The organism is Bifidobacterium favimelis (genome assembly GCF_037963085.1).
GTDB classification, from domain to species: Bacteria; Actinomycetota; Actinomycetes; order Actinomycetales; family Bifidobacteriaceae; genus Bombiscardovia; species Bombiscardovia favimelis.
The window spans coordinates 57,672-115,342 of sequence record NZ_JBANDZ010000003.1 but is presented as its reverse complement, the minus strand read 5'-3'; the positions used below and the strand labels follow the sequence as shown (position 1 = coordinate 115,342).

The window sequence follows — 57,671 nt, the reverse complement described above, 5'->3', positions numbered from 1 at the left end:
ATGTTCAATGAAGCGACCTCCGGCACAGAACCTGCGGGCTCGCAATGGAATAAATGCCACAACAACACTTCTCATGCAGAGACTCATAACAGAGATTTGGCGGGACAGGTCAGCTCACAGCCCCGGCCCACCGGCTTTATTGCGGAAAACCACGGTTCCGCCATCCTATCCACCACCTGGCAGCTTCCATTGAATGTAAAGGCCACCTCCCCATCCCCCTGGCGCCAAGAGATTGGCTATACTTGCAATAAACATGTTAATTTTTTGTATTTCATCAAGCGATTCGCTAATATTTTTAAAGTTCAGATGTTTTTCAACATCGGTCAATATACTGAGAGGGATGAGCTCTAATAAGTGGCGCGACGTGGATAGGGCCGCTGTTCGCCGCATGCGGACCTGGATGGGCGAGACCTCGCCGAAGACCAAGATGGCAGATCTGGCCGAGCTTCTCGGTTGGTCCTACGCGAAGACCGTCAATGTGATGAACATGAGGAACGCACCTCTCACCATGGGTGAATATGTCCGGGTATGCAACTTCTTCAAGAAGGACGCGGCCACGGAACTCCTTTCGCTTGCGGAACAGGATTGCCCGCAGGGCGAGCAAGGAGAGTTGAAGGCCTTCCGCGATCTCGACAATGAGGTGAACAGTGCTGTCAGGCGTTGCCTGAGTACTCTTCAGCGGGAAATGATCCCCCCCCCCGTGACATGAGGGGATGAAACCGGGCCTCCGTCCGGAACAAGTATTGGCCATATGACCCCCCCCCCGACCCGTCCGGTGCGAGACGGGCCGGGGGAGAACCATGTAACGACCCGGAACGCCCGCAGTGGTCTGCACACCATTTCCCCGTTCACGGATATGCGACCTCGCCGGAGAGGGGATAAGCACAGAAATGGATGTGCGGACGCATCAATCGTCCAACGGAATCAGCAGGCTGGAGAAGAACCTCAATACACAGAAGCGACTGATAGCGGCAACGCAAACTTCAGATTTTCACTTCCTCGAGAGCGGGCGACGGGAATCGGACCCGCCTCTGAAGCTTGGGAAGCTTCCATTCTACCAATGAACTACGCCCGCAAGCCATACCCCTCAAGCCGATGAAACCGCCTGCTGAACATGTGCGAGTTCCCATAGTAGCAGCCACCGGTGGACTTGGCGAGTCGGCCCCGCGTGGGCCCGACGGAGGGCGGCCCTTTCACCGGCAGATGGTCGATTTGGCAAACCGACGGCTGACCGGCGGCCAAATGCCCGTCAAAACGGATTCCGTCCTGTAGGGTGATTGGAGAGCGGCCGGTGACACCCTTGGGGGTAGGTGTCCCCGGTCGCTCCTCGTGGCAGGTCAATGCCTCCCGCCACCTCCTTCCCGGCCGGGCGGGGAGCCGGACCAAGGCCAGTCAGACCTCCATGTCCCCGCCGAAGTGCAACTCACCACCTACCACGGTGGAGCATGCACCCAGGAGGGAGGCGTCCTCCCCCAGGGCCGACCGGTCCACGGTGACCGGTTTTTTGAAGTCGGTCGTCACGGCCCGGTTTATGGTGTCCTGCAGTGAACCCAGGAAAATCCTGTTGACCACCCTGGCATCGCCGAGAACGGCCACCCTGGGCAGATCGAGGAGGCTGACCGACAGGGCCAGGACCCGGCCCAACATGCGGCCCGCCTCCTTGAGTATGTCCGATATGGCCGCCGGGTCCTTGTCCATCATGGCGGTCAGTTTGGGCACCGATATCATCGCTTCCAGGCACCCTCTCTTGCCGCACCTGCAGAGTGGGCCGTCTTCGTCGACAACCACATGGCCTATCTCACCGGCCGCCCGGTTGCGGCCTGTCACCAACTTGCCGGCCACCAGCACCCCGGCACCGACCCCGTCGCCCAGGTGAATCATGAGGAGGTCGCGCTCCCCTGAACCGAAGTGGCGCTCGGCCAACACCTCATTGTTGGCATCGTTGTTCACATACACGTCCAGACCCGTCAGTCCGGCCAGATAGCCGCGCAGGTCCATCTGGACCCAGCCCAGGTTGGTCGCATCGTCGACCACACCTGCCTGGCTGACTATGCCGGGGCTGGTGACCCCGACCCCCAGGACGGGACTGCCGGCCCGGTCGATCAAGGAGGTGCAGAGCTCGCCGACGAGTTCCACAGGCACCTTCTCCTGGGTTGTGAGGGGGATTTCCTCACGGGCGGTCACCTGTCCCAGCAGGTTCATCACGGCCCCCCTGAACACGTATGGGGTGGACAGATCCAGGGCCACAACGCTCCTGCCTTCGGGATTGATCCTGAGCAGGCGTCCCCGCTTGCCCGGCCCCGCCGTATGGCTCAGACCCACTTCCATCAGGAGGTCCTCACCGAGCAGTTCGGAGACTATGTCGGAAACGGCCATCCTGGTGAGGCTGGAGGCCCGGGCCAGGTCGGCCCTTGTCAGTGACACGTCGGGATAGAGCAACTTGAGTAGGACCGCCTTGTTGTGCCTTCTCACCGATTCGGGAAGCGCCTTGGAAAGGGTGTCGGTCTTGTCTGCCATTCCTGTTTGCCTGCATCTTCGATAGGGGGAACGCTGATTCCCATGACGAGGGCCGGCGGCCGGCCATGGGCCGTGCCTGACCATTATCCCTTTACATTCTATGCGCACAATCCTGTCAGGGCTTCCCCGACCCGACTGTACCGGGCCTCTGGTTGCCGTATTTAGATAACAAGCCATCCTAATGAATCATGACTGCTGGTATGATGGACAAGGAATGTCCGGCATACGAGGCGGTGTGACCTTTTATCATGACGCACGACACGCCGTTCCAAACTAATTGGGGAAAAGGAACCTAAAAGTATAGTTCCTTTACAAATTAGTGTTAGGCTGGAGGCAGCTGGATGGCCAACTTCCGTCAGCCACTCACAGAGGAGGCATATATGACGACAAAGACCGACAGGGACGGGGTCACCGCATTGCCCACGTCCAAGGACCGTATCGAGGGCAACGAATCGAACCCCCGCTACCAGTTGGGAAATGAGGCCAACCGCATCTTCATGGCCTCGCAGACCTATGGCTTCATGGACTTCGGCCGAGGCTTCCCCACCAAGCAGGGTGGGGCCGGATGGCTCAACGACGACGGGAGCCTGGACCATTCCCAGGGCATCCAGACCTGGATAACATGCCGCATGACCCACGTTTACTCCATAGCCACCTTCCTGGGCTACCCGGGTGCCAGCCAGCTGGTCCATGAGGGGGTCAGGGGGCTGACCGGCAACCTCCACGACGACGAGCACGGCGGTTGGTACCCCTCGGTCTCCTGGGAGGGACAGCCGGAGAGCGGGAAGACCTGCTACACCCATGCCTTCGTAGTCCTGGCGGCCTCCTCCGCCACCCTGGCAGGCGACCCCGACGCCCCCGCCCTCCTGGACGAGGCCCTGCGGACCTTCGACAGGTACTTCTGGGACGACGACGAGGGCCTGGCCGTGGACACCTGGGACTCGGCCTTCACCAAGCTGGACCCCTATAGGGGGCTCAACGCCAACATGCACACCACAGAAGCCTTCCTGGCCGTGGCCGACGCAACCGGCAGGGAAGAATACCGAAAGCGGGCCGGCAGGATCATCCCGCACGTCATCTCCTGGGCCAGGGGGAACGACTGGCGGATTCCCGAGCACTTCAACGAGCAGTGGGAGGCCGACCTGGAGTACAACAGCGACAACAAGGCAGACCAGTTCAAGCCCTATGGCGCCACACCGGGCCATGGAATAGAGTGGGCCCGCCTGATCACCCAGTACGCCCTGAGCACCTTCGACTCCAAAGAGGACAGGGCCCCCTACATCGATGCAGCCGAGCACCTCTTCTCCCGTGCCGTGCAGGACGGTTGGGAGGCCGACGGGGCCCCCGGACTGGTCTACACAACCGACTGGGAGGGCCGGCCAGTGGTGCACGACAGGATGCACTGGACCCTGGCGGAGGCCCTGAACACCTCGGCCACACTCTACAAGGCCACCGGCAAGGGGACCTACGCCCAGTGGTACCGGACCTTCTGCCGCTATGTGGATGAGTTCGTGATAGACCACAAGCAGGGTTCCTGGTTCCATCAGCTCGACAGGAACAACCAGGTGGTCGGCACCGTCTGGCCGGGCAAGTCCGACCTCTACCACGCCTTCCAGGCCACCCTCGTCCCCTACCATGACCCCTCGGTCTCGATAGCCACCGCCATCAAGACCGCCTGCAGCCAGGACCCTCTGGCCCGTTAGAACGTGTGATACCCATGACCGCAGAAACAGCGAGCTCCCCCATCCCCTCCCGGCCCGGACCTGCCGCCAACGACCAGACCCGTGAGAAGGCGGGCGGCGGGGCCTGCAGGCCTGATTCAGGAGGCCAGGCAGGCCTCATCAGCCTGGGCATAGACATCGGCGGGACCAAGATCGAAGGGGTCGCCCTGGACCGGGACCGCAGGGTGTTGGCCACCTGCCGCCTGCCGTCACGACAGGGCAGCCAGGCCGTGCACGACGACACTGTGACCGTGGCCCGCAGGCTCATGAGTCTGGCCGAGGTGGGCGACCGGAGGGACGGGATCACCCTGGGTCTTGGCATACCCGGCCGGATCGACTCCCTGCGGGGGACCGTGGATGATGCGGTCAACCTGGGCATAGGCCACATGGACCTGGGCCCGAGCGTCAGCCGGACATTGGGAATCCCCGTGCAGGTGGAGAACGATGTGAACATAGCCGCCCTGGGTGCGGCCTGCCAATCCCACAGCTCACTGGTCGGCAGCGGCGAGCGCGGCCGGGGTGGGGATGACGCCACCCTGCCCCAGGACATGGGCGAGATGCCCCAGACCCGCAGCCTCCCTCCGGAAAAGGAGAGGGTGGTGGTCTTCATCAACCTGGGGACGGGTCTGGCGGCCGGCATCATCCGCAACGGGTCGATAGAGCACGGGGCCAGCGGGGCCGTGGGCGAAATCGGCCATATACCAGCGGACTTCCACGACTTCCCCTGTAAGTGCGGACAGACAGGATGCCTGGAGACCGTGGCATCCGGGTCGGCCGTGGAGGCCATGTGGCCAGGGGTCCCTCACCCGTTGCCGGACATGATCGACAAGGCCAGGCAGGGTGACGCGCACGCCAAGGAATCGCTGGCCGTCATCGGGCACGGAATCGCCATGGCCGTGCAGATCGTGGCCCTGACGGTCGACCCCTCCTTGATCATCCTCGGAGGAGGCATGACCAAGACCGGCCAGCCACTTCTCGACCTGGTGGACGCCGAGCTGGACAAGAGCGCGAGGGCCAGCCACTTCATAGCCTCGCTAGACCTGCCCGCCCGCATCCGTCTGGCCCCGCCCGACCTGCCGATAGGGGCCATAGGAGCCGCCCTGGCAGGCAGGAAGGCCGGCAGACTCCAGGTTTGAGGGTGCCTGGCCGCAGGGGAGTCATGGATGGCGCCCAAGCCAATCACGCAAACAGAACACAAGCACAGAGCGCCGGTCCTCAAGGACCGGCTGGAAGGAAGCGGAAGATGACCGAGATCATCATCGTCAAGTCACAGGAGGAGGCCGGCAGGATCTATGCCGACCGGACCGCCCAACTGATCAAGGACAAGCCCGCCTGCGTGCTGGGCCTGGCCACCGGATCCAGCCCCCTGGCCGCATACCAGGCCCTGGCCGCCAAGGTCAAGGAGGAGGGCATCGACGTCTCCCAGGTGCGCGGTTTCGCCCTGGACGAGTACGCCGGGCTGGACCCCAACCATCCCCAGTCCTACCGGTCCACCATCAACAGGACCGTCGTCGAGCCCCTGGGCCTGGACCCCGCCAAGGTGAGGGTCCCCAACGGGAACCTGGACACCATCAAGGACGCCGGCCACGAATACGACCAGGCGATCGAGGATGCCGGCGGAGTCGACCTGCAGATCCTGGGCATCGGAACCGACGGCCACATCGGCTTCAACGAGCCCGGCTCCTCCCTGGCTTCCGGCACCAGGATCAAGACCCTGACCGAACAGACCCGGATCGACAACGCCCGTTTCTTCGACGGCGACATCAACAAGGTGCCCACCCACTGCATCACCCAGGGAATCGGGACCATCCTCAAGGCCCACCAGCTGGTCCTCCTGGCCTTCGGGGCCGGCAAGGCCGAGGCCGTGGCCGAGAGCGTGGAGGGCGGCATATCGTCCTTCTGCCCCGCCTCCGCCCTCCAACTCCACCCCCATGCCACCGTGATCGTGGACGAGGCCGCCGCCTCCCGCCTGCGCAACCGCGATTACTACAAGTGGGCCTACAGCAACAAGCCGGACTGGCAGTCCATCTGACCGGGCAGAGTCGGACAGACAGGGGCAGAAGGCGAACATGTCCAAGGAAACATATGAATCGACGGGGCTCAAGGTCGAGTCCTCATTGAAGGCGCCGGCCCATCCGGTTGTCCTGGCCGGCGCCAGATCGGTGGATGCCCGGGGCGTCCGGGAGGATGCCTGGGTCCTGTCCCTGGAGGGCAGGATCGAGGCGACCGGGCAAGGCGGGGCCAGCCTGGAAGCAGCCCTGCGGGCCGCCGGCCTGCCGGGCCTGCCGGCATCCTTCCGGTCTGGATCCGATGGAGGTTCCGGAACCGGTGGTGGCAGGGGTTCGGGAGTCGGGGAATCCCTGCACGTGGATACTAGTGGTGCACATGCCCGCGGCACGGTCATGGAGGACGGCGTGGAGTTCATCGACGCGGCCGGCTCCATCCTGACCCCGGGGTTCATCGACATACACTCCCATGGCGGCTGGGTCCACTCCTTCGATGACGGTGACGGCGCCATCCGCACGGCCAGAGCCTGCCACATGATCCACGGGACCACAAGGCAGGTGCTCAGTCTGATCACCAACCCGATCGATGTGATGCGCACCAACCTGCGCTCGGTCAAGCGGGTCATGGACACCAGGCCCGATGTGCTGGGAGCCCACCTGGAGGGGCCCTTCATCGCCCTCTCCCGCAAGGGGGCGCACGACCCGACATGTCTGCGCGACCCCGAACCGGCCGTTCTCGACAGCCTCCTGGAGGCCGCCGACGGCTGCATCCGCCAGGTGACCCTGGCCCCTGAGCGCGACCATGGTTACGAGGCCATAGCCCGCCTGGCCGGGGTCGGGGTGGTGCCCGCCGTCGGCCACTGCGACGCCGACTATGACCAGACCCGCCGGGCCTTCGACACCGGCGCCCACATCCTCACCCACGTCTTCAACGCCATGAACGGCATCCACCACCGGCAGCCGGGCCCCATCCCGGCTGCCATGGAGGACTCCCGGGTCACGGCCGAGCTGATCAACGACGGTTTCCATGTGCAGGACCCCTGCGTCGAACTGGCCTTCAGGCTCTTCCCCCACCGGATCGCCCTGGTCACCGATGCCATGGAGGCCACCGGCTGCGAGGACGGTGCCTACAAGCTGGGCTCCCTGGATGTGAAGGTGGAGGACGGCCATGCCCGCCTGGTCTCCAACGGGGCCATCGCCGGTTCAACCCTGACCATGGATGTGGCCGTGGGCAGGGCCGTCCAGTCCATCGGACTTCCGGCCCCCCAGGCTGTCGAAGCCGCCACCCTGACCCCCGCCCGGGCCCTGGGCCTGGACCGCCCCAACACGATCACCGGTGCGCCGCTGGGCCTGCTGGCGCCAGGCTATGCTGCCGACCTCCTCCTCCTGGACCCGACCGACTGGTCGGTGAAGACCGTGGTCTGCAACGGGCGCAGGATTCAGATTTAGAGGAATCCGGCCCCGGCCGGGGTCGAGGCCTTCTCAACATCACGGATGAGCGGGTGGCCGCCTTCCGGCTTCGCCGGAGATAGCCGCCCGCTCATTTCTTCAGTACCCCACCTGGGCGCCGCCGCCGGCCCCCACCTGGGTCTGCTGCATTTCCCTGCTCATCTGCATGAGGCGGGCTATCCTATCGTCGGTCGGCGGGTGGGTCGAGAAGAGGCGGCTGAAGCCCCGGGCGGAGAAAGGGTTCTCGATCATCATGGCGGCCGCGCTCTGAGTGCCCGCCGTCTGCGGCATGGGTTGGGCCTGGGCACCGTAGGAGATCTTGCTCAGGGCCGATGCCAGGGCGGCCGGGTCACCGGTCAATCGGCTGCCGTCCTCGTCCGCGTCGTATTCCCGGGTGCGCGATATGGCCATTTGAATCAACGATGCGCCCAGGGGGGCCAGGATGGAGCTGATCAGGACGCCGATCAGGCCGAAGATGCCGGAGCTGCTGTCACGGTCGCGGCTGTCTCCCCCGCCGAAGTACATGAGGGAATACCCCAGGTAGGTGATTACCGTGGCCATGGCAGAGGCGATGGCAGAGGTGAGGATGTCATGGTTGTAGACGTGCATGAGCTCGTGCCCAAGCACCCCCCGAATTTCGCGCTCATTGAGGAGGCGGAGTATCCCCTGGGTGCAGCACACTGCCGCATGGCGCTCGTTGCGACCGGTGGCGAAGGCGTTGGGGGAATCGGTTGGGGCTATGTAAATGCGGGGCATTGGCTTGCCGGCCCGTCCGGACAGTTCGCGCACGATCCGGTAGAGCTCAGGGGCCTCCTGCTCGCTGACCGGTTGGGCATGCATGGAGGCGATGGCCACCTTGTCCGAGAACCAGTAGGAGCCGAAGGTGGTGACCAGGCCGACGATGACATAGATGCCCAGAGTGGCCCGCTGCCCCCCGGTCAGCCACCATATCAGCATGATGACAGCCCACATGAGGGCGAACAGGAGGGTGGTCTTGAGCCCGTTGAAATGCCCATGAACCTTCAGTTTGCCGTTCATGGGCATCATTTTATACAGTGTCGCTGAGCTTTGGCTGGATAAAACCTGCGAGTCCGGTATGCCGTGCGACCGTCTGCAATCCCCACGTCCCCGACTCCACCGGCAGATCCAGGGAGCAGACCGGCCCCCCGAGGGGAGGGACGATAAGGATGTCAAAACCCGCAACCCTCCCGGCGCAATCCTGTTCCCAAGGAAATCGGCCTGGTCCCAGGCCCGCCGGCTAATCCTCGGGCAGGGCCAGGCGACAAATCCGCTCGCAGAGGTCGTCGAAGCTGATTCCTGCTGCGGCGGCGGCCTTGGGCAGGAGGCTGGACCGGGTCAGGCCGGGGAGGGTGTTGGCCTCCATGAACCAGATGCGGCCCTCCCGATCCACGATAAAGTCGCTGCGGCTGTAGCCGCGCAGCTTGAAGACCCGATGGATGGTCTCGGCCGCCTCCTGCAGGCCGCGGGCCAAATCCCCGGATATCCTGGCCGGAAAGACCTCCTGGACCCCGTCATTCTGGTACTTGGAGGCGTAGTCGAAGACCTTCCCCTCCGGCTTGACGATCTCACCGACCGGGAGGGCCGAATGGCCCAGAACGCTGACCGTGAACTCACGCCCGGTGACGAACCGTTCGACGATCACCTGGCCGTAAGTCGCCGCCTCGGCGATGGCGGCGGGCAGCCCCTCCGGACCATCCACGATGCTCAGGCCCACGCTGGAACCCTCTGCATCAGGTTTGACCACGACCGGCCAGCCCAGGCGGTCCCCCACCTGGTCCGCATCGACGGGGCCGGTCAGCCAATCAGGGGTGAGGATCCCGGCGCTCCGGGCCACCCGTTTCGAAAGCTCCTTGTCCATGGCCAAGCCGCTGGCGGTGCTCCCGGACCCCGTGAAGGGGACCTGGGCCAACTCCAGCAGGGCCTGTATCTGGCCGTTCTCCCCCGAACCCCCGTGCAGGGCCAGGAAGACCAGGTCGCAGTCCAGGACTGCCGACGACAGGTTGACCTCCGAACGGGTCTGCCTCAAGGCCTCCAGCTGGGTGGAATCCGGCTGGTCCTGGATGGCGGCCGGGGCCGAGGAAGGAAGGGCCAGCCTGCCCTCCTCCTCCAGGCTCAACCGTCCTCTGGCACTGTCGACGGCTATGACCTCGTGGCCCAGCTCCCGCAAGGCCCGGATGACCTCCACCGCCGAGGCTATCGACACCTCCCGCTCGGTGCTGGTTCCACCGAAGACAACGGCCACCTTCATCAGTCAGACCTCCTGCTCGCTCAATCCCCCCACACGGTTCTACTACTGGACAGGGCATCCAATGGACCCTCGTCCACCTTCCCGCACGATCCCTGCCCCTCAGAGGCTCCTACTCCCCGTGGGCCAGACGGCGCAGCTGGCCGGGGTCGGTCACCTTGATGTGCTCACGGCCCACCTTGGCGCCCTCGGCCCGTTCGTATGCATCCACGCGTTTCCAACCGGCGAAGTCGATGGGCCTGATGCCCCTGGAGGCCAGGAGGCGGTCGATGGAGTCGTCGGCCCTGTCCGGGGCGAAGCGGCCGTGGCTGTCGCTGGAAGCCAGGTCGTCCAACATGTTGCCGATGGTCTCGAGGGCGTCGGACTTGGTGGAACCGATCAGCCCCACCGGCCCGCGCTTGGCCCAGCCCGTGGCGTACAGCCTTTCAATCGCCTGTCCGCCATCAGCCTGGGGGGCCGAGTAGACCCGGCCGTGCTCATTGGCCAGGGTGTAGCGGGTGAAGTCATAGGGGACGCCCTTCACCTCGGCCGGCTTGTACCCTATGGCGTGGTATACGGCCTGGACCGGGAACTCCTCGTACTCGCCGGTCTCCTCCATCACCCCGTCCGGGGTCACCCGGGTGCGTTCCACACGGATTCCGTCGACATGGCCCTCCCTGCCCATGATGGCGGCCGGCATGGAATAGAAATGGATGTAGTACTTCCGGTCGGCCGGATCACCCTGGAAGTCCACGCCGCCGTCGTCCTCCATGTCGTCGGCCATGTCCTTGACGGCGTAGAGCTCCTCCAGCATCTGCCGGGTCAGCTTGTCCTGGCCGGCCTTCTCGATGGTCTCCTGGTCCAGGTCGAAGTCCTCCCCGTCGATGATGATCTGCACCCCCGGCAGCTTCTCAAGCTCGCGCAGCTCCTGGACCGAGAACTTGGCCTGGGCGGGACCGCGACGGATGAACATATGGAGTTCACGGGCCTTGTTCCCCTTAACCCCCCGATAGACGTTGTCGGGGATGTCGGTCCCCAGGAGGTCGTCGGCCCTGCGCATGAGGATCCTGGCCACATCCATGGCCACATTCCCGCCACCGATCACGGCCACCTTCTCGGCCTCAAGGGGCCACTGCTCCCTGCTGCCGGGGTAGCCGTCATACCACTCCACGAAGCGGGCCGCCCCGTAGACACCCTCCAAGTCATGGCCGGGAATCTCCAGTGGGCGGTCATCCACGGCCCCGGTGGCGAAGAGGATCACGTCGTAGCGCTGGCGGAGGTCATCCAGGCTGATGTCACGGCCGAACTCCACATCCGCATAAAGGTGGATTTCAGGATTGTCCAGGGTTTTCTCCAGGGCTCCTGCGATGTACTTGATGCTGGGATGGTCGGGAGCCACTCCGTAACGGACCAGGCCGAAGGGGACGGGGAGCTTCTCGAAGAGGTCGATCCTGGCCCCGCTCCCCAGGCCCAGCTGGTCGCCCTTCTCCTTGAGCTGTCTCAGGAGGATGTCGGATGCATAGACACCTGCGGGGCCGGCGCCGATGACCGCCACACGCAGGGGGGAGGCAGCCGGGGCCCCCGCCTGGGTACCGTCCTCCAGGGCGGCGTTTTCCTGGGAATCATTGACCTTGGAATCACTCATGAAGACCAGATTAACTCAATCCGCGGGGTCGGAACAGGGTCGGCGGCGGTCGGTTCCCGGACTTTCACCAAAACCGGCAGGGGGTCCGGTCCCACCCGGGCCCGGTCTGGCCGGGCACACTCCGATGCGGGCCTGCACAGACTCCCTCCCTGCAACCGGCCCCTCACCCCGCCGTCAAAAACCGGCCGGACCGGGAGACATGTGACCATAGACCTTCCCGGCCCTTACAGGCCCCTGTCCAGCATGGCCGTCAGGGCCCAGAGGATGGAGACCACATCAATGGCCTCCTGCATGAAGGCTCCCACGACCACCGGAATCAGGTCGAAGGCGGCACAGAGCATCCCCACGGTGGCCAGGCCCAGGCCCAGCACCACCGCCTGAAGCATCACCCGCTTGGTCCTGCGGGCGATGAGGATGGCCCGGGGCACGCAGGCTATGTCGTCGTTCATGATCACCGCCTGGGCGGACTCGGAGGCGGCCGTCGTGGTCCCGTCGGTGATGGCCATGCCCACATCTGCGGCCGCCAGGACAGGTGCGTCGTTGACTCCGTCGCCCACCATCATCGTGATGGATTTGGTTACCGATTCCCCCACGAAGCGCGAGAGCCACCTGGCCCACCAGGGTTCCTGGTTGGGCTCCTCCTGGGACGCCCGGGCGATCAAGGCGGCCTTGTCTTCCGGGAAGAGTCCGGCGTGCACGTCATCTATGCCCACCTGATCGGCGATTATCCTGGCCGAGGCCTCCTTGTCGCCGGTTACCATGGACAGGCGGTTGACCCCCAGCCGCCGCAGCCTTTCAATGGTATCGGCCGCGTCGTCACGCGGCACGTCCTTCATGACTATGCGGGCGGCCAACCTCCCGTCAAGGGCCACATAGGCGGCCATTTCATCCGGTGCCAGAGGGCCGAAGGGGGAGGACCCCCCGCCCGAGACGAAGGCCAGACGCCCCACCCGGACCAGGTGTCCGTCCACCCGGCCTTCAACACCGTCGCCCGATTGCTCATTGACCTCCTGGGCCCGGAAATCCTCGGCCGCCAATCCCGACCTACGCAGGTCATCCTGGGCCTGGTTGCCGGCGGCCGCTATCCCGTTGGCGAGGACATGGACGGAAAAGGCCTCGACGGCACCGGCCATGGCCAGGATGTGCCTCTCGTCCACCCCGTCACCGTCTCCCCTCCCATCGGCCATGTCCACATTGGTGACCCGGGGGCGCTTGACCGTCAGTGTTCCGGTCTTGTCGAAGAAGATGTGTGAGACCCTGCCCAGGTTCTCGATGACGTCCTGGGTCTTGATGAGGACACCGGCCTTGGCCAGGCGCCCGGAACCGGCCATGTAGGCCACGGGGGCGGCGATCAGAAGGGGACAGGGGGTGGCCAGGACCAGGACCTGGGCGAACCGGGTGGGCTCGGCCGAGATGATCCATGCGACACAGGCGATGATGAAGGCAACCACGGTGAAGGGCACGGCCAGGAGGTCGGCGGTCTTGACCACGGCAGCCCGGGAATTCTGAGCCGAACGGACCAGGGTCAGAATCCGTTGGTACTGGGAATCCTTGGAGAGCTGTGTGGCCTTCATGCGGAAGGTCCCCGACCCGTTCACCGCGCCCGACATGACCCGGGCCCCCTTGAAGAGGCGGCGGGGCATGGGCTCCCCGTTGATGTTGGACAGGTCCAGGGTGGCCGATGGGCTGATCAGCTCCCCGTCCACCGGCACGGTCTGGCCCGGCTTCACGACCAGCCTGTCGCCCAGGCGGACCTGGTCCACGGGAACCGTGCGCCAGTCGGAGTCCGATGGGCCGTCATCCCCGGTTTGGGAAGTCTCGATGTTCGCCACCTGGGGGGCGGCCTTGATCAGGGCGGTCAGATTACCCTGGGCCTTGGCCCCCGCGTACTGTTCGATGGCATCGCCTGAATAGAGCATGAGGACCACGGCCCAGCTGGCCCAGTACTGCTTGACGGCCAGGGTGGAAAGGATGGCGACGACCGCCAGGATGTCAACGCCCACATGGCCGTGCCGCACATCGTCGATCATGCCGCGCAGGGTGTCTATCAGGGCCACGGCGACCAGAAGTGTGACCACCCAGTGGGCCTCCTTCTCATGGTTGCTCCACAGGAGGCCCATGACCGCCCCGCAGGCCAGGACCACCCAGAGCATGGGCACCCTTTTGACGAAAGCCAGTACCTTATCCATAAACCTCTCCCCCACCGTCGTCTCTCACCCGCACGTTTCCTCACGCGGCCCGTCCAGGACTTTCCCGCAGACTCTGCCTTGCCGCCACCTCCAGCTTATTATCCATGTTGGTCTGCAGATAAGTAGACACAGCGAGCAGTAAGTGCTCATACGACAATGTGGCTTTAACATTTAATTCATGCCTTTAAGAAATAATGAACGGGTGTCTATCGTTGTAAGTAAAGTTTATTCATGTCAGTTCAGTTGAAAAACAAGGCTATGCCGCCTGGGGGAAACTAATATGAATATAAGCAAGATGCGCATTAAAGGATACCGTCGTTTCAAAGACACTACCCTAACTTTCTGTTCTGAGCCAACCGACAAAAGCGGAGATGCTCAGAGAGATCACGGTACAACCGTGCTCGTCGGCTCAAATAACAGCGGGAAGACTTCAATCGTCGAGTTGATTCACAACATGCTGGACAAACGGAATCAAGCTAACGTCTCTACACGTTTTCCATTTGATGATTTCAACCTTGATGAACGCAAAGAATGGTTGGAGTACTGCCGTAATCAAATTAACCAATTTCTTCTCTCCAACACATCTCGTCATGCACCCCAAGAACAAGTTCATCTGACAGATTCTGATGAGCAGGCAACGGGTTCTGAGCCCGATTCACCACAAAAAAACGACGGAGATAGCCACAATGATGACACAAACGACAAATCTCCGGAAGATGAGCTCGCCGCTGTAATTAGAAATCTCCTCTCCGGGACCGACAAACCTCAACAGCTGGACGAGGAGAAAGACAGACAAGGCATCGAGTCACCTGAAGTTGTTGCAGATTTCACAATTGACTATACAGACCAGGACGATCTTAGCGAAATAATTGTCTATCTACTCTCTTTTGAGGCAAGACCTACAAGCGTTAACTTCCGATACGTAATTAGCGCCGATCCCTCGAGGATAAAAAATCAAGACCTTGATGCCAAATTCAGGGTTAGTGCCAAACGCATCATGCAGGTCAAAGACGATAATGAGAAAACCAGAAATCCAACTATCGACGAAGTGATGATTGACATCTTCATGTATTGTATGGTTGAAGATGTATATTATTGCGATCCGCAATTTCGGGACTTTATACCGATTGATTCTATCAATGCTTTCAAGAACTTGTTCAACTGCCATATTATTTCAGCTAAGAGAAACCTGGATGATACCGCTGGGGATCATACCCATGCATTGAGTTCGAAGTTGATAAATCTAGTTTCCAACAACCCTGAATGGGCCGAAATCATGAATAATATGCGCAATCAAATTATGGTGATTATGCACCGACTATGTTACAGCCAAGAAATAGTTGAAGAAGCCCAAAAACGTCTGAACCCTGTTATCCAGCAAATCAGCAGCACCAACGGAGGACGCGCGGACCGACTTTTCCTGAACGGCAAGATAACCGAAGATTCGATTCATCAGTTCCTTGATGCAAGCACAGTAGCAGAGTTTGGAGAAGAAGACTCGGCGTTAGGGGAAAGCTCGCAAGGCCTTGGTTACAGCAACTTGATACTTATCATCCTGGAGTTCCTGGAGTTCCTGGAAACCTGCAAAACAAGCACTGGCAAAGTCAACTGCATCATTATCGAAGAGCCGGAATCCCACATGCATCCACAGATGCAGTGTGTCTTCATTCGCTACATATTCCAGGAAATGGATACTTACATAGCCATGTGTGCAGACGGGCCAGCTGATCTCTATCCTCCCACCTGCCTAATCACAACCCACTCCACACAGATTGTAAGAGAATCATCCATATCACAGATGCGAATTTTACGACAAACCGAAGCTCACCTTACAGACATTATCAATCTTATCGAAGAACTTCGCATAGCTGAAAACGAACCTACAGGGAACAACCTTCAGAAGCCAGGTTCTCTGGACAACAAGTCCAATCAGACAACGGATTGCGATAAGGACCAGACGACGAGTAATACGTCCGGGGAAGCAACTGTTAATGCAGACGCAATCAGAAAACCGCTCGGAAATTCCGAAAACAATCGCCGCTGGTATGAGATACTCTTCGATTTAAACTTTGCAGACATAGTATTCGCCGATAAGGTGATCCTCTTCGAAGGCGACACTGAGCGCATGTACTTACAAGCGCTTATTCGCAAAGTCGGCGTAGACGATAACCAGAAACAATATAGCTTTTTAGACAACCTTCGAAAACAGTACATATCCTATGTACAAGTTGGAGGACGTCACGCATTTGCCTATATCAGGCTGCTCGATATTTTGAAAATCAAATCTGTTATTATCACCGACATTGACTATTCCAAGAGTGTGTATGACAGGATGAGAACCGCCAATAAAACTGATCATGAATTGGAAGCAGCAAATAAGGACTCAAATGATGTAGTAAACGCCGTAAAGCAGTCTGAAGTCACTAACCCAACTATTAACCGCCTCATTCATAACGGGAAAACTCAGGGGAAAAAGAAGAAAACACTTCACGTGTCCGATGTTTATGCTGCCTATGAAAACAGGTCCGGCATATATGAGATTCCCAACTGCCAAGTGGCAGTCTCGTGCCAAACAGATAAAGATGGATACGCGAGGACCCTCGAAGAAGCCATGCTTTGCACCTTGTTCCAACTCGACAATGTTTTTGTAGCGAAAGAGAAGTCATACTGGAGAGACAAGCGGGATGAATTAATGTTAGGGATGAGCTGCGAAGCTAATATGCCATTCCCGATACCTAAGAAAAGTACGAGTATCTGCATACATGATGTGGTTGACAGCATATCCAATGGCGGAAAGACCGATTTCATGTACTCAATTATTCTGTCAGGCAAGAGCTTGAAGGCAATGCCGCCGTATATAGAACATAGCCTGCGATGGCTGTCACAAGATACCGATTGCTCGAAGGAGGGCTGATGACTAGCGTTAATGAAACTGGCAAAACTCCGGTAGAAGAACCACCGCTGCTCACTCTCGTTAACTTGCCTGCCGGCAGCGGCAAGACCACAGAAATAAAGCATCTTATGAGTGAGTACAGGCAGCAGCATATCCATGACAGAATACTTGCTATAACCTATACCAACCGCGCTCGAGATGAGCTCAGGAAAAATCTTGGAGAGGACTCGCTCATCTACATTTCTACTATTCACTCCTTCATAGAATCAGAGTTCTGCCCATTATTCGTCTGTAAAGAGGTAAGAGACTGCTACTTCAAATGGTATGGGGACTCCATCAAGCAGTATCTAGAAAATCCGAAGTACCACGAAAATGTCAATAGGTATAGAGAGAAATTCGGTGTCGAGCCTTCTCTGGAAGAAATCAGAAGAAGGACACAGTTGATTCAATATTCCCATAGACAATTTGGCAGCAGGCTTTACTCATCACTCAGTCATGATCAGTTATTAGACTTCTTCTGCCGCTTGTGCAAAGAATTTAGAGGATTCCGCGAGAGAATAGGCAAGAAATATAAACTAATTATTGTTGATGAATGTCAGGATACTAATCCAGAGGTGTTAAACACGCTAGCAGACATCGCCAAAGAATTCCACATTGCTATGCGCATCTATGGCGACTTAATGCAGCAAATCTATAATAAAGATGAAAATCGATTAAGCCAGGTACTCAATCGATTCGAGATTGATGAGAGATCAATAACAAATCATAGATCTCGCCCTGCCATCGTGAACATGCTCAACAAGCTTTATAATGACCACACTCTGGTTCAGGATTGGGACCACACGAAATACCCGATTAAAAGAGTTGAAGACGACACGGAAACTATACTGCAATTAATCGTTTCGCGGGATTCCGAGCGGAGTCTTCGCTCCATGCAATCAGCTGCTGACGATAGAAACCCCATAACGTTAGTTGTGGTAAACGATGAGCGTTTCAATGAGCTCGGCATTGGCGAGCTTTTCCGCCATTATTCGAAGTGCAAGGAATATAGCTTTGGGAGCGAACACAGTGCTTCCGAAATATTGCTTCCATCTTATTATGATGAGGCTGTAGACGATATTGATAGATTTATTCTCACCTTAGTGAAAATTAATCGTCTGCTAAATCCAGGCACGCAGAACAACAGAGTGGGAGCAAACACACAAGAGGAAAGAAACAAAAGCATAAATGAAGCACTCCGCTTGGCTGGTGGCAAACAAGCTCACGGCCTCTTCAACCAGAGAAAGCTATCTACTCTCAAGCAAAGCGGGACGGGCCCATTGCTATTTTCCGATTTACAGAATTACTTAGACGCTCTTGCCGCTCAAGCAGCTGAGGCGGAATCAGATGAAACTGTGGAACATTTGATTGAATCAGCCAGAACAGAAAATGATCTAATAGATCGTGACTGGTATCAACAGCTCACGCAAGAGGACGATATATATACGAATGTGAAAGACCTGCCATGTCAACAATTCAGCCGACAATTTGATTTGATCGGAGAACCTCAGCTCTTGTCAGCTTCAACCCAGCACGGAGTTAAAGGGGAGAGCCATGATTCTGTTATCTTCATGGCCCAAGACCACCTTGGTCACCCACCCATCCTACGCATGTACGATTGCATAAAGCTAATATGTCAAGGAAAGAAATTCAACCTCCAATACCTTCTAGGTAAGCAGCAAAGCATCGAACAATTGGCCCAAGCCACATGGGGAGAAGAGGGGATTCAGCCGATTATCAAACAGGATAATTTTGTGCGCAAGTATCACGACGATTCAGAATCATGTGTGCGCTTTGCCTCGGGCATTAAGGGACTGTTTGCAGAAACAGAGACAGATCAACTTCTTTATAATATAACAATGAAAAGTCCCGTCGAAAGGTTCCTCCATATAGCAAGCCGGCAACAAGGGGAAGGGGTCCCCGCTAACATCTTGAAGAAAATGGGCAATGTTGGCTTGGCAATTCCGCAAATCACCGCAGCTTTCCGCTTACTTTATGTGGGTTGCTCCAGGGCCATGAATAGCCTTTACATCATTTTGGACAAATCCGACGTGGATGACCATTTCCCAGGCGAAGATTATTCCTGCTTAAAAGATAAATTTAAAAACATGGGATTCCAAATCGTCGAACAGTAGAGCTGAATAGAATAGAATCGCTCTCGTATATACCTCTCACTTATGAAGGGTGTGACAGGCATCATGATAACTGGGGGAAGACTAGGGGGCTTTGCCAGGCTGATGCTTGGCAAAGCCCTCCATACAGTCTATTTACAATGTCATTTCATCTGGTCTCGACCGCTTGAGTGAATCTACAGCTGACAAGGCGGACGAGCACAGAAGGATGACTGCTGACAGGCTGGTGCAAACTGGCAGTCACTCTTCAACGGTCACTCATCACCGAAACCGAAGGGGTTGAAGAAGTCATCGTCTCCGTTGTCACCATCGGAGCCGTTGCCCTTGCCCTGTGAACCGTCACCGTTCTGATCCTGGTTCTGGTTCTGGTTCTGCTGGTTGCGCTTGTTGCTGTTGGGGTCCTTCCTCGGGGTACCGTTGACGGCCTCTTCCTCCTTGTCCAGGGTGACATTCAGGTCCATGGTCTTGCCGTCGCGTACGACGGTGACCTTGGCCTGGCTGCCCAGGGAGGCGGCACGGACATAGCCGAGCAGGGAGAAGTTGTTGTTGACCGCGTTGCCGTTGAAGGCGACGATGGTGTCGTTGGCCTTGATGCCGGCCTTTTCGGCAGGGGTGCCCCTGTTCACCGTCATGACCCTGGCTCCTCCGCGGGTCACGCCGTCTGCCTGGGCGGTCCCGCTCTGGATGGTGATGCCCAAGGCCACGTGCTTGGCCTTGCCGTCCTTGATGATCTCGTCGGCCACCCGCTTGACCAGGTTGGAGGGGATGGCGAAACCGATGCCGATGGACCCGGCCTCCGAATGGGAGTTTGCCGTGGAAGCGATCGAGGAGTTGATCCCGATGACCTTGCCGGCCACGTTGAAGGTGGGACCACCTGAATTGCCGGGGTTGATGGCCGCATCCAGCTGGACGGCGTTGGTGACCACAGGGGTGCTGTTGGTCTCGTCCATCACCGTCACGGGCCGGTTGAGGGCGGAGACGATACCTGTGGTGGCCGTGTTCTCATAGCCCAGGGGGTTGCCGATGGCCATGACGTTCTCACCGACCGCCAGTTTGTCCGAATCCGCGAACTCGACGGGCTTCAGGTCGGACGGGGGGTTGTCCAGTTTGATGACCGCCAGATCGGCGGTGGTGTCCGTTCCCAGCACCTGGGCCGAATACATCTGGCCGTTGGACAACGTCACCTGGATCTTGTTGGCCCCGCTTACCACGTGGTTGTTGGTCACGATGTGACCTGCCGTGTCGATCACGGCGCCAGAACCCGCACCCACGGCATTGTTGAGCTCCGTTTGGATGGAGACGACCGAGGCGGAGACGTTCTTGCTGATGGCCTGCCAGTCGGGGGCCTGACCGCCCTCGACCTTGGCCGTACCCTGACCGGCGTTGTTGGAGCTGACGCCCCCGAGGTTGGATGACCCGGGGACGGTGACCCAGCCGTTGGCTATGGCGGCCCAACCCAGAATCAGCACGAGTATGCCGGCCACAAAGGCCGATATGACCGCTGTGACCACATTGCCACCGTTATGGCCTTGGTGCCCCTGCTGGCCCTGGCCGCTGCCGCCGAAGGGGCCGCCGTATGGAGGAAGCGGACCCTGGCCGCCGGCCGGGTTGCCGGAAGCCACGGGGTTGTAACCGCCGGGGGTCTGGCCCTGGGGTGGATAGCCGTTGCCGGGATTGCCCTGGTTGCCATATGGCTGGCTGTATCCGTTGTAACTGCCATAGCCGTTGTAGGCGCCGTAACCTCCGTAGTTCCCGGCCTGGCCCCCGTACTGACCCGTGGACCCCTGGCCACCCTGGCCACTGCCCGCACTGCCCTGGTTGCCGCCAGTTGAGGGCTGCCCGCCATCAGCCGGTTGAGTGCCGTCGGCCCCCTGCCTGTTCGTCCCTTCAGGCGCGTACGCGCCGTAGAGGGGGGCCGGGCGGTAATAAGACTGGGTGGAAGTCCCTTGCTCTTGGCCGTCTCCGGTCTGGGACGGCTGCGCCGGGCCATCCGCCCGGACGGGTTGACCCTCCTGGGTGGGCTGACCTGTTTGCGGCTCCGGGGCAGGCGACTGGGTGGTCATCGGGTCCAGCTGAGTGGTCGGACGGTCACCCCCGTCTGTCTCGTCGGACCGGTCCGGAGAGGGATTGTAACCCTGGGTCGGAGACTCGCCGGCCCCGCTCTGGGCTTCCGGCCCGGCCTGTCCGTCCGCCCAGGGGGTCTGAGCACCCGCCGCTCCGCTTTCGGCAGGGGCCGGCTGTGCAGGCTGGTCCCCTCCCTGAACATCCCAGGGATTGGTCTTGTTCTCTTCAGCCATTCCTGCTCCTTCGGATCACTTCGTGTTCTCGGATCGCGACCGGCTTCGGGCTACCGCTCCCCAACCAATGGCCGTACGCGACGATTATACCTGCCAAAGCCGCTTCCGACCGGGTCCCACCACCCTCAGCCGATCTTTATGATGGTATCCACACTAGGGCAGGGTGACTGAAGGTTTCCTGGATGTCCGATGAAAGCGAAGTCCCCTTTTTCTACCTGTTTCATGTCAATCCGTATTGACGGACTCCACCCGCCGGGCCTCAGGGCAGATACGGCACCCCTGGTTACGATTGGAAGCATGAGCTTCATCGACAACCCCCTGGGGGCAGCGCCCGGCCAGCCCGGAGACCGGTCGGCCTTCCGATTCGAAACAGTCACACGTCTGGATGACGCCCCCGATGGCCTGGGCAGGGAGGGGAGACGGTACGGCCGCACTGGAATCATCCACACCCCCCACGGCGACATCCACACCCCGACCTTCATACCCGTGGCCACCCAGGCCGCCATGAAGGCGGTCCTGCCCGAACAGATGCGCCAACTGGGCGCCCAGGTGTTACTGTCCAATGCCTTCCACCTCTTCGAGCGCCCCGGCGAGGACGTGCTGGATGCGGCCGGAGGTCTGGCCCGCTTCATGAACTGGGACGGCCCCACCTACACAGACTCAGGCGGTTTCCAGGTCCTGTCCCTGGGGGCGGGCTTCAAGAAGACCCTGGCCATGGATGTGACCGGGATGAAGTCGGACGACGTCATCGCCGAAGGAAAGGAGCGCCTGGCCTTCGTTGACGAGGACGGTGTCACTTTCAAGTCACCCCTCAACGGGTCCGAACACCGCTTCTCCGCCGAGATCTCCATGGGGATTCAGCACAAGATCGGGGCCGATGTCATGTTCTCCTTCGACGAACTGACCACCCTGATGAACACCCGCTCCTATCAGGAGGAGTCCGTGGAACGCACCTTCCGGTGGGCCCGCCGCTGCGTCGCCGAGCATGAGAGACTGACGCAGGCCCGCACGGGCAAGCCCTACCAGGCCCTCTTCGGAGTGGTGCAGGGGGCCAACTACGAGGACCTCCGCCGCCGGGCCGCACGGCAGATCGCCTCCCTGGACTTCGACGGTGTCGGCATAGGAGGGGCCATCGAAAAGCGCCTCCTGGGCCAGACCTGCGCCTGGATCTGCGACGAGATGCCCGAGTCCCGTCCCCGCCATGTGCTGGGCATCGCCGGGGTGGACGACATCTTCGCCGGGGTGGAGAACGGCGGCGACACCTTCGACTGCGTCTCCCCCGCCCGTTGCGGCCGCAACGGAGCCGTCTTCACCCGTGACGGCCGTTGGAACATCAAACGGGCCCAGTTCAAGACGGACTTCCGCCCCATAGAGGAGGACTGCGACTGCTACACCTGCCGCCACTACTCCCGCGCCTACATCGACCACCTCCTCAGGGCCCGCGAGTTCAACGGTTTCACCCTGGCCACCATCCACAACGAGCACTTCTTCGTCCGCCTCCTCGACGAAATCCGCGCCTCGATCGACGGCGGCTACTTCGATGAGTACAAGAGGGAGACCCTGGCCCGTTTCTACGCCCACGGATCCAGGGGGTGACAGGAGATCGGGTCCGGGCCCGGATCCGGTCGAAATGGCATCTGATGCACGCCGGACTGGTGAGCGGGCCGGCCGGCCTCCGCCACTGACCTCTCCTAAGCCATCCGCCGTCTGGACCTCAGGGAGGCCAACACGCTCCTCCTTGCACTTATAGGTATATCGTGCTAGATTCTCTTCTTGTTTGCGAACGTGGCGGAATGGTAGACGCGCTGTCTTCAGGTGGCAGTGAGCGAATGCTCGTGAGGGTTCAACTCCCTCCGTTCGCACGAAACAGAAGCACCGGGCAGTGACCCGGTGCTTTTTTGTTCCGTGGGCAACCGCCGGAAAGATCCTGCCAGGCATACCCCCGACCCACCCCGACCGGCCCGTCAGATGGGCGCGTCGCCCTCAGCGGCAACCCAATGCCCACCAGGAAACACCACTAAAAGTCATAATTCATTTCTTTTCTTCATAGGAAGTTGCGTACTTTTAGTCTTCTGTCAGGAAGCTGGAGAGAACACTAAAACAAGGGAGTTTGTGACGGGGAAAATTCTTCAAAGAACGTAGCCGTAGTGTTAGTCATTGAACGCATTCATGATCTCATTCAAAAAGTCAGTTTGATCTACTTGTAGGGCAATGACAAGATTGTGAAGAGTGATAAGTGACGGCATGTTGAGTCCATTTTCAATGCATGCCAATGATTTCTCTGAAATCCAGTTGGGATCCAAGCCAAGATCGCAGCCCAACTCGATGAACGCATAGCGTGAGTGGATGTCTGTGAGCCGTTTCCTGTATTTTTTGATGATGCACCCGATTCTATGTGCGTCATCCTGTGAGTCCACGAGTTGTCTAACTGTCATAGCTGCAATCATATCTTAAACGCACCCAAGGTACTAAAACGCACCCTCGGGTGCATTTAAGATCATGCTATAATAGGATTCATCGCCCACCAAACAGGTGAAGATGACCAGTCAAATGACTGCATCATAAGGCGATAGAAGGAATATCATGAAAGACACATTCAGAATCAGCTCACTCAGGACTGTGAAGTCCCCTTCCGATCCCAGCGTCACCACGTATTTCGCTTGGGTCAACATGCGCAACCTGCCGGACGATATGCCAACGAAGGTCAACCCCCGAGAGGTGAACATGCGAACGACGACGGCCAAGAAGCTATTGGACGCTGTATCGAACGCCGATCCCTACTTCGACATCCATAACCGTGGCATGGTGCTGCTGGCGAACGGCGTGAAATTCGAATCCTCGAACAGTACCCTCGAGATTGACTTCGATGATGAAGAAGACCGCTACGGAGTCCTTGATGGAGGCCATACTTATGAAGCCATCAAGCAACGCAGAAAAGATATCCCCGAAGACATGGACAAGTTCGTCAGACTGGAGATATTAGTCGGTAATGATCTCGATGTTGCAGCCTTATCAGACGCACGTAATACATCTGTGCAGGTAAGTGATATCGCACTGTTCAACCTCGAAGACCGTTTCGAATTCATCAAGAAAGCAATCAAGGATCAACCATATGGGAATGAGGTCGCTTACAAGGACAACGAGGACAAACGCATTCCGATCGCCGATATCCTCCGCCTTATGTACGCCTTCAATATCGATAACTTCCCTGATGACAATACAGTACCGATATCCTCATATTCAGGCAAAGCGAGTGTTTTCAAAGATTTCAAGAACGAATTGGCCGCACATCATCTAATCACAGATGAAAACAAGCCCGACCCAAAAAATATCTATCTCAAACTCACGCCATGGATCCCGACATTTGTCAAGCTCTATGAGACCATCGAGGTAGAGCTACCTGACAAATACCGCGAGTATAAAGATGGGAAAGCAAAACTCGGAGCCGTACGTGGGATTGAGCACAAGCAAGGACAGACCGAATATACGCAGACAGGCAAGGAATACAACATCTCGTCTGGCTTCATCATGCCAATCTACGGGGCTTTCAGGGCATTGCTGAAAAATACTAGCGACGGAAAACTTGATTGGTACTTCGACCCGATCGAGGTTTGGAATTCGATCGGCACGGCACTGGTACAAAACACCTTTGATACCGATACAAATCCCAATTCCGCAGGAAAGTCGAAGACGCTCTGGCAAGCAAACTATCGTATCGTAGAGAACGAGAAGAACCGTCGCCGGATCGAACAACTCGAACAAATGCAATTCTAGAACGGACTACCTGTGGTTAGAGAAATAGCCGTGTATACAATGGCTACTTCTCTAACCATAAATCAGATATCGTGAGCAGTGATGAGATTGAAATATCCGATTCGACTTATTTCCTATCCGGCATTAAGAGACTTTTGTATTCGATAAAGTGATGCCACAACCTTGTCACGTTCGGCTCGAAGCTGCCTCAGCCCTTGTTCTCTGTACGTAGGCATGTGTTTTCGATGCGAACTTGAATGGTGCTCTGAGTGGTTTCTGACCGGCAATGACCGGTTTTGGCTGTCAACCACTCAGGACACCATTCAAGTTCTCATCGAAAATGCCGCGCTGAGAGCAGAGAACGAGGGTCTCAGACAGCTGCTCTCCGAACGGGAGAAGGTCGTTGCACTTCTCGAAAGTTCATCTAAACATGAACCGTTCTGGATGAGATTCATAAAGCAATCTAAGAAAGAAAACTAATATTGTCCTTGGTGACTAACCAGCCAGGAGTCCCAAGCACTCTCAGAAAGAGTGGTGGGGGGTTCCTCGTTAAAACAAGAAAAACCATCGTGATCGGCTATATCCTTGGCAATTTTTCCTGCGTTAGCCATCAGTGTTGTGTATTCTTCTTTGGTGATGTTCCCGGCCGTATAGCTTTTTTTGATCTTGTCTATAACAGCAGAGACTTGCCACGGGTTCTTTTTTTGTGCCATACGACCATGGTATTCCATCTTTATAGTATCCAAGTGTTATTGGGAGAAAATTGTTCATTATTAAGAAGCAAAGTTAAAAATTCAACTTCCATAGTATAGGTATATAGGGGACACCTCCTTAGCCTCACTGCTAACTGGCCTTAGAAGGTATCTGTGCATGTAAAGCCCCTCAATCTGCAAATAATCATGCAAGACCGCCTTCCGCCCGTCCCCGGGCAGGTCGCGGAAGGCCCGTAACCATTCGTCGGCCTTGTCGTCACCGACCTCCTATTCCATGACCAGGACAGGCAGGTCAGGCGGGAGATGGCCGCGGATCAGATTGAGCAGGGTTGTCTTGCCGAACCCGTTGGGACCGGTCAGGGCCACCCGGTCGTGGGAACCCAGGCTCAAGCCTGCAGCACCGGCAGAAGCACCCTCATGGGCATCAGCGCCTGCCGGCCGGAGACTCCCGACTTGGCATATTTGGCTCTCTTGATGGCGTCATGGTCGTGCCTGTCTATCCGGTTCGTGTGGCCGGAGAGGGCATCCATCTTCTGCACCCGTTGATAACGGTGGGCCTTCTCATGCATCAGACGGTCCGTCTCCCCCCTTGCCTGACCAAGGAGGGTGCGGTTGCGCAGGTCCCGTGCGGCCATCTCCTCCCGGACCTTGGTGAACCCGCCCCTGTAGGGACGGCAGACCATCTCCGTACGCCCCTGTCGGTGGACCTTCTCGAGGACAAGGCACTGCCCGCAAACGGCATCCACGAAGCCGACGTCATGGCTGATGAGGATCCCGACCCCCTCATAGGCGCGAACAGCCCGGATCAGACTGTCCCGAGTCCCCTCATCCACGTGGTTGGATGGTTCATCCAACACCAGAAGGTCGGGACGGACGGCCATGGCGCAAGCCACTTGAAGACATCCTGACCGGATGAGGGGTAGCGGAAGGACAGATCGTTGATTGTGACGGTGGTGAGGGCCATGGAAACTCCGAACTCCACAGGCACACTGCTCAAAACAGGTAAGAGAGATGGCGATGACGACGGCGACGGCTGACGGACCTTGGTGGGATCGTATGAAAGACCGGTACTAACATCTCAAGAGGCAGGCGGCATACCCCCACAAGGGCATCGAGCACGGCAGTGCGCGTCAGCGTGTGAGTCGCCGCTCCCGGCGAGTTGAAGCCAACCGCGCAGTCGTCACCTGGTAATCCTCAACGGGGTCTCCTCTATCATCAGAACCCTGGACGGTGGCAGGGCGCCCAGCCATATATGGGGCCGATTGCAACACCGACCCTCAGGACCGCACCAGTCGGGCGATGGCATCGTAGGCCTCCTGCATTTTCTCGTCCGCCTCCTCTCCCCCCTTGGCGGCGGCCTCCAGCACGCAATGGTTCATGTGGTCCTCCAGAAGGGTCAGGGCCACGGACTTGAGGGCGTTGGTCGAGGCCGCGATCTGGGTGAGGACGTCGATGCAGTAGGCATCCGACTCCACCATCTGCTCGATGGCCCTCACCTGGCCTTCGACACGCCGCAGCCTGGTGATGGTCCTTTTCTTGTCACCGGTGTATCCGGCCATGGGCAACCTCTTTCCTTCCAGCTCCGGCCTGCCCGCTCCAGGCCTCCCGGAGGGCCCGGCCTACCAGGACACGCCCCCGGGCGGCCACGATTCATCGGCCGGATGAAACCCTTGCTTTCCCTACCACAAGATTATACCCTCGGGGGGTATCATGGAGGCAGATTCCGGAAGGGGAACACCATGGACGATGTCTTGGTCATCATCGCAGGGCTGGCCGTCACGGCCGCCATCATATGGTACTTCTTCGCCCCCAGGAGGGCCACGAAGGCCAGGGATGAGGGGGGCGTGCAGACCGTCCGCATCACCGTCAAGGGAGGATACAGCCCCCAGGTGGTCAAGGTTCAGGCGGGCAGGCCCGTCGACCTGGTCTTCGACAGGCAGGAGGGGGGCGAGTGCTCGTCCCACGTGGTCTTTTCGGACTTCGGCATCGACAAGACCCTGCCCGCCTTCGAAACCTCCACCCTGCGACTGACCGCCCCCCATGCAGGGGACTATCCCTTTGCCTGCGGGATGAACATGCTCCACGGTACCCTCCGCGCCACGCCGGCCCCCGGTGAGACGGACCGGCAGGAGGGACGGACCAGCGCATCCGGCCAGATGGTGGCAGGCAGGCAGGATTCGCCCGGGGGCCGGGTCGAAGCCGGCGGACATGACGGGGCTTCCCGCCAGACAGCCGGCCATGCCACCGGCCAACAGGCTGACGGCCGCGAGCGGTCCCAGGGGGCCCAGACCACCCGTCAGACGGCACAAGGCGGCGACCAGGACACGGAGGACCGCGAGCGCGTCAAGGAAATCCGCGACCTGACCCGCCGTTTCATCGTGGCCCTGGTCTTCACCCTCCCCGTTTTCGTGGCGGCCATGTTCGGCATGTTCATCCCCATCCCCCACTTCCTGATGAACCCCTGGGTGCAACTGGTACTCATACTCCCCGTCATGTTCTACTCGGGATGGCCCATCCACCGGACCGGCTGGCTGGCCCTTGCCCACCGGACCCCGGAGATGAACTCCCTGGTGGCCCTGGGCACGGCCACGGCCTTCCTGTACAGCCTCTTCGTCACGGTGGCCCCCGAACTCCTGCCGGCCGGTTCCCGTGAACCTTACTATGAGGCAGTGGGGACCATCATCACCCTGATGATCCTGGGTCAGATCTTCGAAGCACGGGCCCGTAGGGGGACCGGCGACGCCATCCGTTCCCTGATCGGTCTCAAGCCCAAAACGGCCACTGTGGTCAGGACGGACGCCGGCGGGGGGGAGAGGCTGGAGCAGATCGCCGTGGACGATGTGGTCGTAGGCGATGTGATCCAGGTCCACCCTGGCGAGAAGCTCCCTGTGGACGGCAAGGTCATATCGGGCAGCTCCTCCGTGGACGAATCCATGGTCACCGGGGAGTCCATGCCAGTGAGCAAGCGCGCAGGAGACGACCTGGTGGGGGCCACGGTCAACGGAACCGGATCCCTGCGCTACAGGGCAACCCAGGTCGGTCAGGACACGGTCCTGGCCCAGATCATCCGTCTGGTGAAAGCCGCACAGAGCTCCAAGGCTCCCATCCAGAAGCTGGCGGACCGGATTTCAGGCATCTTCATCCCGGCGGTCATACTTGTGGCCGTATGGACCTTCGTGGCCTGGTGGATCTTCGGCCCCCTCCCCCGCGGGGTCTACGGGGTGGTGGCGGCCGTCTCCGTACTGGTCATCGCCTGCCCCTGCGCCCTGGGCCTGGCCACCCCCCTCTCAGTCACCATCGGAACAGGGCGGGGGGCCCGTTCAGGAATCCTCTACAGGTCTGCCGAAGCCCTCCAGAACGCCCACACCGTCGATACGGTCGTCCTGGACAAGACGGGGACCATCACCGTGGGCCGCCCACAACTGAGCGATGCCCTGGCAACGGACGGACTGGACAAGGACCTCCTGGTGGCCGTGGCGGCCAGTGCCGAAGAGGCATCCGAACACCCCCTGGCCCATGCCATAGTCCAGTCGGCCAAAGAGCGGGGCATGGAACTTGAGCACCCCCTCACCTTCGGTTCGGTGACCGGGGCCGGCGTCAACGCCGTATTCGCACCCGGGGCCTTCTCCGGCCGTCTGGCCTCCTTCGGGCCGCAGGGCGGGGAAGGCGGCGATTCCGGCCGTGACGGGCTGGACCCCGACACCGGTCGGGGCCTGGAGGTCCTCATCGGCAACCGTTCCCTCCTGGAGGACAGGGGGGTCGGCTTCCCCGACAAGGCCGGAGACAACCCCGGGGATGGGAGCCAGGACCGTGTCATCAGGATGGCGGGGACCTGGAGTTCACAGGGCAGGACCACGGTGTTCGTGTCCATCGGCGGCCGCCTGGCCGGCATCCTGGCCGTGGCCGACCAGGTCAAGCCCAGCTCTGCCCAGGCCATACATGCCCTGGATGAACGTGGCATCGCGACCATCATGCTCACCGGGGACAACGAGGGAACCGCCCGAAGCGTGGGCGTTCAAGTCGGGGTCAACCAGGTGATTGCGCAGATCCGCCCTGAAGACAAGGCCGGAATCGTCAAGGCCCTCCAGGCCCAGGGGCACAGGGTGGCCATGATCGGGGACGGAATCAACGACGCCCCGGCCCTGGCCCAGGCCGACATGGGGATGGCCATCGGCACGGGGACGGATGTGGCCATCGAATCGGCCGATATCACCCTGGTCTCCGGTGACCTGAAGGCGGCGGCGACGGCCATCGACCTCTCGGCGGCCGCCATGCGCAACATCCACCAGAATCTCTGGTTCGCATTCGGCTACAACGGCCTGGGCATCCCCATCGCCGCCGGGGTCCTCTACCCCTTCATCGGCCTCCTTCTGAATCCGATGATCGCCGGCGCGGCCATGGCCTTCTCCTCCCTGTCGGTGGTCCTCAATGCCAACAGGCTGCGCTTCACCAAGCTCAAGGCCCGGCCCGTCAAGGATCCCAGACCCATAGACATGGACGCCCTCCGCCATTCCCTGACGAAAGGGCAGGTCGAAGGCGCCCCGCAAGACCAGCAAACAACAGATAAACAGAAAGGACATGACATGGGACTCTTCCACCGTCATGATGACAACCAGAACAAGGCCACGGACGACGAGCAGGTGGTGGACCCGGTCTGCGGGATGACCATCAACCGCTCCCAGGCGGCCCAGACACGCGAGTACGAGGGGAAGTCCTACTACTTCTGCTCCGACAGGTGCGCCGAGACCTTCGATGCGGACCCCAAGAAGGTCCTCGACAAGTGACCCTGCAGGCGGGGCCGTCCGCCAGGGATCAGGTTTTGAGGACCTGACCGGCCGGGCGGTCCCACCAGACCAGACAGGCGGAGGGCCCCGTCCCCAACGACCACAGGCAGCCCGGTGGCCATGGGGGGGGCGGGGTCCTGCTTCGTCACCGGTCATCTCCAGCCGAAGGCCCCCCTATGCAGGAGAGGACGGAAAACCCTCCTAGCGGTCGCCGCCCAGCCGGTAGGGACTGTCGAAGAAGTCGAAGATCTGCTGCAGGTACGGTCCCAGCACGGGGTTGGGCATTTCAAAGAGCTCATGCATGCTCTTGTGGATCGTGACCAGGTCGGCCTGGCTGCCTCCGGCCTCCACCTGTGCCACGAACCGGGCCTGGGGCTTGGGAAGGACCATCGTATCGGGCTCGGCCTGGAAGAGAAGGATGGGGGTCTCCACCCGTTCGCATTGCTCAGGTTGCAATATGACCTTGCACATGGCCAGACTCTCCCTGATCCAGCCGAAGGTGGCCGCGCTGGTCTGGTATTCGGGATTGCCGGCCCTCTGTCTGTGGGCCCACCTGACCCTGGCCTCACTCCCATTCACGTATTGGGTCATATCGGCTTCCGGATTGAAGGGGTGGAAACCGGGAATCATCGTCTTTCCCAGGCCCAGCCCGCATGCCGCCTTGGCCGCAAGCAGGACCAAGGAGGGCGGAAGGCCGACCCTGGGTGCAATCATGGGCGAGGAGAGCACCGCCTTGTCGATCAGCGAAGGGTGACGTTCCAGCATCCTGGCCGCGATGGCGCCCCCCATGGAGTGGGCGTAAAGGCAGAGGGGGTGGTCACCGGCATAGACCTGCCCTACGGATTCGCAGAAAGAGGCCAGGTCCGCAACATACCGCTGCCAATGATCCACCCAGACCAGGCTGCGCCCGTCGACGCCCCTGCCCGAACCCCCATGCCCCCAGTGCTCGATCAGGCAGACCGAGTAGCCCTGCATGAGGAAATACCAGGTCAGCTCGGCATACTTGTCGGCGAATTCCGTGAACCCGTGCGAGATGACCACTGCCCCCCGCCAGCGGGCCTGACCGCTTTCATAAGCCCTGTCATGGAACTCGTTGACGTCGTAGCAGACAAAATGAACCAGCCCGACGGGATCCCTGTCCTTCTCCCGGCCACCTTCGAGAATCTCGCCCCCCTCACCACTGCGGGAGTGGGAGGTCATCCACCCCTCATGGCGGCACCTGGACAGGTCGGGCAGGACCACCTCTTCCATGGTCCTGGTGAAATCCTCCTCATCAATCAGGTTCAGATTCATATAGCCACCCTATAACAACAACCGGCCCAGACAGCTCATATCCAGGAGGCCCCGGTGCCGAAGCGGCAGGAAACAGATGGGTCCCCGGGCCTGAATGGCCCGGGGACCCATCTATGCGGGAACCGGCTCAGCGCATGTGACGGCCGGCAGCCCTGGCCGTCCTCTTCCTGACGAGGAGGAGACCACCCGCCATGAGTACGGTCGCCAGGGCGACGAAACCGGTCACCACGCTTCCGGTCCTGCCCAAGGGGTCATGCCCGCCGGCCGGCTTGGACTCGGTCGGCCTGCCCGGCTTGGTCGGCTTGCCCGGCTTGTGGGAACCAGTGCCAGGCACTTCCTTCTTCTTGAAGACGGTGACTGAGGTCACCTTCTGATCACCCTCAGACTGCATGGTCACCTTGCCGTCGGCGTCCAGACCGGAGATGCTCTCGCTGACCACATCACCGCCTGAGACATCGCGGCGCACCGTGACCCCGCAAACGGCCCCTACCGGCAGGTACTTGACCTCGTAGGACTGCTTGGTCTGCCCCCCGGTGAATTCGAACAGGTGGCGGCTGTCCGCCTGCGACAGGGGGAGGGTCTCCCCGCCGACCGTGCAGGAGAGTTCGGACAGGTAGCGGTCATAGGATGGGATATCGCCACGGATTTCCTTCTCGACCACCAGAGGGTTGGCCCGGTCGTACTCACTGACCAGGACGACCTTGTTCTCTTGCTCCGTGCTCAAGGCCAGACTGCCGTCGGCGGCAGTCCCGACAACCCTGTTCTTGGTCGAACCGCCGTGATCGGTTTCCACGATCCTGCAGACGGTCCCCTCAGGCAGATCCCTGACCTCATATGACTGCGAGGCCTCCTTGGAATCCCCCTCCGGGAATTGGAACACGTGGCGGCTGTCGGATCCCTGCAGGGGGACGGACTCCCCGTCAACCGTGCAGGAGAGCTCGGCCACGAAGGTGGCGGCGGGGGTGGTCCCCTTGTTGGTCCTGACCTGCTTCTCGATGGTCAGGGGGAGGGAACGCACATACGCGGATGTCAACGTCACATCCTGCGACTTGTCAGCGGAGACCGTCACCTTCCCGTCAGCCGGATCGCCCTGGGTGTCCTTGACGGAGTTCACCTTGGCGCCGCCATGGTCGGATTCCACAGCTTGGCAGATGGTCCCCACCGGCAGGCCGGCGACCGTATAGGAGTCCTCCTCCTGTCCGGCGGCCATATCGAACACGTGGTGCTTCTGCGCATCGGTCAGGGGCACATCTTCGCCTCCGACCTTGCAGGAGAGATCGACCACATAACGTCCGGCAGGGGTCGAACCCGTGTTGACCTTGACCTTCTTGATGATCCTGATGTCACCGCCCCTTTCGAAACGGTTGACGACATCAAGCCTGTGACCTTCCCCTGGATGGTCGACAGGCCCGAGATTGCCGACCTCGAACCCGCCCGACTTCGGCTTGATCTTCGTGTCGGCCTTGATCTTCCTCCCGGCCCTGTCGGTGCCGAGGGTGGCATCGATCTGAGGAAGGACCTCGGTCGCCCCCTTTGCATCGGTTTCCTCGACCGAGCAATCCGCGCCGACAGGCAGGTGCCCCAGATCCTTGCTTTCACCGTCGGCCAGGTCGAATGCTGATTCTGAACCCTTGTGACTGCCCAAGGAGCAACTGCTCTTGAAGGAGAACCTTCGGTTCCTGTCTATCGCCCCGGTCTGGTCGTCGACTTTCTTGGTCACGTTCAGACCGGTCGCCGCGAAGTCAAGCGTCCCCTTCTGCTCGACCGAGTCGGCCGCCGCCTGCTGGGTGTCGGATTCGTCCGACGCATCCCTCGTGCTCTGGTCGTCTTCATCCTTGACCACCCCGACAGTGACGGGGTCACCCACCTCATAGCCGTAACCCTTGGCGGGGGTGTCGGCCGTGGCGTGGCCGTAGTAGGAGGGACGTCCGGTATAACCGTCAGGTACATAATCCATGCCGGTCACCTTGCAGACGGAGCCCAGGGGAATGTCGTCGACCCTGGCGGAATGCGATTCATCCACACCGTTGAAGGGACCGATTTCCAAGATGCCTGACTTGTCCGTGAAACCATCACACCGGTATCCGACCTTGAAGACGGCACCGGGTACATGCCAGGATGCGACCGGGGAGTCTGGGCGGATGCCCAGGTTCACCGTGTAGGAGCCGCTGCCCAGCCTGACCTGGCTGGGTTGGGACTCCATTGCGGACCCCCACGAGGTGTTGGTGCCGCCTGAAACGGCAGCGGTGTTGATGATCTCCTGGTCGCCGTCCGTCCTTGCGTCGGAGGGAACCTTCACCTTGAATTCGACCACGACATAAGCCCCGGGAGCGAAGGCACCCCTGGACCCATCGGCAGACTTGACCACAAATCTCATCGAGGAGACACCCAAGGCGGGTTCATTCGCCGTCCAGGTCAGGCCCGACGACTCGCATTTCATGGTGTTGTTTCCCGCCTTGGCGTCAAGCAGGGCGCACGGGTTGGGGTTGGAGGAATACTCCACCGTGGATTTGAGGTCCTTGACCGCGCCAAGGGCTTCGGCTTCCGGCCCGCTCAGGACCTTGGCCGACCCCGGCACGTAGACCGGCGTCACGGTCGAACCGCGTTGACCGTCGAGGACGGTGCCCACATCGTTGGCGTAGGGGAGTTCATCCACAGCCCTGAACTCGTCGACGGCCACACTTCCGCTGTTGGTGATCTTCAAACGGTAGGTCAGCTCCTCGCCGGGTGTGGCGCGGCGGATGCAGGGGAATTTATCCCACTTGCCCTGACCCCAAGTCATCCTGTTGGAGATGTCGCATTTGGCACCGTTGGTCATGACATCGCCGAAATCTCCGGCGTTGACGTATTTCTCGACGGCGGTGTTCGCCTGCCCCTGCGTTTCGACGGAAGCATCGGACCGGCACTTGTCCGGCCCCGTGTAGTCCCTTGTGCACTCGGTCTGTACCGTTTCGGTCGACAGGCCAGCCCTCGAGCCATCGGCCGCAACCGACAACTCGTTCTTCTGAATCGAGGAGATGCCCGGCCCCACCTGAAGAGGCAGGCGTATGATGATGCGCTCACCCGGCAGAAGGTAGGCATCGGACTGGCCCCAAGTCCAGGTGATCGCAGTGACCCTGCGGGATGCATCCGCGTCCATCTTCACATCAGGTCTGATGGACCTGAGCCTGTCCGGTTGGGACATGATCTCCCAGAGCTGGGCGTTGTAGATCAGCTGACCGGGTATGTTGTCCCGGATGCTGGGACGGTAGAGGGTGGCGGAGTCGGTCTTGCTGTTGTTGGCAAGAACAAGATAGAAGTTGACATAGTCACCGGGGAAGTGGCTGACGGACTTCTTTCCCGTGTTGTTGACAGGGTCATAGTTTTCGACGAACTTGAAGGCCTGCGGGGTCGTATGACCCAGCTTGATCGCCTGCATGCTGTCCGCGTCGGAGGTGTCTCTGACCTGCCTCGTGTCGCTCAGACCCTTGTTTCCGACGATGATGGCACTTGTGGCGTGCAGGGGTATTTCCCACCACCGGTCGGTCACGTCGCCATTGGCGTCTGTAGACTCTTTCTCCGCCTCGCCATAAGGGGCATCAAGCCTCGAGTTGGTCCTCAACTTCTCACGCAGGGTGCTGGTCAGAGTGATCGTGGCCTTGGCGTCGGCGGGAATCCTCTGACGATTCTCCTCGCTGCCTCCCAAGACCTTGAGCCTGATGCCCGTCACGTCTGCGAAGTTGATGCCGGCAGGTGCGCTCACCGGGCCGCCGGAGACCCTGAACCAACTGGTCCATCTCCCGCCGCCTATGCTGCCGGGCTTTGAATCGGTCCTGAGGCTCATATAGCCGTATGAGGAAACCGGCAGATTGACGGACAGGCCGACCAGATTGTCTACGTCGAAGAAGGAATTGGTGTCCATGGCGTAGTTCGTGGGATCGGTGGGCTCCGTGTCGATGTCCCAGACCGCTATGTCACGGCCGGAATTGTTGTTGGGCGGCGCGAGGGTGGACAGTTGCAGTTCATCCGCCCCGGCGTTGCCGGTGTTGGCCGTCTCGATCGTGCTGGTGATCCTGGGCTTGGCGGATTCAGCCAAAGACATGATGCTGTCACGCGACATGGAAGGGGATCCGACATTTGACTTCGTACCGACCTTGTATGTGGTGTGCTGGAGGTTGATCGTGGAGCAGTCCCTATGAATGGACGGCGAACAGTCGGGCCAGTTGGACTCCTCCTTGTCCTCTCCCGTCACGGAGACGGAAGAGTGCACGGGCGCCGTCAGCCGCTGGCCTGCCCCGTTCCTGCAGGGATGGCCGTGGAAGTCCCCTGCGGAGCAGTCGTATGGACCGTTGATGCCGATGGCACCGGCACCGGCCAACTCGTAAGGAGGATCAGGCCACACCTCGTTCGGGTCGGATGGGTTATTCCTCTGCTCCTGGAAGATGTAGCCGGCCGAGCTGACCCGGACCTGGTCCCTGAGCTCCGTGTCGATCGATATCTCTCCCTTGTTGCGGGCAGCTGAACCGAACCTGGAGAGAATGAGGAAGTCCTTCTTGTGGAAGGAGACTTTGACGCCCACCACGGTGGAAGGATCCAGCCCCGCGGGCAGATTGATGTCCCGTGCGGCGGTTCCGGCACTGACCTCCATCGGGTCAACGGCCACGACCGAGGAAGTCCCGGAATCCCAACGGAAGAGTTCGATGGTTGCATCGGCCTTGTCCGCATTGGGCTTTTGGGGCGTTGCCTTCGCATTGGCCAGTTTGGGATAGACAATGTCGCTTATGCCGGTGAAATCGACCATCTGGAAGGGGTTGGCTTTCATGTCGTTCGGCGCCACCCTGCCTGATGTGGTTATCCCGACACCGACCGAGGTCTTGTTGACGCTCATGCCCACATCCGTCTTTGAGCTGCCACCGTTGTCCACAGACGATCTGGTCACGTTTGCCACGGACATGGTCATCGTGCTCTTGGTGCGCTGGGTGGCGACAAGCAGGTTCTTTGGATTGCTCCAGTCGATCTTCGTCTCCAGCTGCAGTTCATCCGGTTGCTGCCAAACACGGTAGGAGTGCTTCACCACGGCCAGATTCCGGTAATCATCGGACCCGACCGCCTGGGCGTCCACCCTGGCTCTGTTGACATAGGCCTGTTCCAGACCGGCGAACTCGTTCTTCAGCGCCGCATCCGCTGACGTGTTCAGGGCGGGGTCCTGGCGTCTGATGCCGTCCGAAGTGCCCAGGACCTTGCCATACTGGGGGTGTATGGCGTAGTTTCGCCTGAGTTGGGCGTTGACATGGAAGATCAACTGAGCGCTCTTGGGCAGGGCCTTGTCTGGGTCGCTCAGCCTGGTCAGGATGGCTTCGAATTGGGCCGTCCTGTCCAGCTCATCGGGGCTGGGGCCAGACCCATCCCAGGTGACTGCTCGCGGCGTCTTCCAGACGTTCTCATAAGCCTTGCTTTCTATTTTTTCGAGATCGTCGTCGCTCACCCCACCCTTCGGAACCTCTATCTTCCCGTTCTTGATGAGGCGGCCCTGCTTGTCCAGAAGTCTCACAGCAACCTTCTGGTCGGGCCCGACGTTGAAAGTGCTCAGACCGATCAACCTGAGGAAGTCGAACGATTGTCCCTTGTCGTCGGGAGTCCCGTCCGACCTGCCCTCGTCATGCAGACCCTGGTAGATGGTTCCCTCGGGATCGCCGTCCACGACTTTCAGTGCCTTGTCGGTACCTTCCACCATGCCGCCGACGATGAAGTCCGTAACCCCGTCCTGCTGCTCGAAACTGCCGCGACTGGCATTGTCGGGAATCCGCTTGAACGCGCGGGACCTGGGCCGGTCGACGAGAAGCATCTGGTCGTTGGCGGTATTCCAGGGAATGTTCACATTCGCATTGGTTTCGGTCGTGACGGAGAAGTAGTTCCTCTTCCTCGTCAGACCCGGGTAATAGGGGTCGGGATCATCATTGTCATCGTTGGGTGCCGGGTAGTTGTCCGGGTTGACGGCCCTGCCGGGGGCACCGGCCGCGCCGTCCGTGATCGCCGTCTTGCGCCACTTGACCTTGCCCACCTTCACGCTGCATCGGATATTGGCCGGATAATACGACTGGGATCTGGGTTTCAGGGTGACTCTGACGCCGACGATGGAATCCAGGGGAATAGAGCTGTCATAATCCTTGAGGGTCAGGGTCCTGGCCCCGTCCACCCTGTCGACCACCCAGACCTTCAGGCTCTCATCGGTGGCGATATCGGTGTCGTCCGACTTGCAGATGGCCCCCTCTTCACCATTGGTGAACCCGTTCAATTGGGTGAACCTGGCGAAGTTGTAGAAGGAATCTTTCAACTGGCTCAGATCCGGAGTGGAATCGAACCTGAAGGGGTCGTCCATGACAAAGTACTCGGGCCCGTCGGCGGGGGCCGCGGTGTCCGTCGAATACGAGGTAGCCGACAGCTTGATCTCATGCTCCCCGTAGTCCTGGTGCGCGTAATCGGCATCCCTGTTCCAGAGGTCTCCCGCTGCGTTTATGCCTGCCGCCGGGTATGACACTTTCGGCTCCCCGATTGCCTTCGACAGTGTCGAGACAAAATACCCGGGTTTATCGAGGTAGAGAGTCTGGGGGGATTTCATGCCCGAGGTCTTGATGTCAGTCGTGGACACGGCCGAGGCCTCGGCCACATTGGTGACATATGTTCGTTCGGCGTAGGACGGCTTGATGGGCCGGCCGTCGTCAAGACGTTCCTTACGCAACTTCATGGGAAGAGACAGGGATCCCGCACAGGATTCGGTCCCCTCCAGGGAGCAGCCAGCAGGAAGGGCGGTCGAAACCCCGCCGGCTTCGAATACGACATCCATGCCGGCAACCTGGCTGAAATCCAGCGCGGGCGACGGATCGGGCATGGGGTCCCCGTCATGGAACACGATCGGAGAGTCCGCAACCAACCTTCCGCCGACATAACGATAGTAAGTGACGGTCGCCTTCGTGGCGTTCCGGGGGAAGGTCACCGCAGGCCGGCCTGTCAGTCCCTCATAGTTGAATGATTCGCCCCTTCTGCCGTAGTTATCCGTGCCGGGCACTGAAATCTTGATGGATTTGAGGTCGACGGGGCCTGAGTTGGAGAAGCGGATGACCGAAGTCGAGGCCTCATCGCGCCCGTATACGGACTTTTGATCACCGCTCTGCGTCGTCCACTTCTGATTGACGGAGACAGAGGGGACCAAGGGGTTGACACCGATGCTGCGACTGAAGGAAAGCGGGGAGGAAGATGAATTCTCGGGTTGGACCGTGGCCACCAGCGTGGCGTCATCCAGGAACTTGGAACTGCCCGTCTGGGATGTGACCACGGGGTCGTCGGTCCCCCGGAGGGTCTTGCGCAGCTCGAAGATGGGGCTCAATTTCACGTGTGCGCCTGAGGGGACATTCTGATAGACCACCTTGTAACCGGTCACATCCGTGCATGAACCGAGTACGGCCACATCGGCCCCGGAGTCGGGCGCCGTGAAATCGACCTTCTGCTGCCCGCCGGCTCCGCAGGTGAAGGTGACGCTGCCTCTGAGCTCCTTGCCTGCTGGGGCGAAGACTCTGACCTTCTTCAGGTCGAAGGCATCATAGATGCGCCCTGCATATCCGCCCAACGAGGACCTGCCGGGGGAGACGAAGCTGAGGTCGGCGTCCGCGTTGGTCAGGTTCGTGATGTCCATGTCACCCACGACAGGTGCGGTTTCATTGACATTGACCGAGGGGGCGGGGGAGAAGTCTCTCATCACAAGATTACCGCTGGGCAGCTTCCTCACCCTCTGGACCACGGGGAAGGTCATCTTGTTGAAGCTGCGGGTGCCGCTGTCCCTGCCGGTCTCCTTGGTGGCACTGGCCTGGGCTGTCATCTCGACGAATTTGCCGTCGTAATCATCGAACCGAGAGTCTTTGGAGAAGATGAAAGGCAGGCGTATCACGTTCTGCGCCTGGGCCAGATCCGCCCAGGTCACCTTGACTGTCGTGTTGTCACCTGATTCCCCGGAATCCACAGTGACCCCGTTGGGGATGGCGAGCCGACTTGACTGGATGGCGAACTGCTTCGGCATGGTCAGGTCAGCCACGCCCTTTCCGCAATGCCCATCCGGTGAATTGGCACCGGGGCAGCCCATGCTCAGGCGGTAGTAGTAAAGAGGACCTGACGTGATTGTGTACCGACCGTCGACCAGGGGGACGGGACCGCCGTCCGCATCCACGATATCCGCGGCAAAGGTGGCCTCCGGCCCTTCACCTATGGCCTGTGCCGGTGGCGTCAAGCCTGTGAGGAGGGTGGCGAGCGCCACCAAGAGTCCGGCCAGTGCTAAGACCCTGCGCCAGGGAGCCCGCCTCTCCGTCTGAGACCCTATGTGCAAGTCTGCTCTACGACTCATTCCCATTCCCCTTCTTCGTGGCTAGTAGGCCCTTATCCATGGCTTCGGCCCCGACGAACCCCTTTGATGGAATCCGAAACCCCCCCAATCGGATGGACATGAGGACATCCTTTTACCGATTTCGTAGATAACACACAGAGAGTGCGCTACATACAGACTTAAATCCTATCAGATATCCGACAATCTTGTCACAAAGTGGAATTGTGACTGAGCACACACCCCCATTGATATAAAATAGTATTGTTATTCCATCAATCTCTTTATGTTTTTCTAGCGGATTATATGTGTTTTGGCCTATGAAAAAACCCTGCGGGATTCTGGAGGCGGTTGTCCACCCGTTGGACATGATGACGGCGCGGCAGGGAGCCGCTGTCACATGAGCTTGGTCCGCTCCAGGTTCCGAACTATCCAGTCGTTGCAGCGAATCACCGGCTTGCGCAGGACCAGCCCCAGTAGGAGGGACGGGACCAGGAAGAGGGCCAGGAAGCCCATCTCACGCCAGAACTCCATCCCGTAGGCACCGGCCACGGCCGACTGCATGGCACCGATGGCATGGACGAAGGGGAGGAAGGGATAGACCCCCTGGAAGAAGCCCGGCAGGGTCTCCATGGGGAAGGTGCCGCCGGATCCGGCCACCTGCATGACAAGCAGGATGACCGCGATGGCCTTGCCGATGTCGCCGAAGGAGACCACCAGGGTGTAGATGAGGTTCATGAAGACGAAGGAAGCGAAGGCGGCAACCAGGATGAACATGAGGGGGTGGATGCACTGGACCTTCAGGTAGTACAGGTCACCCAGGCCGATCAGTATCCCCTGGAATACGGCCAGGAGGGCGAATATCAGGAAGCGCCCGAAGTACTCCTGGTAGAGCTTGAGTCCGAACCGGCGGGCGTTCCCGGGAGAATCCGGACGGAAGGCGCCCCAGGGATGAGGGGAGGTCACGGTCCCTTCCATATCATCGGCCTGTCTCCAGCCCTTCTCCAAGGAGGGCATGCCGAGGATCCGGGCCTTCTTCTTGTCTGATAGGGCGACCTTCATCATCGCAGCCAGGATCGTGGCCCCGACCCAGATGGAAAGCGTGGAATAGAAGGGGGTCATGGCAGACCCGTAATTCATGACGGGGAAGACCGCCTTGCGTTCGACGGCGGCGGGGGAGGACAGGAGGGAGGCGAGTATGTCCGTATCACCGCTGAGGAGCTTGGCCGCAGCTTGGCTCTCTTTTCCGTCCTTGGCGGCGTATGCCTTTGACAGGTGGGCGCTCAAGGTGTCCATCTCTTGGGATGCATGGTCCAACCGGTCGGCGATGGCAACCAGCTGGCCCTTGGCCTGCCCGATGTCGCCAGCGACCGTCCCCGACAGTCCACCTGCCCCCTTGACCGTCCTGTCCAGACCGGTCGCCAATTCACCCGCCCGATTGGCCACCTCGTCCACGGATCCTGACAGGGAGTCCAGCTGGGGACGGAGGTCCTTCCGGTAGTCGTCGGTTACGCCGGCCACCGATCGGCGGGCCTGGGAGATCTTGTCTTTGAGGTCCTTGCGGGCCTTCCCCAGATCGCCGCCGGTCCTGGCGGTCTGCGCCGCCTTCGTCAGGCGGTCGGCCAGGTCCTTCTGCGCACTCTGGGCCGACCTGATCGAGGCGGCCGCATGATCGATGGCCCCCAAAAGACGTTGGCGCTGGTCGGCCGGAAGATGCCGGTCCCCATCGACTGCCTCGCGGAGGTCCTCCAGGCGGCGGGCCATGTCTTCATAGCCGGTGGCGGACTCGCCCACCTTCCCCCCGAGCGCATCCAACTGGTCCGCGACCTGGTCCGAGTGGGAACCGGCCCGGTCGAAGGCGTCGTCCACCTTGGCCGATATGGAATCGTAGGCCTGGCCGGCCTGGGTCAGAGCCCGGTCCACGGAATCCGCCGACCCGGCCAGGGTCTTGCCCACGGTCTGCGCCCCCCGGGTCCCCCGGTCCAGGGCCTTGCGGGAGTCGGCGAGGACGGAGTCGGACTGGCCTATGATCTTCCCGGTGGAGTCGATCAGGCCCGCCGATGCATCCAGGAGCCCGCCATATGCCCTCACCTGCACAGAGGCCGACTCCATCCTGTCCGACAGGTCGTCCAGATGGTCCTTGGCGGTGTCCAGGTACTGCTGCATCTGGGGGCTGCGCGAGTATGCGAACACCTGACTGGCCAGGTCGATGCCCACCTGACCCACGGTCTTGGCGAAGGTGGTGTCGATGGTGGTCGCCACCGTATCTGCCCCCTTCCCGGTGACGTTGGGGGCTATGGCGTTCTTCTTCTTGTTGAGGTAGTACTCCAGCTTGGCGTGCTTGACGTCGGGCGAGAAGAGGGTCATCATGTCCGCGCTGAAGTTCTTCGGAATCACGATGGCTGCGTAGTACCTGCCAGAATCGACCCCGTCCAGGGCCTCCTGCCTGCCCACGAACTCCCAGTCCAGCTGGTCGTTGGCGCGAAGGGTGCTGGTGACCGTCTCGCCCACATTAATCTTTACCGGGATCAGGTCCGACTTGTAACCCTGGTCGGTGTTGGCCACGGCCACCTTGATGGCCTTGGTGTTCTTGTAGGGGTCCCAGCTTGCGGCGATGTTGAACCAGGCGTAAAGGGCGGGGACGATGATCAGCCCCATGATGACGATGATGGCTATGACGTTGCTGGTGGCGTCGATCACATCCCGCCGGAAGATCCTCCAGATGTTCCTCATCGACGCTCACCCCCCTCGTCGTCATTGTCGTCGGCGCCCGCCGATACGACCCGGTCCAGGCGGCCGGTGACCGCCTCGCCGGCGGGAACCGGTCCTCCCTCTTCCCCCCGGCCGGAGTCGACGGCCAGGGAGGGCAGGAGAAGGTCACGAAGGCCGCCGCCCGGCACCTCGGACAGGCCCAACTGATGTACGTAGCTGTCACAGATGTACTCGACCACGATCAGGTAGGTGTCTATGAGGACTATGGAGGCGATGCAGGCGATCAGCATGACGATCTTGGCCTCGGTGCTGAACAGGAGGACCAGGAAGAGCACGGGCAGGAGGACCAGGAAGAGGCCCACCCTGATCAGGTAGGGGTAGAGGGCCAGGAAGCGGTGGGCTCGGCCGCGCAGAATACGGCGGTAGTCCCCTCCTTCACCTACGAAGGAACGCACAAGGCTGCTCACGTTGAGGCGGAAGTCCGCCGAGTGGTTCTGCTCGGTCAGCATGAGGTCGGTGGCCCCCAGCCGCCTGTCGAACAGGGCGTTGAGGTTGAGCAGGTACCGCCTGATGACAAGACCTATCAGGAGGGCCACCGGCAGGTACCAGAAGACATGGAGCATGTCCTGCCAGTAGTCGGCCCCGTACATGCCGCCTATGGTCTCACGCATGGCGTTGATCCCGTAGGTGAATGGGAGCCAGGGGTTCAGGTTCCGGAAGAAATCGGGCATCATCTCGATGGGGTACATCCCCGAGGAGCCGGGTATCTGCAGGATGACCAGGACCACGGCCAGGGCCTTGCCTATGTGGCGGAAGGTGGCCGCCAGGGCATAGATGATGTTGATGTAGACGAAGGAGGAGAAGACCCCGGCCAGGACGAAGAGGAGGGGCTTTTCGCACTGGATCCCGAGCATGAGGTCGCCCACCGTGGCGATCACCGCCTGGAAGAGGCCGACGAAGACGAGGAGGAGCCAGCGGCCCAAATAGGCCTGGCGGGCGCTGCAGGAGGCTATCCCCTCCTTGTCCACCTCCAACTTGTAGATGGCGATGAGGATGAAGCCTCCCACCCACAGGGCCAGGTTGGTGTAGAAGGGTGCCACGGATGAGCCGTAGTTCTTCACCGGATAGACGGTGTGGGTCTCCAGGGAGACCGGGGCGGCCATGGCCTGGCCGAAGGCCGAGGGGTTCAGGTCGATCGCCTGGGATATGCGTTTCCAGGCTGCCGAGCTGCCCAGGGCGGCCACGTCGGTACGGACCCCGTCCAGGTCCGACCTGATTGAGGTCAGTGACTTCTGCGTGCTCTCGACGGTGGTCTGGGTCTGCCCGATGGTCGAATCCAACTGGTCCAGGAGCCCCCGGGTCTGTCGGGCTGCCGTCGACAGACCGCTCAGGGTCCCGTCCAGGTCGCCGGCGGCAGCCGATACATCGTCCACCCCGCCGAGGAGGCCCGGCATGAGACTGCCGGTCAGGGACCGGCTGGCCTGGTTGAGGGCGTCTGCCCCTGTACCGGCGGTCTGGGACATGGCGCCGGTCAGGTCGTCAGCCGCCTTCCTGCCCGATTCGAGGGCATCCGAAGAACCCTTGGTGAAGTCGTCCAAGGCCTGCCGCTGCTTGTCCGCCGTCTTCTGAAGTTGGTCCAACTGCTCCTGGACTGAGTCGTACACGGGATCGCCCGGCTGGAGGCCGGAGGAGGCCAGTCCCTCCTTCAGGGTCTTGATGGCCCTGTCATTGGCATCCACCACCTGGCCCAGGCTGGAGGTGACCCTGTCGACCTTGTCGCCGGTGTCGTTGAAAGCCCGGTCTATATTGCCTGCGGCAGCGTTCACGCTCCCCACGGTGCCGGAGAGCTGCATGGAACCCTGGGTCAGTGCGCCGTTCAGGTCGGTCGAGAAGGAGAGCACCCCCCTGCGGGCCTGGTCCACCTCCTTGCGGGACCGGGACAGGGAGGATCGCGTGGCTTCTATCTGGCCGACCAGGTCATCCACGTTCTTTTTGGAATCACCTACCGTCCTGCGGGCCTGGTCCAGGGATCCGTCAGTGCCTTTCAGACTGGTCCTCATCTGATCCAGGTCGCTGATGGCACCGTTGATGTCACTTACAACGGCCCCCCGGGTCTGCTCGGCCGCCCCCTTTGAGTCTCCCCTGGCCTGGAGGACCTTGGAGGCGAGCGCATCGCTGACCGTGGAGACGAAGATGGAGTTGATCTGCTGATCGATGGTGGAGGCCCCCGTATCCGTGACCTTGGGGGCGATGGCGTTCTTCTTCTCGTTGACGTAGTAGTCCAGGGCGGGCCTGGTACCCGATCCGTCGACGATTCCGATCAGGTCGTCGCTGAAGCCCTTGGGGATGATGATGGCTGCATAGCACCGTCCAGAGTGCACCCGGTCCACGGCAGCGGACTCGTCGTCCACGAACTGCCAGCCCAGGCTCTTGTTGTCCTTGAGGGCCTCGACGACCGAACGGCCCGCGTTGATCCTGCCCGTGACGGCCGAGTCGGCCCCCCTGTCCAGGTTGACAACGGCCACCGGGATGTTGCCGGTGTTGCTGTAAGGATCCCAGAGGGCCAGAATATTGAACCAGGCGTATAGGGAAGGAAGAATGGCCACACCTATGGTCACGACCAAGGCCACCGGGTTGCGCAGTATCCGCATGAGGTCACGGCGGAAAATCGCGAGGACGGTCCTCACGGCTGGCACCCCCTTTACCTCATGTGCGATCCGCGCGCCTCCCTTGAAAATCAGCCAGCCCGCGAATCATCAGAAGCCGCCCGGGGATTTCCACTGGCCCGAGTATAGCCAGACTCCCTTACCGTAACCCCGCCCTTTGCTCTTCGTGAAGCCTGCGCCGGACCAGGCGCGCCGGGCCCGGGCGGAAGCCCGTCAGCGCTCTGGCCGATCCGGCGAAGGCTCACGGCCATGGCCACAGACCAGGCCTGCGGCGACCGTCGCGGCCGCCACGGCCATGGTCATCGGCAGGGCGGCCGCGACCGGCAGACGGCAGACCTCCATGAGCATGAAGAGGGCCATGAGCGGGGCCTGCTGGGATGCGGCCAGGAGGGCGGCCGCCCCGACCACGGCACACTGCCAGACGGGCAGGTCCGGGACCAGGAGGTGTGCGACCAGGCCGATTGCGGCCCCCAGGGCGGAACCCAGGGCGATTGAAGGGGTCAGGGTACCTCCCGAAGCGCCGGTGCGGATGGTCAGGACGGTGAAGACGACCTTGATCATGGCGAAGACCAGGAGGAGGCCGATGGGGGCCAGGGCGGCCCGGAGGGAGGCGGCCGGGACCTGGTTGATGCCGGTCTGTGCCAGGACCCGCCCGTTGCCCATCACCTGGGGGGTCCACATGGCCACCAGACCGGTGAGCAGGCCGGTTCCGGTCAGTTGCCAGATGATGTTGGCATCGGTCGTCCGGTGGTCCTGGGCCCAGGAGGTGGCCCGGCGGAAGCCGGCCCCGGCCACCCCCATGACCAGGCCCAGGAGGAGGGCCGCCAGGGTGAACCAGGGGGAGAAGGATTCCCCTCCCACCGAGTAGTAGGCATCGAAGCCCTTGATGGACCCGCCCACCAGGGTGGCCAGGGAGGACATGGCGAGGTTGACGGCCACCACGGTCCCGTCCACCCGGCCCAGGAGGACCTCGATGCCGAAGAAGGTCCCGGTCAGTGGGGCCACATATATGCCGGCGAAACCGGCCCCGGCACTGGCGGCCACCAGGAGTGCCCGGTCGCCTTCCTCAAGGCCCAGCCTGCCGCGCAGACGGCCCCAGAGGCCGCCAAGCATGGCGCCCGCCTCCCTGGGGGCGACCTCGCGGCCGATCGACCCTCCGCAGGCCACAAGGAAAATCTGGGTGAGCACGTGCACCAGGGTGGGGCCCACCGGCATCCCCTGCCCCTTGACGGCCTGGGAGACCGAAGGGACCCGGCGGCAGTGGTTGCGCAGGAACCACCAGATAAGGGAGGCGGCCAGGGCGCCGAACACCACCGACAGGAAGCGTCTGATCGGGGCCACCGTGTAAGCCCCTGAAGCCCCCAGCTCCTCCTTGAATCCCAGCATGACCCACTGGGTCCAGTCGAAGAAACGGGCAAGGAGACCGGAGGAGGCGCCGACCGTGCAACCCAGGACGACGACGGACAGGACCAGGCCCCAGAACCTGGGCAGGGCGGAGGGGGCAGTCCCCCGGTCCTGAGGGCCGGATGGCACCCCCGTTGCACCCGTCCTGCCTGTCTTGCTCTCCGCCATGTCTGCCGACCGCCCTTTCACAGGCACCAATCTATCGGATGAGGGGAACCGCCTTGCGACCGCACCCCCTCAGCGGGAGAGCTCGATGGCCGCCCAGGATACGGGCGGGAGGTCGAAGGAGATGACCCCCCCTGTGCAGTCGACGTCGAAGGCGTGGGGGGCCACCCGGCCGGGCCGATCGGGGCCGTTGACCGCGTGGGGGTCGTCATCGTGCAGGAGGTGGGTGGCCACAACGTGCAGGGCGGCCTGGTTTCCGGCATCCTGCCCGCCCAGGTCGCGCAGGTCCAGGGTCACCCGGTGGCCGTCGGCCACATCACGGTTGACCGCCAGGACCAGGCCTGAGCCGGAGCCGACCTGCGGCCCTCCGTCGCAAGCCGCGGCACAGGGGTCCCCTTCCTGGGACCATTCCCCGCGCCCGGTCGGGTCCCAAGTGACCACGGCCTCGACCGCATCCACGGACCCGTAGGATTTGGTCTCCACCTGGGGTGCGTCCCCCTCCACCTGGGGCAGATAGACATCCCCCCTGGCATGGGCGGCGGCGATGGCGAAGGGGTAGAAGATGGTCTGCCGCCAGGCCGGCTGGCCCGGTTCGGCCATGATGGGTGCTATCACGTTGACCAGCTGGGCCCTGGAGGCGGACCTGACCCGGTCGCTGTGCTTGAGGAGGGTGATCATCAGTCCGCCCTCGACCACGGCATCGGCCGCGGTGTAGACCTCCTCCAGCTGGCGGGGGGCCTCGGGCCAGGGCTGGGTGTGCAGGCCGTTCGAGGAGGCCTTCCATTCGGTCTCCTGCTGGTTCCACTCCTCTGAGTTCCACACCCCCCACTCGTCGAAGGAGAGCATGATGTTCCGCCGGCCCTGGTTGGCGGCCCTGGCATCGTCGGCCGCCTCGACCACGGAGGTGATGAAGGTCTTCATATCCTCGTCACTGGCCATGAAGTCCTGCAGACCCTCCGACCGGTGCTCGTAGTAGTAGGCGTGGCAGGAGACGAAGTCCACGTGCTCGTAGGCCTTGCCCAGGACGGTCCGCTCCCACCGCCCGAAGGTGGGCATGTGGGCTGATGAGGAGCCGCAGGCCACCAGTTGCAGGCCCGGATCGGCCAGCTTCATGGCGTGGGCCGTGCGGTCGACGGCGGCGGCGTATTCCTCGGGGCTCATGTGGCCCACCTGCCAGGGGCCGTCCATTTCATTGCCGATGCACCACATGGCAACCCCCATGGGGTCGGGAATCCCGTTGGCCACACGCCGGTCCGCCAGCTCGGTGCCAGGGGCCCCGTTGACATACTCCAGTTCTTCCAGGGCCGACTTCATCCCCCGGGTGCCCATGTTGACCGCCAACATGATCTCCGTGCCGGCCTTGCGCGACCAACGGTAGAAGTCGTCGATGCCCATCTGGTTGGTCTCCGTGGCATGCCAGGCCAGGTCACGGCGGACCGGACGGTCCTGCCGGGGTCCCGTCCCGTCTTCCCAGTTGTAGCCGGAGACGAAGTTGCCACCCGGATAACGCACGCAGGTCACGCCCAGTTCCTTGACAAGGTCCAGCACATCCCGCCTGAAGCCGTCCTCGTCGGCGGCGGGATCCCCCGGCTCGTAGATGCCCCCGTAGACGCACCTGCCCAGGTGCTCGACGAATGAGCCGAACATCCTCCTGGGCACCTGTGCCACAGGTCGGACGCCTCTCAGACTCAAGGCCATACGTCCCTCTTCGCTCATGACAGTCTCCTCGCTCCCTCGCTTTTGCAGCGCTCATCTGTCGACACGCTGGTATCAACGATATCCGTCCGGGTACAACGTTGCAAACATGGTGGGCCCTTTCTCCCCCCTCAGCACCCGGACCCCTGCGGGACCGGAGGGTCAGACGGGGTCCGGGATGGGGCGGCGGAAGCGGAGGACCGAGCGGGTCAGCGGCGACGGATCCCCAAGGCCTTGTAGAGGAAGTCCCGTTGGAGTATGAGAAGGTTCTCGGCCACCGTCTCGTCGTTTGTCATGTGGGTTATCCCCGTCAGCGGGAGGACCGTGTGATCCCGCCCGGAGGCCATAAGGGCCTGGGAGAGACGGAGGGTGTTGGCCACGGAGACGTTGTCATCCGCAAAGCCGTGGATCAGCATGAGCGGACGGCGGAGGTTGGGGGCGTCATCGATCAGGCTGTTGCGGCGGTATACGGAGGGGTTCAGACCCAGATACCTCTCCGTGTAATGGGTGTCATAGAGGGTCCAGTCCGTGGGCGGGGCCCCCGCGCAGGCGGCATGGATGTGTTCCGGGGCGCGCAGGACGGCCAGCGCCGACAGGAAGCCGCCATAGGACCATCCCATGATGGCCACATGATCCAGGTCGGCCTCAGGCGCGAAATCCGGCAGGGCGGCCAGGGCTTCCAGCTGGTCATCCAAGGTCACCTGGGCCATGTCTTCGAAAATGGCCCTCCCCCAGGCCGGGCCCCTACCCGGGGTGCCCCGGCCATCTACCGTCAGGACCAGGAAGCCCTGGTCGGCCCACCACTGGGACTCCCAGTACAGGGCCTGGTTGAACACCACCTGCTGGGAACCGGGGCCCCCGTAGGGCCTCAGGAGGACGGGCAGGCGGTCGGCCTGGGCGTACGGGCTGGAATCGGAGGGGTGGACGATGGCGGCGAAGAGGCCGTGGGACCCCATCCTGACGAAGTCCACGTTGGGGGTGAAACCGGGGTCGACGGAGTGGTCGGCCAGGGCGGCCCCCCACCCCCCGCTGCTGTTGACGTGACCGGAATCGACCGAACCGCGATCCTTGGACTGCCTGGTGTCATGTTGGACGGCCGCACGGGTGGGGTCCGAGGCATAGGCCGGCTGGGTTCCGCCGGCATCCGCCGCGCCATTTGCCGGGGCGCGTCCATCCCCCCCGCGGCCGGAGGAGAGGTAGGCCGAATCCACCAGGCCCAGACCGTCGGCACCCAGGCGGTCCAGGTCTCCATCGGCTCCCATATAGCAGTGCTTGATCTGACCGTGGGAGGAGGCCATGGTCCGGTTGGTGACCACGATGCCGTGCCCTGCCCGGGAGGCCGTCCAGACCCCGGGCAGGCGGTTGAGCACGTGGATGGAACCGTCATAGCCCAGCCGCATCAGGTCGAAGCTGCGCGGATCGGTGGACACCACCGCCAGAACGTCGTCTGCGCCGACCGACAGGACCGTCCTGATCTGGCAACCTGCGGGAGAGAAGAGGCGGCCGTCTATCCGCAGACGGGTGGTGTCGGTCTCCCCGTCGATGAAGGCGTCGACCAGCCCCCCGTCAGGCCGGTAGGCGGGCAGACCTTCGATCAGGTCCAGCCACTTCTCGTCCTCATGCCCACCCAGAACCTGCGTCGGAAGGCTGTCAAGCACCTCCGGGTCCAGGGGGAAGGGTCCCAGGTCCCCACCGCCGATCCTGCCGGAGAAGACGGCCGTCCCGGTATCCACCGAAAGCATCCGGTCCTCGTTCTGCCGGCGGTTCTGGACCAGGAGGAGGGGCTGGCGGCCCCGCTGCCAACGGACCACTGCCAGGTATTCGAAGGCCTGACGGTCCCAGTCCACCTCGCAGGCCCCGTTCACGTAGCCATCGGCGTCCAGAGCGGCCAGCGTCAGGCCCACCCTGGCATTGACCGTCAGGGCCTTGGGGTATCGCCTGGTCTGCGGGGGGTTCTGGGGGTTGGCAGGGTCGCTGATGTACCAGATGGGCTCATCGGACTCGTCCGAGTGCTCCACCAGGAGGGCATCGGAGTCCGGTGACCACCAGAAGCCCTCGTAACGGTCCATCTCCTCTGCGGCCGCGAACTCGGCCAGGCCCAGCTGCACATCCTCTCCGGCACCCTCTTTGAGGGACAGGATGGGATACTCCCCGTCCTGCCCGGCCTGCCCGCCGATGGTCACCAGGACCATCATCCGGCCGGTGGTGTAGGCCACCTTGGACCCGTCGGGCGAGATGGTCGGATTGAGGATGGAAAGGTCCGCATAGTGACGGCTCCCGTCTGCCTCCATCCTGCCCAGGGGGCGGGTGGAAGCCGAGAGGCCGTCCTGCGCGATCTGGGTCAGCCACAGGAGGCCGCCCACGGTGAAGACCACCCGGTCGCCGGCCTCATCCACGCTGTAGGAGACGATTCCCTCTCCCCCCTCACGGGAGCGCTCCCGTCTGGCCAGCTCTTCGGCCGGCACCTCCTCCTCGTCGGCATCGGCGAGAAGGGTGCGGGGATCCGCCAGGAGAACCTCATGGTGGCGACCCTGATCATCGAAGGAGGACAGCCAGAGACTGGTCACCAGGTCTTCAGGCCCGTCAGACCGCAGGAAGAGGGCCCGCGACCCGTCGCCCACGGCCTGGGCGGAACGGGGAGCCCCAAGGGTGAACCGGAGGGTCCTGGCCTTCAGGCGGGGAAAATCGGCGATCGCCGAGGCCTGGTCGGGACCGGCCTCTTCCGAAGTCAACTGTTCATCCATGCTTCTCTCCTACGAAACGCGTCCGGCGCGACCCTGTCGACCGCGCACATGTCATATGAACCGATGATAGGCAGGCGCTTGCCCAAAGCAGGCAGGACAGGACCCCGGGCCGGCGGGTGGAGAGCCCATCCGAAGACCCCGGCGGGACGCGGCCGGCGGGGTCCTGCCAGCAACTGACTGCACCCTGCCCGGGACCCGCGCGGTCGACCGGGCCGCTTCGGGCAGGGGCATACGGTCAGGGACGGCGGCCGGCTACCCGCCCTCTTTCAGCTGGGGGCCCAATGGCTTTCGCCGGCAGGTATCGTCCTGCTATGCTGTCGTCCTCGTTGCGGGTCCGGATTGCCTGCCGTGCCCGTTGGTTCACCGATCTCCTCCGGCCGGGTTGCTGGCGCGGCGACAACAGGGACTATACTGGGAAAAGTTCCGCGTCATTGAAGAAATTGAAAGCATCCTGCAGCCGTACGCCCTCTTCTCGGGCCTTAACGTAAGATGGAGGGGTTAAATGGAAAGGGATGACTATGAGCGTTCTCGATCGATTTGAGAAGAGCGTCGAAGGTGCGGTGAACGGCGTCTTCTCGAAGTTCGGCTCCAAGGACTTACAGCCCGTTGATCTGTCAAGTGCCCTTGAGCGCGAGATCGACGCACAGGCCATGCCCGTCGGCCGCGACCGGACCGTGGCTCCCAACGAGTACCGCTTCAAGCTCTCGACGCCCGACTTCGACCGCATAGAACAGTGGGGCTCCGAGGCCCTGGCCAACGAGCTGGCAGACAACCTCACCAAGTACGCCGAAAGCCAGCACTACGCCTTTGTGGGACCGGTCGTCGTCATATTCGAAGAGGACCTTGATCTGAGCAAGGGCGACTTCCGCCTGAGCGCCGAGTCCGTCCAGGGCAACGCGGCACCTGTTACCACCCCCGAGGAATCCAAGGACTGCCCGGTTCTGGAGATCAACGGCCGTCAGTACCTCCTGACCGCGCCCAAGACCATCATCGGCCGCGGGTCCTCCTGCGACATCGTCATCGACGACCCGGGGATCTCCCGCCGCCACCTCCAGATCGAGATCACCGACAAGGGCGTGGTCGCACGCGACCTGGGTTCCACCAACGGCACCTATGTGGAGGGTCATCAGGTGCCGGCCGCCACCCTTCTGGACGGCAATACCATCACCATCGGCCGCACCCGCATCCTCTACTGGGCTTCGTCGCAGGAGCAGGACCAGGACTAGCCCAGGCCTTGACGTAAGGTCGAAACCACCATGCAACTGACCGAGCTGACATTCGCCATCCTCAAATATGGATTCCTGGCCCTCCTGTGGGTCTTCGTATGGCTGGCCGTTCGGTCCCTGCGCAAAGACATCGAGACATTCAGCCCCAAACCCTCCCATTCCCGCCGGCGCCGTGAACGCGCCGCACGCAGGGCCCTCCCCCAGACGGCAGTGCCCACCACGGGCGTCCGGGGCGACCCGTCGGCAACCGCCGGCCGGTCGGCCGGGCCGGAAGGCCCGACCCTCCTCGTCGTCATCGACGGGCCTCTGGCGGGTTCATCGGTCCCACTCGGGGACCAGCCGATCACCTTGGGACGGTCCGCCTCCAACATGATGGTCCTGGATGACGAGTTCGTCTCCTCACACCACGCCCGCGTCTACCGGGATCCGGCCTCCGGGCGGTGGGCCATCGAGGACCTGGGGTCCACCAACGGCACGGTCGTGAACGGTCAACGCATCACGACGCCCACCCTCCTGCCTGCAGAGGTGCCTGTACGCATCGGCGCCACGACCTTCGAGCTGAGGTAGGCGCTGATGACGGAAACCCGCACATCGAACAAGCTCTTCCTCTACTCCACGGCCGTCTCCGACATCGGCTACGTGCGCAGCAACAACCAGGACTCCGCCTTCGCCGGCGAACGCCTGGTGGCCATGTGCGACGGGATGGGCGGTCATGCCGGCGGCGACACAGCCTCGACCATAGCCATACGCTCCCTGGCTCATATAGAACGGGACGACAGCAGCGACGACGTACAGGCCCTGGCCAAGATGATGGAGACCTCCGTCATAGCAGCCCACGACGCCATCGTCGGCAAGGCAAAGAGGGAACGCCGCCTGTCAGGCATGGGCACCACGGTGACCGCCGTCGCCCTGGCCGGGGAATCCTGGGTCCTGGCCCACATCGGCGACTCCCGTGCCTACCTCCTGCGCGACGGCAAACTGACCAGGATGACCCAGGACCACAGCTATGTGCAGCACCTGATCAACACCGGACGCATCAGTCCGGCAGAAGCCCGCAACCACCCCCAGCGCAACGTGGTCATGAGGGTCCTTGGAGACTTCGACATCGACCCCCGTCCCGACATCTCCATCAGCAAGGCCAAGCCCGCCGACAGGTGGATGATCTGTTCGGACGGCCTGTGCGGGGTGCTGGAGGACTCCACCATCGGTGACATGCTCAACTCCGTATCCGACCAGGAGGAGTGTGCACAGGAGCTGGTGACCATGGCCCTGAAGGCCGGCAGCACCGACAACGTGACCGTGGTCATAGCCGATGCCACCCTGGCCCTGGATGCAGATGCCTTCGAGGTGCCCCACCAGACCCCCTTGGTGGGCGGGGCGGCCAGTTCCAACCTTGAAGCCATCGCAGACATCGTGGATGAGCCGGTGGCGGCCGCTCCCAAATTGCGTGACGAGAGAAGCGAGTCACCGGCCAAGCGGGCTGCGGCCCTGGCCCAACAGCCTGACGATGACGAGGGCGGGACCGACCAGGCCCGCCTGGCGCAGCCCTCCTCCACCCGCGAGGAGACCGGCGAGCGCAAGGTGCCCGACACCGGCGAGATTCCCGTTGTCCGCAAGAAGGACGGGTCCGCTTCGGCCGACCCATATGACCCCGACGTGGCCCACGCCATCCGCCAGGAGCAGTTGGAGCAACGGCGGCAGGGCCGGTCCCGCAGGCGCCACATACGGATAATGGTCGCCTCCGCTGTCATCCTGGTCCTGGCGGCCGTGGCCGCCGCCGTCACCGGGGCCTATCTGTGGAGCCAGAACCAGTACTATCTGGGCAACGACGAGGGCCAGGTGGCCATATACAAGGGTGTGCCCACCAAGGCCTTCGACCTGCCCCTTTCCCACCCGGTGAAGAAGACCGGCATCAGCGTGGAATCCCTCCCGCAGTCCTGGCAGGACCAGCTCAAGGACGGCATCACCGTCTCCTCCATGGAGGATGCCGAGGAGCATGCCGACCTGATCGGCAGGGAGGCCAGGAACCTGAAGAAGACAGACAAGGGCAAGGACGGCAAAAACAAGGAGGGCAAGGACGGTTCCGCCTCGTCCTCCGCCGACCCGGCGACCCCGTCCGATTCGGGCTCCCCGAGCGGGCATGGGTCTCAGGATGGACAGCATACGTCATGATCTTCACAAGACTGCGGCGCATCTTCCTCCTCCTCTTCTCCCTGCTCATAGGTTTCATCTGTTTCTTCCAGATGTTCGAGAGGACGTCCGGGTCCATACCCGCCAACTACGCCCTCATGCTGGGGGTCGCTGCCGGCCTCTTCATAGGTCTGTGGGCCCTCCTGGAAATCTTCCAGCCCTACGGGAGCCAGGCCATCCTGCCCAGTACGGTGGTCCTCAGCTCCATAGGCATCACCCTGATAACCCGGATCGACCTGCACTACGCCAAGGCCGGCAGGCCGACCAGGGTGGGCCTCAACCAGTTGATCTGGCTCTGTCTGGCCCTGGTCCTGTGCGCCATCCTGGTGGTGGCCGTCCGGGATTACAGGATCCTGCGGAGGTTCTCCTATGTGAGCATGGTGGTTGGCCTGGCCCTCCTCCTTTCGCCCATGGTCCCCGGCCTGGGCCGGGAGATCGGGGGGGCCCGCATCTGGATCGGGTTCGGATCCCACACCCTGCAGCCCGGCGAGTTCGCCAAGCTCTTCCTGGCCTTCTTCTTCGCCGCCTACCTTTTCGACCACCGCGACCAGCTGGCCGTTGGGGGCAAGAAGGTCCTCGGCCTGCGCCTGCCCAGAATCAAGGACCTGGGCCCCATCATCATCGTCTGGCTCATATCGTTGGGGGTCTTGGTGGTCCAGCACGACCTGGGCACCTCCCTCATGTACTTCGCCATGTTCGTATCCATGCTCTATGTGGCCACGGGCCGCACGGGCTGGATCGCCATCGGGGCCGTCTTCTTCGTGGCCGGTGCCGCCCTGGCGACCGTGGTCTTCCCCCACGTGGGGGCCAGGGTGGATGCCTGGCTCCACCCCTTCAGCGACGCCCAGTACAACAAGGCCTTCGGGGGGTCCGGCCAGCTGGTCAGGGGCATCTTCGGACTGGCCGCCGGGGGGATGACCGGCACCGGCCTGGGCAAGGGACACCCCTGGATCACACAGCTGGCAAACTCCGACTTCATATACTCCTCCATCGGTGAAGAACTGGGCCTGTCCGGCCTCCTGGTCGTCCTGGCCCTCTATCTGATCATCGTGGCCTCGGGCATGATCACCGCCATGAAGATCAAGGACGGGTTCGGCAAGCTCCTGGCTTCGGGCCTGGTCTTCACCATGGCCTTCCAGGTCTTCACGGTGGTGGGCGGCATCACCCTGGTCATCCCCCTGACCGGACTGACCATGCCCTACATGGCGGCCGGAGGGTCCAGCCTGATAGCCAACTATCTGCTGGCCATACTTCTGATCATCATCTCCAACGCAGCCAACAAGCCGGACCCCGAGGTCTCCTCCGACACCTTCAAATACGAGGCCCTGGCCGTCCTGCGGCAGCATGAACTCGAAAGCGGCGACGGCGAGGACCGTGAGGACGGCAACCGGCCGCGTGTTTCCGCTTCGGACGGACGCAGGGGCCAGCCGTCACCCGAGGAGTCGACAGCCTCGACCCAGCCCTTCGCCGTCACGGCCGCCCCGGATTCCGAGACCCGGCCCGTGGGCCGCACAGTCAAGGGAGGAGCCAGATGAACAAGGCACTACGCCAGCTTTTCAACGCAGTCATCATCCTCTTCGTCATCCTGGGCCTGTCCAGCACCTTGATCATGGCGGTGAGGGCCAACGCGCTGAATGCCGACCCGCGCAACTCGCGGGCGCTGTACAACGAGTACTCGGCCCCCAGGGGAGCCATCCTGGCGGCTGACGGCACGGTCATGGCCCAGTCCGACCCGGTCAACGACTCCTTCCAGTATCAGCGCAAATACCCCAACGGAGCCCTCTATGCACCGGTCACCGGCTACTTCTCCATCAACAACGCCATGACCAATCTGGAATCCTCGCGCAACAGGCTCCTCAGCGGCCGTTCCGACATACAGTGGGTCGACCGGTTCAAGGCCCTCTTCACCGGCACCCAGAACAAGGGGGCCTCCATCGAGACCTCGATCAATCCCCACCTCCAGGAAATCGCCTACAAGGCACTGGACAAGCGCTCCGGGGCCGTCGTGGCCTACGAGGTGAACACGGGCAGGATCCTGGCCATGGTCAGCACCCCCTCATACGACCCCAACTCCCTGGCCAAGCACGACGGAGACGCCGCCGGCAAGGCCTTCACCGACCTGTCCAGCAGGCCGGACAACCCCATGCTCAACCGGGCCGTCTCCGAGCTCTACCCACCCGGGTCCACCTTCAAGCTGGTGGTGGCCGCAGCCGCCCTGGAATCGGGGCATTACCAGGCGGACAGCAGCCTGCCCGCCGGTGCCTCCTACACCCTGCCCGGAACCAACCATCAGCTGACCAATGCCACATACCAGGGCAACGGGTCCGACGGTAAAATCAGCATGACCGATGCCATTGCCTTCTCCTCGAACACGGCTTTCGCCCAGCTGGGTGTGGCCCTGGGCGACAAGGCCATATCCGAACAGGCGGCCAAGCTGGGCTACGGGTCGTCCATCACCCTGGACGGCACCACAAATACAGGCACACCCCTGAAGTCGGTGGCATCCAAATTCCCCACCGACGTGACCCCCGACCGGCTGGCCCTGGCCTCGATCGGTCAGGGGGACACCCTGACCACCCCCCTGGAAGCGGCCATGACGGCGGCCGCCGTCGCCAACGGCGGTCGGCTGATGAAACCGACCCTGGTCGACAAGGTCCGCTCCAGCGACTTGAGCATCATCAGCGAGACGACACCGGCCGTATACTCACAGGCGTTTTCGTCGCAGACCGCCAAGGCCCTGACGGAAATGATGAAGGCGGTGGTGACCAAGGACTCCCCCGCCCTCCAGATACCGGGCGTGCAGGTGGCCGCCAAGACCGGAACGGCGCAGCTGGGCGACAAGCGCC

Annotated in this window: 33 protein-coding genes and 2 tRNA genes (1 of these 35 only partly in view); 17 read left to right on the top strand and 18 right to left on the bottom strand. The window is 61.6% G+C overall.

Annotated features, from left to right (window positions below):
* Both V6584_RS07740 and V6584_RS07735 read left to right on the top strand, forming a co-directional pair.
* Complete coding sequence (locus V6584_RS07740; protein ID WP_340470032.1) at positions 1-351, top strand: hypothetical protein; 351 nt, start codon at positions 1-3, stop codon at positions 349-351.
* On the top strand, positions 341-709 hold the full coding sequence (locus V6584_RS07735; RefSeq protein WP_340486364.1) for a hypothetical protein: 369 nt from the start codon (positions 341-343) through the stop codon (positions 707-709). The genes V6584_RS07740 and V6584_RS07735 overlap by 11 nt, the downstream gene beginning before the upstream one ends.
* A gap of 295 nt (positions 710-1,004) precedes the next feature.
* On the opposite strand, the gene V6584_RS07730 is transcribed toward V6584_RS07735, so the two are convergent.
* Both V6584_RS07730 and V6584_RS07725 read right to left on the bottom strand, forming a co-directional pair.
* Positions 1,005-1,075, bottom strand: a tRNA-Gly gene (locus V6584_RS07730).
* Positions 1,076-1,392: 317 nt separating this feature from the next.
* A complete protein-coding gene (locus V6584_RS07725; protein WP_340470034.1) occupies positions 1,393-2,517 on the bottom strand; it encodes an ROK family protein in 1,125 nt (374 codons plus the stop codon).
* 497 nt (positions 2,518-3,014) lie between these two features.
* Between V6584_RS07725 and V6584_RS07720 the strand changes: the two genes are divergently transcribed.
* The 4 genes from V6584_RS07720 (at position 3,015) to nagA (ending at position 7,693) form a co-directional block, all read left to right on the top strand.
* Positions 3,015-4,220, top strand: a complete 1,206-nt coding sequence (locus V6584_RS07720; protein WP_340470119.1) for an AGE family epimerase/isomerase — start codon at positions 3,015-3,017, stop codon at positions 4,218-4,220.
* Positions 4,221-4,234: 14 nt separating this feature from the next.
* A complete protein-coding gene (locus V6584_RS07715; protein ID WP_340470035.1) occupies positions 4,235-5,374 on the top strand; it encodes an ROK family protein in 1,140 nt (379 codons plus the stop codon).
* A gap of 107 nt (positions 5,375-5,481) precedes the next feature.
* The gene (gene nagB / locus V6584_RS07710; protein WP_340470036.1) at positions 5,482-6,270 is read left to right on the top strand and encodes a glucosamine-6-phosphate deaminase; all 789 of its coding nucleotides are present in this window, start codon (positions 5,482-5,484) and stop codon (positions 6,268-6,270) included.
* A 37-nt stretch (positions 6,271-6,307) separates the two neighbouring features.
* Positions 6,308-7,693: an N-acetylglucosamine-6-phosphate deacetylase gene (gene nagA / locus V6584_RS07705; RefSeq protein WP_340470037.1), complete on the top strand. Its 1,386-nt coding sequence runs from the start codon at positions 6,308-6,310 to the stop codon at positions 7,691-7,693.
* A gap of 99 nt (positions 7,694-7,792) precedes the next feature.
* Here nagA and htpX read toward each other — a convergent pair whose 3' ends face one another.
* The 4 genes from htpX to V6584_RS07685 form a co-directional block, all read right to left on the bottom strand.
* Positions 7,793-8,731, bottom strand: a complete 939-nt coding sequence (gene htpX, locus V6584_RS07700) for a zinc metalloprotease HtpX (RefSeq protein ID WP_340470038.1) — start codon at positions 8,729-8,731, stop codon at positions 7,793-7,795.
* Between the two features lie 220 nt (positions 8,732-8,951).
* The gene (locus V6584_RS07695) at positions 8,952-9,962 is read right to left on the bottom strand and encodes a D-alanine--D-alanine ligase family protein (RefSeq protein ID WP_340470039.1); all 1,011 of its coding nucleotides are present in this window, start codon (positions 9,960-9,962) and stop codon (positions 8,952-8,954) included.
* 109 nt (positions 9,963-10,071) lie between these two features.
* The gene (locus V6584_RS07690; RefSeq protein WP_340470041.1) at positions 10,072-11,583 is read right to left on the bottom strand and encodes an FAD-dependent oxidoreductase; all 1,512 of its coding nucleotides are present in this window, start codon (positions 11,581-11,583) and stop codon (positions 10,072-10,074) included.
* Positions 11,584-11,807: 224 nt separating this feature from the next.
* Entirely contained in the window at positions 11,808-13,772 is a 1,965-nt protein-coding gene (locus tag V6584_RS07685) for a heavy metal translocating P-type ATPase (protein WP_340470042.1), read from the bottom strand.
* 280 nt (positions 13,773-14,052) lie between these two features.
* Here V6584_RS07685 and V6584_RS07680 point away from each other — a divergent pair, with 280 nt between their 5' ends.
* Both V6584_RS07680 and V6584_RS07675 read left to right on the top strand, forming a co-directional pair.
* A complete protein-coding gene (locus V6584_RS07680; protein ID WP_340470043.1) occupies positions 14,053-16,686 on the top strand; it encodes an AAA family ATPase in 2,634 nt (877 codons plus the stop codon).
* Positions 16,686-18,839, top strand: coding sequence for a UvrD-helicase domain-containing protein (locus tag V6584_RS07675; RefSeq protein WP_340470044.1), 2,154 nt, complete (start codon positions 16,686-16,688; stop codon positions 18,837-18,839). Before V6584_RS07680 ends, V6584_RS07675 begins: the two co-directional genes overlap by 1 nt.
* A gap of 251 nt (positions 18,840-19,090) precedes the next feature.
* Here the strand turns inward: V6584_RS07675 and V6584_RS07670 are convergent, their stop codons facing one another.
* The gene (locus V6584_RS07670) at positions 19,091-21,133 is read right to left on the bottom strand and encodes a trypsin-like peptidase domain-containing protein (RefSeq protein WP_340470045.1); all 2,043 of its coding nucleotides are present in this window, start codon (positions 21,131-21,133) and stop codon (positions 19,091-19,093) included.
* Positions 21,134-21,430: 297 nt separating this feature from the next.
* Between V6584_RS07670 and tgt the strand changes: the two genes are divergently transcribed.
* The 3 genes from tgt to V6584_RS07655 all read left to right on the top strand — a co-directional run bounded on the left by tgt (position 21,431) and on the right by V6584_RS07655 (position 24,907).
* Entirely contained in the window at positions 21,431-22,729 is a 1,299-nt protein-coding gene (tgt, locus tag V6584_RS07665; RefSeq protein WP_340470047.1) for a tRNA guanosine(34) transglycosylase Tgt, read from the top strand.
* A 183-nt stretch (positions 22,730-22,912) separates the two neighbouring features.
* Positions 22,913-22,995: transfer RNA gene (locus V6584_RS07660), tRNA-Leu, on the top strand.
* Between the two features lie 721 nt (positions 22,996-23,716).
* Positions 23,717-24,907: an AIPR family protein gene (locus V6584_RS07655; RefSeq protein WP_340470048.1), complete on the top strand. Its 1,191-nt coding sequence runs from the start codon at positions 23,717-23,719 to the stop codon at positions 24,905-24,907.
* A 455-nt stretch (positions 24,908-25,362) separates the two neighbouring features.
* Here the strand turns inward: V6584_RS07655 and V6584_RS07650 are convergent, their stop codons facing one another.
* From V6584_RS07650 to V6584_RS07635, 4 genes are all read right to left on the bottom strand, one after another.
* Positions 25,363-25,599: a hypothetical protein gene (locus V6584_RS07650; RefSeq protein ID WP_340470050.1), complete on the bottom strand. Its 237-nt coding sequence runs from the start codon at positions 25,597-25,599 to the stop codon at positions 25,363-25,365.
* Positions 25,600-25,866: 267 nt separating this feature from the next.
* Complete coding sequence (locus V6584_RS07645) at positions 25,867-25,989, bottom strand: ATP-binding cassette domain-containing protein (protein ID WP_340470051.1); 123 nt, start codon at positions 25,987-25,989, stop codon at positions 25,867-25,869.
* Positions 25,986-26,492, bottom strand: a complete 507-nt coding sequence (locus V6584_RS07640) for a P-loop NTPase family protein (protein ID WP_340486363.1) — start codon at positions 26,490-26,492, stop codon at positions 25,986-25,988. The genes V6584_RS07645 and V6584_RS07640 overlap by 4 nt, the downstream gene beginning before the upstream one ends.
* 384 nt (positions 26,493-26,876) lie before the next feature.
* Positions 26,877-27,158, bottom strand: coding sequence for a metal-sensitive transcriptional regulator (locus V6584_RS07635; RefSeq protein WP_340470053.1), 282 nt, complete (start codon positions 27,156-27,158; stop codon positions 26,877-26,879).
* A gap of 180 nt (positions 27,159-27,338) precedes the next feature.
* Between V6584_RS07635 and V6584_RS07630 the strand changes: the two genes are divergently transcribed.
* Positions 27,339-30,383, top strand: a complete 3,045-nt coding sequence (locus V6584_RS07630; RefSeq protein ID WP_340470054.1) for a heavy metal translocating P-type ATPase — start codon at positions 27,339-27,341, stop codon at positions 30,381-30,383.
* A 201-nt stretch (positions 30,384-30,584) separates the two neighbouring features.
* On the opposite strand, the gene V6584_RS07625 is transcribed toward V6584_RS07630, so the two are convergent.
* The 7 genes from V6584_RS07625 to V6584_RS07595 all read right to left on the bottom strand — a co-directional run bounded on the left by V6584_RS07625 (position 30,585) and on the right by V6584_RS07595 (position 51,409).
* Positions 30,585-31,676, bottom strand: coding sequence for an alpha/beta fold hydrolase (locus V6584_RS07625; RefSeq protein ID WP_340470055.1), 1,092 nt, complete (start codon positions 31,674-31,676; stop codon positions 30,585-30,587).
* Positions 31,677-31,803: 127 nt separating this feature from the next.
* Positions 31,804-40,047, bottom strand: coding sequence for a DUF5979 domain-containing protein (locus V6584_RS07620; protein ID WP_340470056.1), 8,244 nt, complete (start codon positions 40,045-40,047; stop codon positions 31,804-31,806).
* A 372-nt stretch (positions 40,048-40,419) separates the two neighbouring features.
* Positions 40,420-42,756: a YhgE/Pip family protein gene (locus V6584_RS07615; protein WP_340470057.1), complete on the bottom strand. Its 2,337-nt coding sequence runs from the start codon at positions 42,754-42,756 to the stop codon at positions 40,420-40,422.
* Positions 42,753-45,422, bottom strand: coding sequence for a YhgE/Pip family protein (locus tag V6584_RS07610; protein WP_340486360.1), 2,670 nt, complete (start codon positions 45,420-45,422; stop codon positions 42,753-42,755). Before V6584_RS07610 ends, V6584_RS07615 begins: the two co-directional genes overlap by 4 nt.
* A gap of 192 nt (positions 45,423-45,614) precedes the next feature.
* Positions 45,615-46,994, bottom strand: a complete 1,380-nt coding sequence (locus tag V6584_RS07605) for a chloride channel protein (RefSeq protein WP_340486358.1) — start codon at positions 46,992-46,994, stop codon at positions 45,615-45,617.
* Between the two features lie 48 nt (positions 46,995-47,042).
* Entirely contained in the window at positions 47,043-48,686 is a 1,644-nt protein-coding gene (locus V6584_RS07600) for an alpha-N-arabinofuranosidase (RefSeq protein ID WP_340470063.1), read from the bottom strand.
* Positions 48,687-48,874: 188 nt separating this feature from the next.
* The gene (locus tag V6584_RS07595) at positions 48,875-51,409 is read right to left on the bottom strand and encodes a S9 family peptidase (RefSeq protein WP_340470065.1); all 2,535 of its coding nucleotides are present in this window, start codon (positions 51,407-51,409) and stop codon (positions 48,875-48,877) included.
* A 518-nt stretch (positions 51,410-51,927) separates the two neighbouring features.
* Here V6584_RS07595 and V6584_RS07590 point away from each other — a divergent pair.
* The 5 genes in view from V6584_RS07590 to V6584_RS07570 are tightly spaced (at most 36 nt apart) and all read left to right on the top strand, a layout consistent with a single transcriptional unit that may run on beyond the window.
* A complete protein-coding gene (locus tag V6584_RS07590) occupies positions 51,928-52,635 on the top strand; it encodes an FhaA domain-containing protein (RefSeq protein WP_340470067.1) in 708 nt (235 codons plus the stop codon).
* A gap of 36 nt (positions 52,636-52,671) precedes the next feature.
* Complete coding sequence (locus tag V6584_RS07585; protein ID WP_340470120.1) at positions 52,672-53,202, top strand: FHA domain-containing protein FhaB/FipA; 531 nt, start codon at positions 52,672-52,674, stop codon at positions 53,200-53,202.
* 6 nt (positions 53,203-53,208) lie between these two features.
* Positions 53,209-54,807 (top strand): PP2C family protein-serine/threonine phosphatase, encoded by a 1,599-nt coding sequence (locus V6584_RS07580; protein WP_340470068.1) that lies wholly within the window; start codon positions 53,209-53,211, stop codon positions 54,805-54,807.
* A complete protein-coding gene (locus V6584_RS07575) occupies positions 54,804-56,360 on the top strand; it encodes an FtsW/RodA/SpoVE family cell cycle protein (protein ID WP_340470069.1) in 1,557 nt (518 codons plus the stop codon). Before V6584_RS07580 ends, V6584_RS07575 begins: the two co-directional genes overlap by 4 nt.
* Positions 56,357-57,671: the 5' portion of a peptidoglycan D,D-transpeptidase FtsI family protein gene (locus tag V6584_RS07570; protein ID WP_340470070.1), read on the top strand. Its footprint extends 143 nt past the window's final position; only the first 1,315 of its 1,458 coding nucleotides appear in the window; its start codon is at positions 56,357-56,359; its stop codon lies beyond the right edge, outside the window. The genes V6584_RS07575 and V6584_RS07570 overlap by 4 nt, the downstream gene beginning before the upstream one ends.

Bases quoted from the DNA above. Each gene is read 5' to 3' on its own strand.
- V6584_RS07575 (WP_340470069.1), top strand. From the start codon at position 54,804: ATGATCTTCACAAGACTGCGGCGCATCTTCCTCCTCCTCTTCTCCCTG.
- htpX (WP_340470038.1), bottom strand. From the start codon at position 8,731: ATGAACGGCAAACTGAAGGTTCATGGGCATTTCAACGGGCTCAAGACC.
- V6584_RS07635 (WP_340470053.1), bottom strand. From the start codon at position 27,158: ATGGCCGGATACACCGGTGACAAGAAAAGGACCATCACCAGGCTGCGG.
- nagA (WP_340470037.1), top strand. From the start codon at position 6,308: ATGTCCAAGGAAACATATGAATCGACGGGGCTCAAGGTCGAGTCCTCA.
- V6584_RS07715 (WP_340470035.1), top strand. From the start codon at position 4,235: ATGACCGCAGAAACAGCGAGCTCCCCCATCCCCTCCCGGCCCGGACCT.
- V6584_RS07625 (WP_340470055.1), bottom strand. From the start codon at position 31,676: ATGAATCTGAACCTGATTGATGAGGAGGATTTCACCAGGACCATGGAA.
- V6584_RS07725 (WP_340470034.1), bottom strand. From the start codon at position 2,517: ATGGCAGACAAGACCGACACCCTTTCCAAGGCGCTTCCCGAATCGGTG.
- V6584_RS07590 (WP_340470067.1), top strand. From the start codon at position 51,928: ATGAGCGTTCTCGATCGATTTGAGAAGAGCGTCGAAGGTGCGGTGAAC.
- V6584_RS07675 (WP_340470044.1), top strand. From the start codon at position 16,686: ATGACTAGCGTTAATGAAACTGGCAAAACTCCGGTAGAAGAACCACCG.
- V6584_RS07735 (WP_340486364.1), top strand. From the start codon at position 341: ATGAGCTCTAATAAGTGGCGCGACGTGGATAGGGCCGCTGTTCGCCGC.
- V6584_RS07695 (WP_340470039.1), bottom strand. From the start codon at position 9,962: ATGAAGGTGGCCGTTGTCTTCGGTGGAACCAGCACCGAGCGGGAGGTG.
- V6584_RS07580 (WP_340470068.1), top strand. From the start codon at position 53,209: ATGACGGAAACCCGCACATCGAACAAGCTCTTCCTCTACTCCACGGCC.
- V6584_RS07630 (WP_340470054.1), top strand. From the start codon at position 27,339: ATGGACGATGTCTTGGTCATCATCGCAGGGCTGGCCGTCACGGCCGCC.
- V6584_RS07685 (WP_340470042.1), bottom strand. From the start codon at position 13,772: ATGGATAAGGTACTGGCTTTCGTCAAAAGGGTGCCCATGCTCTGGGTG.
- V6584_RS07655 (WP_340470048.1), top strand. From the start codon at position 23,717: ATGAAAGACACATTCAGAATCAGCTCACTCAGGACTGTGAAGTCCCCT.
- V6584_RS07600 (WP_340470063.1), bottom strand. From the start codon at position 48,686: ATGAGCGAAGAGGGACGTATGGCCTTGAGTCTGAGAGGCGTCCGACCT.
- V6584_RS07670 (WP_340470045.1), bottom strand. From the start codon at position 21,133: ATGGCTGAAGAGAACAAGACCAATCCCTGGGATGTTCAGGGAGGGGAC.
- V6584_RS07620 (WP_340470056.1), bottom strand. From the start codon at position 40,047: ATGAGTCGTAGAGCAGACTTGCACATAGGGTCTCAGACGGAGAGGCGG.
- V6584_RS07720 (WP_340470119.1), top strand. From the start codon at position 3,015: ATGGCCTCGCAGACCTATGGCTTCATGGACTTCGGCCGAGGCTTCCCC.
- V6584_RS07595 (WP_340470065.1), bottom strand. From the start codon at position 51,409: ATGGATGAACAGTTGACTTCGGAAGAGGCCGGTCCCGACCAGGCCTCG.
- V6584_RS07740 (WP_340470032.1), top strand. From the start codon at position 1: ATGTTCAATGAAGCGACCTCCGGCACAGAACCTGCGGGCTCGCAATGG.
- V6584_RS07690 (WP_340470041.1), bottom strand. From the start codon at position 11,583: ATGAGTGATTCCAAGGTCAATGATTCCCAGGAAAACGCCGCCCTGGAG.
- V6584_RS07680 (WP_340470043.1), top strand. From the start codon at position 14,053: ATGAATATAAGCAAGATGCGCATTAAAGGATACCGTCGTTTCAAAGAC.
- tgt (WP_340470047.1), top strand. From the start codon at position 21,431: ATGAGCTTCATCGACAACCCCCTGGGGGCAGCGCCCGGCCAGCCCGGA.
- V6584_RS07650 (WP_340470050.1), bottom strand. From the start codon at position 25,599: ATGGCACAAAAAAAGAACCCGTGGCAAGTCTCTGCTGTTATAGACAAG.
- nagB (WP_340470036.1), top strand. From the start codon at position 5,482: ATGACCGAGATCATCATCGTCAAGTCACAGGAGGAGGCCGGCAGGATC.
- V6584_RS07615 (WP_340470057.1), bottom strand. From the start codon at position 42,756: ATGAGGAACATCTGGAGGATCTTCCGGCGGGATGTGATCGACGCCACC.